This is a genomic window from Emticicia sp. CRIBPO, from assembly GCF_009905725.1.
GTDB lineage: Bacteria > Bacteroidota > Bacteroidia > Cytophagales > Spirosomataceae > Leadbetterella.
This window is the reverse complement of sequence record NZ_JAAAKV010000013.1, coordinates 1-57,671: the sequence shown is the minus strand read 5'-3', so window position 1 is coordinate 57,671 and position 57,671 is coordinate 1. Positions and strand designations below refer to the sequence as shown.

At 44.9% G+C, this 57,671-nt stretch carries 35 protein-coding genes; 9 read left to right on the top strand and 26 right to left on the bottom strand.

The genetic code is table 11. The features are described 5' to 3' along the window. Positions 1 to 18 precede the first annotated feature (18 nt). From GVN16_RS22790 to GVN16_RS22725, 14 genes are all read right to left on the bottom strand, one after another. A complete protein-coding gene (locus GVN16_RS22790; RefSeq protein ID WP_166566338.1) occupies positions 19 to 1,077 on the bottom strand; it encodes an esterase family protein in 1,059 nt (352 codons plus the stop codon). Between the two features lie 91 nt (positions 1,078 to 1,168). After that, positions 1,169 to 3,112 (bottom strand): sialate O-acetylesterase, encoded by a 1,944-nt coding sequence (locus tag GVN16_RS22785; protein WP_166566270.1) that lies wholly within the window; start codon positions 3,110 to 3,112, stop codon positions 1,169 to 1,171. A gap of 7 nt (positions 3,113 to 3,119) precedes the next feature. Continuing rightward, entirely contained in the window at positions 3,120 to 4,190 is a 1,071-nt protein-coding gene (locus GVN16_RS22780; protein ID WP_166566269.1) for an esterase, read from the bottom strand. 243 nt (positions 4,191 to 4,433) lie between these two features. Further along, complete coding sequence (locus GVN16_RS22775; protein ID WP_205748963.1) at positions 4,434 to 5,576, bottom strand: esterase; 1,143 nt, start codon at positions 5,574 to 5,576, stop codon at positions 4,434 to 4,436. A gap of 141 nt (positions 5,577 to 5,717) precedes the next feature. Continuing rightward, positions 5,718 to 7,262 (bottom strand): RagB/SusD family nutrient uptake outer membrane protein, encoded by a 1,545-nt coding sequence (locus tag GVN16_RS22770; RefSeq protein WP_166566267.1) that lies wholly within the window; start codon positions 7,260 to 7,262, stop codon positions 5,718 to 5,720. 29 nt (positions 7,263 to 7,291) lie between these two features. Further along, entirely contained in the window at positions 7,292 to 10,420 is a 3,129-nt protein-coding gene (locus tag GVN16_RS22765; protein ID WP_229244319.1) for a TonB-dependent receptor, read from the bottom strand. A gap of 236 nt (positions 10,421 to 10,656) precedes the next feature. Continuing rightward, a complete protein-coding gene (locus GVN16_RS22760) occupies positions 10,657 to 13,989 on the bottom strand; it encodes a VCBS repeat-containing protein (RefSeq protein WP_205748957.1) in 3,333 nt (1,110 codons plus the stop codon). Between the two features lie 76 nt (positions 13,990 to 14,065). After that, positions 14,066 to 15,760, bottom strand: coding sequence for a sialate O-acetylesterase (locus GVN16_RS26235; RefSeq protein ID WP_166566266.1), 1,695 nt, complete (start codon positions 15,758 to 15,760; stop codon positions 14,066 to 14,068). A 168-nt stretch (positions 15,761 to 15,928) separates the two neighbouring features. Then, the gene (locus GVN16_RS22750) at positions 15,929 to 17,884 is read right to left on the bottom strand and encodes a glycoside hydrolase family 97 protein (RefSeq protein WP_166566265.1); all 1,956 of its coding nucleotides are present in this window, start codon (positions 17,882 to 17,884) and stop codon (positions 15,929 to 15,931) included. A 31-nt stretch (positions 17,885 to 17,915) separates the two neighbouring features. Continuing rightward, positions 17,916 to 19,532 carry a glycoside hydrolase 43 family protein gene (locus GVN16_RS22745; RefSeq protein ID WP_166566264.1) on the bottom strand — a complete coding sequence of 539 codons (1,617 nt, stop codon included), beginning with the start codon at positions 19,530 to 19,532 and terminating at the stop codon, positions 17,916 to 17,918. Positions 19,533 to 19,548: 16 nt separating this feature from the next. After that, the gene (locus tag GVN16_RS22740) at positions 19,549 to 21,840 is read right to left on the bottom strand and encodes a glycoside hydrolase family 127 protein (protein ID WP_229244317.1); all 2,292 of its coding nucleotides are present in this window, start codon (positions 21,838 to 21,840) and stop codon (positions 19,549 to 19,551) included. Between the two features lie 23 nt (positions 21,841 to 21,863). Next, positions 21,864 to 23,549, bottom strand: a complete 1,686-nt coding sequence (locus tag GVN16_RS22735; RefSeq protein WP_166566263.1) for a glycoside hydrolase family 43 protein — start codon at positions 23,547 to 23,549, stop codon at positions 21,864 to 21,866. Positions 23,550 to 23,576: 27 nt separating this feature from the next. Then, positions 23,577 to 26,036 carry a glycosyl hydrolase family 95 catalytic domain-containing protein gene (locus GVN16_RS22730; protein WP_166566262.1) on the bottom strand — a complete coding sequence of 820 codons (2,460 nt, stop codon included), beginning with the start codon at positions 26,034 to 26,036 and terminating at the stop codon, positions 23,577 to 23,579. Between the two features lie 130 nt (positions 26,037 to 26,166). Further along, complete coding sequence (locus tag GVN16_RS22725; protein WP_166566261.1) at positions 26,167 to 27,195, bottom strand: zinc-binding alcohol dehydrogenase family protein; 1,029 nt, start codon at positions 27,193 to 27,195, stop codon at positions 26,167 to 26,169. 391 nt (positions 27,196 to 27,586) lie between these two features. Here GVN16_RS22725 and GVN16_RS22720 point away from each other — a divergent pair, with 391 nt between their 5' ends. Both GVN16_RS22720 and GVN16_RS22715 read left to right on the top strand, forming a co-directional pair. Continuing rightward, positions 27,587 to 28,618: a LacI family DNA-binding transcriptional regulator gene (locus GVN16_RS22720; protein ID WP_166566260.1), complete on the top strand. Its 1,032-nt coding sequence runs from the start codon at positions 27,587 to 27,589 to the stop codon at positions 28,616 to 28,618. Between the two features lie 812 nt (positions 28,619 to 29,430). Further along, on the top strand, positions 29,431 to 31,146 hold the full coding sequence (locus GVN16_RS22715) for a tetratricopeptide repeat protein (RefSeq protein ID WP_166566259.1): 1,716 nt from the start codon (positions 29,431 to 29,433) through the stop codon (positions 31,144 to 31,146). Between the two features lie 184 nt (positions 31,147 to 31,330). On the opposite strand, the gene GVN16_RS22710 is transcribed toward GVN16_RS22715, so the two are convergent. Continuing rightward, positions 31,331 to 31,906, bottom strand: coding sequence for a Crp/Fnr family transcriptional regulator (locus tag GVN16_RS22710; RefSeq protein WP_229244315.1), 576 nt, complete (start codon positions 31,904 to 31,906; stop codon positions 31,331 to 31,333). Positions 31,907 to 32,130: 224 nt separating this feature from the next. Here GVN16_RS22710 and GVN16_RS22705 point away from each other — a divergent pair, with 224 nt between their 5' ends. Together GVN16_RS22705 and GVN16_RS22700 are read left to right on the top strand one after the other, a co-directional pair. Beyond that, positions 32,131 to 32,319: a hypothetical protein gene (locus GVN16_RS22705; RefSeq protein ID WP_166566258.1), complete on the top strand. Its 189-nt coding sequence runs from the start codon at positions 32,131 to 32,133 to the stop codon at positions 32,317 to 32,319. Positions 32,320 to 32,344: 25 nt separating this feature from the next. Beyond that, positions 32,345 to 32,677 (top strand): hypothetical protein, encoded by a 333-nt coding sequence (locus GVN16_RS22700; protein WP_166566257.1) that lies wholly within the window; start codon positions 32,345 to 32,347, stop codon positions 32,675 to 32,677. An 88-nt stretch (positions 32,678 to 32,765) separates the two neighbouring features. Here the strand turns inward: GVN16_RS22700 and GVN16_RS22695 are convergent, their stop codons facing one another. The 4 genes from GVN16_RS22695 to GVN16_RS22680 all read right to left on the bottom strand — a co-directional run bounded on the left by GVN16_RS22695 (position 32,766) and on the right by GVN16_RS22680 (position 40,674). Next, a complete protein-coding gene (locus GVN16_RS22695; RefSeq protein WP_166566256.1) occupies positions 32,766 to 34,046 on the bottom strand; it encodes a histidine phosphatase family protein in 1,281 nt (426 codons plus the stop codon). A 56-nt stretch (positions 34,047 to 34,102) separates the two neighbouring features. Beyond that, entirely contained in the window at positions 34,103 to 35,782 is a 1,680-nt protein-coding gene (locus GVN16_RS22690; protein ID WP_166566255.1) for a RagB/SusD family nutrient uptake outer membrane protein, read from the bottom strand. A gap of 5 nt (positions 35,783 to 35,787) precedes the next feature. Next, positions 35,788 to 38,763, bottom strand: a complete 2,976-nt coding sequence (locus tag GVN16_RS22685; protein ID WP_166566254.1) for a TonB-dependent receptor — start codon at positions 38,761 to 38,763, stop codon at positions 35,788 to 35,790. 291 nt (positions 38,764 to 39,054) lie between these two features. Further along, positions 39,055 to 40,674 carry a DUF6377 domain-containing protein gene (locus GVN16_RS22680; RefSeq protein WP_166566253.1) on the bottom strand — a complete coding sequence of 540 codons (1,620 nt, stop codon included), beginning with the start codon at positions 40,672 to 40,674 and terminating at the stop codon, positions 39,055 to 39,057. A 303-nt stretch (positions 40,675 to 40,977) separates the two neighbouring features. Between GVN16_RS22680 and GVN16_RS22675 the strand changes: the two genes are divergently transcribed. Further along, a complete protein-coding gene (locus GVN16_RS22675) occupies positions 40,978 to 41,508 on the top strand; it encodes a DinB family protein (protein ID WP_166566252.1) in 531 nt (176 codons plus the stop codon). Positions 41,509 to 41,640: 132 nt separating this feature from the next. Here the strand turns inward: GVN16_RS22675 and GVN16_RS22670 are convergent, their stop codons facing one another. Then, complete coding sequence (locus GVN16_RS22670) at positions 41,641 to 44,466, bottom strand: response regulator (RefSeq protein ID WP_166566251.1); 2,826 nt, start codon at positions 44,464 to 44,466, stop codon at positions 41,641 to 41,643. 393 nt (positions 44,467 to 44,859) lie between these two features. Between GVN16_RS22670 and GVN16_RS22665 the strand changes: the two genes are divergently transcribed. After that, positions 44,860 to 46,692: a gliding motility-associated C-terminal domain-containing protein gene (locus GVN16_RS22665; protein WP_166566250.1), complete on the top strand. Its 1,833-nt coding sequence runs from the start codon at positions 44,860 to 44,862 to the stop codon at positions 46,690 to 46,692. 52 nt (positions 46,693 to 46,744) lie between these two features. Here the strand turns inward: GVN16_RS22665 and GVN16_RS22660 are convergent, their stop codons facing one another. Together GVN16_RS22660 and GVN16_RS22655 are read right to left on the bottom strand one after the other, a co-directional pair. Then, positions 46,745 to 47,398, bottom strand: a complete 654-nt coding sequence (locus GVN16_RS22660; protein ID WP_166566249.1) for an NAD(P)-dependent oxidoreductase — start codon at positions 47,396 to 47,398, stop codon at positions 46,745 to 46,747. An 81-nt stretch (positions 47,399 to 47,479) separates the two neighbouring features. Continuing rightward, positions 47,480 to 47,887, bottom strand: a complete 408-nt coding sequence (locus GVN16_RS22655; RefSeq protein ID WP_166566248.1) for an Rrf2 family transcriptional regulator — start codon at positions 47,885 to 47,887, stop codon at positions 47,480 to 47,482. Positions 47,888 to 48,148: 261 nt separating this feature from the next. Here GVN16_RS22655 and GVN16_RS22650 point away from each other — a divergent pair, with 261 nt between their 5' ends. Then, positions 48,149 to 49,309, top strand: a complete 1,161-nt coding sequence (locus tag GVN16_RS22650) for an MFS transporter (RefSeq protein WP_166566247.1) — start codon at positions 48,149 to 48,151, stop codon at positions 49,307 to 49,309. A gap of 517 nt (positions 49,310 to 49,826) precedes the next feature. Continuing rightward, the gene (locus GVN16_RS22645; RefSeq protein ID WP_166566246.1) at positions 49,827 to 50,636 is read left to right on the top strand and encodes a hypothetical protein; all 810 of its coding nucleotides are present in this window, start codon (positions 49,827 to 49,829) and stop codon (positions 50,634 to 50,636) included. A 174-nt stretch (positions 50,637 to 50,810) separates the two neighbouring features. Here the strand turns inward: GVN16_RS22645 and GVN16_RS22640 are convergent, their stop codons facing one another. Genes GVN16_RS22640 through GVN16_RS22625 form a run of 4 tightly spaced genes read right to left on the bottom strand, consistent with a single transcriptional unit; the run spans position 50,811 to position 53,121 of the window. Further along, entirely contained in the window at positions 50,811 to 51,173 is a 363-nt protein-coding gene (locus GVN16_RS22640; protein WP_166566245.1) for a DUF1801 domain-containing protein, read from the bottom strand. Continuing rightward, the gene (locus tag GVN16_RS22635) at positions 51,174 to 51,632 is read right to left on the bottom strand and encodes a GyrI-like domain-containing protein (RefSeq protein ID WP_166566244.1); all 459 of its coding nucleotides are present in this window, start codon (positions 51,630 to 51,632) and stop codon (positions 51,174 to 51,176) included. It abuts the gene before it with no gap. 51 nt (positions 51,633 to 51,683) lie between these two features. Further along, entirely contained in the window at positions 51,684 to 52,400 is a 717-nt protein-coding gene (locus GVN16_RS22630; RefSeq protein ID WP_166566243.1) for a YafY family protein, read from the bottom strand. Between the two features lie 13 nt (positions 52,401 to 52,413). Beyond that, on the bottom strand, positions 52,414 to 53,121 hold the full coding sequence (locus GVN16_RS22625; protein WP_166566242.1) for a 2-phosphosulfolactate phosphatase: 708 nt from the start codon (positions 53,119 to 53,121) through the stop codon (positions 52,414 to 52,416). A 491-nt stretch (positions 53,122 to 53,612) separates the two neighbouring features. Here GVN16_RS22625 and GVN16_RS22620 point away from each other — a divergent pair. Continuing rightward, the coding region (locus tag GVN16_RS22620) for a hypothetical protein (protein ID WP_166566241.1) at positions 53,613 to 57,671 on the top strand (4,059 nt) is incomplete at its 3' end.

The window sequence follows — 57,671 nt, the reverse complement described above, 5'->3', positions numbered from 1 at the left end:
CTCAGAGAGGCCCCGTTTTTATTTAAAAAGTAAGGGAGCCATTTGATACAAACTTCTTCTCCAGGTCTGAAACTCATGTGCCGTACCTTCGGAAACATAGGAAACGGCGTTAAACCCGGCCGCTTTCAATTCTTCAGCGGCTTTACGTACTCCATCAGGGCGTTCTTTACTACCACAGCTCAGAAAGATCATTTTCACTTTACTCTTGTCTGAGATGTCGGCAGGGGCATAAGTTCCCCCGCTGAGCAAACCGTAGTACGAAAACACATCGGGTTTATTGAGTGTAATGGTTTTTGTTTCAAAGCCACCCATCGAAAGCCCGGCCATAGCTCTGCCATCTTTGTTTTTGACGGTACGGAAATTATCATCCACATAAGGAATCAGCTCGTCTATCAAAACCGTCTGAAAAGGTTCAATTTTAAAATTCCGTATTCCCCCCGGCTTCACATCATTGGTCATGCCATAGGTCATCACGATAATAAAGGGCTTTATTTTACCCTCAGCGATCAGATTATCCATGATTAAATTGGCATGTCCCTGGTTGCTCCAGGCCGTTTCGTCTTCTCCCCAGCCGTGCTGAAGGTACAATACCGGGTATTTGTCTTTGCTTTTCTCATAGCCCGGCGGGGTATACACAAATGCCCTCCGTGAGGTACTGGTGCTGGGTGACGGAAACAAAACCTGGTGTACATGGCCGTGCGGAACGTTTTTAAGGGCATAAAAATCGCGGTCATGGGCAGGAATTTCTATGCCACTTTCCCAACGGGTGGAGCCGTAAAAATTGAGTGTGCCCGGATCATTGAATTTCCCGCCGTCTATCCGTACATTATAGTAATGAAACCCTTCATCCATCGGACCGTCGGTGGTAGCCATCCAGCTGCCATCTTCTGTTTTCTGAAGCTTGGTACCACCCTTGCCGCCAAGCCCAAGACTTACCCGTACGCTGTCGGCTGCAGGAGCTACAATTTTAAAACGGGCATAACCCTGCGAGTTTACCATAGGGTATTCCTGCTGTGGCTGGTTGAAAGTTGAAGGCTTAAAATCTTCAATTACAGCGGGTTGACTGGTCTGTGCCATTGCAGCAACTGATGCACAGGCAATGAGTATTGTTAAAACTTGTTTTCTCACTTTTGTTACATTTTTGAGGTTGAAGAATTAATTTAAAAAACTATTTATCCGTTCTGAAAGGAGAGGCAGGCAATCCTTCTTTGTTATAAAAATTCACATCGGGGTTATCAGCCCAGGCATAGCGTACATACACCGGCGAAGGGACCTCAGGACTTGAAACTTCTATTTTATCTCCAGCAATTCTGGCTGTTGCCCAGACAAATTTTTTATCCGCACCTGCTATGGCAAATTCCCGCAGGTCTTCCCCGTCATTGGTCACCAGCCCCCCGCCGGTCTGACTGAACGAAACCACGATCTTATTGCCCTGCACCAAAGCTGATTCAAACAGGGGGCCTGAATAAACAATGTCCTCTTTATAGGCAATTTTACTTGCCGCGATAGCCAGCCTTTCCCCGATTATTTTTTTATTGTCCGGGTGGATATCGTTCCATTCTCCGGCATCAATGCCAACAGCCATAGCAGTATTGGGTACTGACAGACTTTGCAATTGTGCTTCCCGCAGCTCTGCCCACTGGCTCTCACCGGGAAGATAGTTAGCATCCATAAAATTGGGCAATTGAACAAACAAAAACGGCAATTCGCCCAGTTGCCACTTACTCCTCCAATCTGATATTTGTGCAGGTTGAAGTCTGGCATATTCGGCCCCGCGGCTGCTGTTGCTTTCGCCCTGGTACCAAAGCCAGCCTCTAATGGCGTAGTTAAGGGCGGGGGCTACCATGGCATTGAAAAGTGATGCCGGGGAGTTCTGACCGGGAGGCGGTCCGTTACCGGCCATTCCGCTACCAAATGTCCTCGGCACAAATACTTCGCCGACTTTATATTGCCAGGTCCCTTTCAGATCCACCGTGTCTTTACCGCTGAAAATACAATATGGCTTATCCGGCACAAAGCCGCCTTTACCGTTGGTATTGGTCACTTTTACGACGAATAAATTCCTGCCTGCTTTCAACAAACCGGCAGGCACGTTGTACCTCCTTTGCGGATACTGATAGCTTGTGCTGCCAACTTTTACCCCGTTAATGTAGAGCTCATCAGCATCAATGATCCGTCCTAAAAATACCCTGGCGGCATTGGCTGTCATGCTCGCAGGCAAATCAAGTTCTTTGCGGTACCATACCGTACCATTCAGGTCTTTAATGCCCTGATCTTCCCAATAGCCCGGCACATTGATGGTCTTCCAGCCTTTGGGCACATAGCTTTTATCAAACCAGGTTACGGCACCTGTTAATCCCTTATCCTTAATTGCAGGCGGCGTAAAATTGCTTCCCACTCTGCGATTGAAGCTATTGACAAAGGCCGTGTCTTTATTTTTAGCAATGGCTTTCTGCATCGCTTCAAAATCTTTCAGGCCTGATTCACTCGTCCAGGCTTCAATAGGTGTACCTCCCACACTGGCATTGATCAGGCCGATGGCTACTTTGTTTTTTTTGTAAATCTTACTGGCAAAAAAATAGGCTACGGCCGAAAACTGCCGTACGTTTTCAGGATTACATACTTTCCAGGACGCGACTTTAAAATCGTCGGCCGGGCCATCAAACCTGGTAGCTGTCGGGATCCAGAAGTGTCTGATGTTTGTGTTGTTCGCCTCCAGAATGTCCCGGGCGTAAGTGACGCTGTGTAGTTCCATCTGGTGTACCATGTTGCTTTGCCCGCTACAAAACCAGACATCACCGATCATGATATCCCTGATGGTGATCAAATTGCTTCCGGAAATATCCATCGTGTAAGGACCTCCCGCCTTTTGGGCCGGTAAGGTGACGAGCCATTTGCCGTCAGCAGAAGCCTTGGTCTTATAGGTTTTCCCGTTAAAGTTGATGGAAATTTTTTCACCTGTGTCAGCCCAACCCCAAATTTTCAGAGGGGCATCCCGCTGCAAAACCATTCCGTCGGAAATAAGCTTAGGTAGACGTATGCTGGCATCCGCACAAATAGTCAGGAATAAAAACAGGAGCGTCAGGATTCCGTATCCGCCAAGTCTCTTCATAAAATAATCATTTAAAAATATCCTGCAGGGTAATGGCCAGGTACTGTTTGCAATTCATCCAGGTATGACCGCCCGGTCCAATATAGCTTTTTACGTTAATATTTTTCTCTTTAAACATCGCAAGGTTTTGTTTTACACTTTCAAAAAGAAAATCATCAGTTCCGACGTGAACTGCAAAGTATTTCAGTTGTTTGTTGATGGCACCTGCGTCAGGCTGCCAGTTTTCAAAATTCCTCTTGAACTCCTCGGTGGCAGTATAGGGAGCATAAGAAGAAATATAAGCAAATTTATCAGTATTCATAAGGCCGATATTAAGAGTTTGTCCACCACCCACTGAAAATCCTGCCACCGCACGGTTTCTACTGTCAGCAGACGCCGGGTAGTTGGCCTCGACAAAAGGAATGATATCATTCAGCATATCTTTTGTAAAATCAGACATTACATTCGGACGAACATTTCCGTAGGGCATAACAATAATCATGGGTTTGGCCTTACCCTGAGCTATGAGGTTGTCCGCAATCAGGTTAGCACGGCCTACCTTGGTCCATGTTTCTTCTGTGTCTGAACCTCCGTGAATAAGATAAAGAACCGGGTATTCCTTTTTGGGATCAAACCCTGGGGGAGTATAAACAAGCAGCTGACGGGTTGTGCCTAATGTTCCCGATTTATAATACCGGTAATCAATTTTTCCATGCGGAACATTTTGCAAAGCATGGATCAGAGGCTGTTCTCCGGGAATATCCACAATACTCCGCTTGAATCTTTCATTGGCAAAAATGTAAGTGTTGTTCGGATCAGCTGTTTCAACGCTGTCCACCCGGAAACTATAAGGATAAATATCAGGAACAACAGGTGGGACTGTAACGCTCCAGATGCCCGAAGTGTCTTTACTTAAAGAAACCGGACCCTTTAAGAATTCACCTGAAAGGGTTACCCTGGAAGCTTTTTTAGAAAAATACCGGAATGTAATACTCCGGTCGGAATGTACCTCAGGAGAAACAATGGCAGGTGGCCTTTGAGCCGCCACCGGCAATAAGATTGTAATCAAAATCAATAATAGGTATAATTTCTGTTTCATTTTATCTGTCTGATTAATCCGGTCATTTCATATCTGACTTTTTAGAAAATCTGTTTTACTGCTGAAACCCTGAGAAATTCCCGCAGGAAAATTATCCGGCAGAGAATACGCAGCCCCCATTCTGAGAACCATTCCACAGCGAAGACAACAGTGGCTTGATCACCTATGCAACGAAAGCGTCCGGGAATACTTCAAAAAACGAGGCTAAAGCAATGGCCGGCCCTGTTTTTCATCATCTGCACCCTACCGGAACAGCAAAGGCGTGCTCTCAGCCACATAAGCCTTAACATTCATCCAGGTATGCCCACCGGAGGAAATAAGGCTTTTATAATTTATATTTTTGGACTTCATATAATCCATAAACTCAACGGCGGGCTTATAAAGGAAATCCTCATCTCCCACTCCTATCCAAAACAGCTTCAGGTTTTTGTTCGTCACTTCAGGCTTGCTGATGATATTGTTGTAATTGCTCTCCATTTCAGCCGGAGACAAGTAAGAACTGTAGCAGTTTATCCAGGCAAATTTATCCAGGTTCCCAAATGCGGCCCTGAGGGTCTGGCCCCCGCCTCTTGAAAAACCGCCGATAGCACGACTCTCCCTGTCACTAAGGGCTCTGTAATTCTTTTCCACATGAGGAATTACCCTGGTCATCAGGTCCGTTTCAAAGACCTTTGCCCTGCTGATGGCATCTGCTCCTTCACGTGATACCAGGTCGGCAGGTTTGGGCTTCCCCTTCTGTTCAGCAATCCTGGCCAAAGGATTACCGTACGGCATCACAATAATCATTGGTTTGGCTTTCCCATCGGCTATCAGGTTATCAAGAATAAAATTGATACGCCCTACTTTAAAAAAAGTTTCTTCGGTATCGGTAGTCCCGCTGATCAGGTAAAAAACAGGGTATTTTTTTGAAGTTTCTTTTTCATAGCCGGGAGGAGTATAAACCACCAGGGAACCTGTAGATCCTTCCATAGAAGAATAATACTCATAACTGACTGTACCGTGAGGAACGTCCCTCATCGCATGCATAAGTGGCACATCACCCGGTATATCTGCAAGGCTGGCCTTGAAACGCTCATTCGGAAAAAAGCCGACATTGGCCGGATCCATGACGGTCACACCGTCTACCTGAAAACTGTAAGGGTATATATCCGGTTTTACCGGACCTAAGGTGACACTCCATATCCCCTGTGCATCTTTTGTCATCGGCACAGGTGATTTTTCAAACTGGGCACTCAGCTTCACCTCCTTAGCGGCGGGTGCCAGGTACCGGAATGTAATCGTTTTGTCGGGATTTATCTGGGGAGATACGACCAAAGGGCCTCTGGGAGGCTGACTTTTGACGAAAAATGGAAAACTGAACACTCCAAAAAAGATCAGAGACCGCATCAGGATTATAATTTTCATATCGTTACATTTAACTGTCTTCTTTTAAACTAAGGCAAAAAATACTCTTTCGTATCAGGTTTTAAGGTAAAGGAAGGCGACCGGCTAAAGCAGGTCACCTTCCTTGAAAATCAGTCCATCACATTAATATCCCGGATTCTGATCCTTATTTTCAATTTTTGGGTTATTGTCTATTTCTGTTTGCGGAATAGGCAACAATTCATGTTTTCCTTTTACAAAATACGACAAAGGTTCGGCAGTGAGCTTACCATTTTTTCTCCATCTGATAATATCAAAGTTTCTGACCTGCTCAGCCGAAAGTTCTACGAACCTCTCATGCTGAATAGCCTTAAATATTTCAGCTTTGCTGGAAACCGGATAGTTAGCCGTCGGATAGGCAGGCATAGCCACAGTAGGACGGCTTCTTACCTGGTTCAGCAACTGAATGGCTTTTGCCGCAGTCCCTACTTCGTTCTCACATTCAGCTAACATCAACAGAACATCTGCATATCTCATGACCCTCATGTTAATACCACTGGTAGCAAAACCTTCCATAGATTTGTAAAGAACTGAATATTTCCTCCAGCTTACTTTCATAGTTTTGCCATCTACTACAGAAGAGTTACCCTGAACGATGTCATCAGTCATGGTATTGGCTCCGTTGTTAAACTTATCACCGGCTTTCCAGAAAGACATATCATAACGCGGATCCAGCTTGGCATCTCCTTTACTTGGTCTTTCGTATTCATTCAGAATTTTATTGGAAGGGATAAGGTTCCTCCATCCGATGGCTGAGTATTCCTGTGTTCTTACCGTCTCTTCCTGAAGAGAGTTTCCATCACCGTCCGGCCCGCTCCAGTTAAACGATCCCCCTGAAGGCGAAAAAACAATTTCAAATATCGACTCCGAATTAAACTCACCCTCTTCGTTTGACACGTCCAGGTAATTGGCTGCGAGGCTGTAAAGCCCTGAGCTTACAACTTTCTCCAATTCCGCTTTAGCCAGCGTATAATTTCCCTGCTGAAGATAGGTTCTGGCCATTAAGGTCTGAACAGCAGCTTTGGTAGCCCTTCCCAGCTCTTTGGCGGGGTAGGTAGCCGGAAGAAGGGTCTCAGCATCTTTCAGGTCTTTAAGCACCTGGGCATATACATCCGTCTGTGAAGAGCGGGGAAGGCTGTTTTCTACAGATTTTACAAATTCGGTGTAGATTGGCACTCCACCCCACAAGGTACCCAATTCATAGTAAGCCATCGCCCGTAGAAATTTGGCTTCGCCTGTGGCTCTCTTTTTTATTTCATCTGAAAAAGCTACATTCTTAGTTGTAGACTCAAGGACTACATTGGCTCTGTGGATCACGCGAAACCAGCCTGTCCATACAGAGGACGACACGGAGTTTCCCGGATCATTTACACCTATAAGCAACTGATTACGTGGAGTTTCCAGCTGACCACCGCCTGTGGCCATTTCGTCACCTCTAAGGTCATGGGTAAAAAACCATTCTCTGGCCGCCAGACCAAGGCCTTGCGTCCCAGCATAAACCGAGTTTACACCTGCCAGCAATTCGCTGTCGTTTGTGAAATAAGTGTCAAATGTGACACCGTTCGGATTTACCTTATCAAGTATTTTATCGTCGCACGCAGAAATGGAGAACAGCGTCAACATAACTGCTAAATAAATATTTTTCTTCATCGTACAAATTCGTTTTTATAACCGATTTTTTAATTAAATCCTAAGTTTATCCCTACTGACATAGTTCTGACCTGGGGATAACTTCCGTAATCAACGCCATTCGTCAGAATATTACCGCGGTTGGCTACCTCAGGATCGTAACCTGAATACTTGGTAAGTGTCAGTAAATTCTGGCTCGAAACATAGATCCTCGCTTTAGAAAGCACATTGCCGGTAAGCGACTTGATCTTGTCGGATGGTATGGTATATCCTATACTCAGGTTCTTAAGTCTCAGGTATGAACCATCTTCAAGAAACCTGTCAGATGTCCTGGAATTCTGATTAGGATCACCACTAACAGCCCTCGGCACGTCCGTATCTGTATTGGTTGGCGTCCATGCATTTAATACATCGGTAGTTGCATTAAACAGACGAAGCATCCCTTGCCCTATGACTTTTGTACCACTATAAACCTTGTTGCCCTGCACTCCCTGGAAGAATACCGTGAAGTCAAAATTCTGATAAGTACCACTCCAGTTAAGACCGTAAGAGAATTTCGGCATAAAACTTCCAAGGTATGTCCGGTCATCAGAATCAATTTTTCCGTCATTGTTCAGGTCTCTGAATTTAATGTCGCCCGCTGCTGTTCCGGCATTCTGATAAGGCGTAGCGGCATTTCCGTCTTTTCCGTTGGCTGCTGCAACTTCACTTTCATTCTGAAAAATACCTTCTACCTGCCATCCGTAGAATGATTGTATAGGGTGTCCTACTTCAGTTCTTGTAATGTCAAAACCTCCAAAGTCAGAACTGTTACCGGCATTGATTGTAGCATTTGGAGTTGAAAGACTTAACACTTCGTTTCTAACAAGATCAAATGTACCTGTCAGCGTAGACCTCAGCTTCCTTTTACTAATATTGTAACCCAGGCTGAGTTCAAACCCTGTATTTTTCATACTTCCTACGTTAGCCAGCGGACTTTGAGAATACCCCACCGATTCAGGCAAAGGAACGCTCAGCAACAAACCGTCGGTTTTGCGGGTATAAAATTCTGTTGTCACATTGATACTGTTGTTAAACAGGGAAAGATCAATACCAATATTCTTCATGACAGTCTCTTCCCAGCTCAGTCCTGTGTTACCAAGCCTGTTGAAATAAGATCCCAGCTGTGAAGCATTGCCGAAAGGATAAATCGTGTTACTTGCCTGGATAAGCGGCTGCCAGTCATAGTCACCTATAGAGTTGTAACCGGTTACCCCGATACTCCCCCTGATTTTCAACTCAGTGATAGCAGGAATGGATTTCATAAACTCTTCCTCACTGATTCTCCATCCAGCAGACACTGACGGGAATGTCCCCCACTTGTTGCCCGGAGCAAACTTGGAAGAACCGTCCCTCCGGATGGTGGCTCCCAAGAGATATTTTCCGCTATATTCATAATTTAAACGGCCAACATAAGAAATTAAGGCACTTTCAGACAGATCAGTGGTACCGTTTACGTTTGAGGCTCCCTGTATCTGTTTGATATTATTATCCGGCCGCTGCCCGCTCAAAGCAATACCTTTATATCTCGCCTTCTGAGTTTCGGAAACAGCCGTAAGATTAATGACATGCTTGCCTATTGTCTTGTCAAAAGTCAGCTGATTGGTTATAATGGAAGAAAAGTACTGCCCTCTGTTTTCATTCAATGTAGCATTAATACTACTTCTGTTTCCATCATTATATATCGGGCTGAATCCTGTATATATTGAATTGGAATAGTCACCACCCAGGGTAAACTTATATTTCAGCCAATCCGTGATCTTAACATTGGCAAAGAATGTTCCCAGCATTTTGTACCCTCTGTCTATCTGATTACCCTGAATATGATCAGCTATACGCATTGGATTCTCAGGGTCAGTTGCGTCAAGTCCCTGTGCTGTGGTACTGTATCCACCCACCTTTGTAGGGTCAGATACCGGCCAGTAAGGTACCATTCTCATCGTGTTCATGAGTATACTCCTTCCACCGCCGTCTCTCTCTGCCCTGCGTTCGTCAGTAGACACCATCAAGGTCTGCCCTACAGACAGAAATCCTGCCAGCTTATGGTCTGAATTGATCCTGATACTCTGGCGGCTATAGTCTGTGAACGGGATGATACCTTCCTGCTTAAAATGACCTAAGGAAAAGTAAATCTTTGATTTATCTGTTCCACCGGAAATAGAGAGCTGGTTGTCATTCACCGGAGCATTCCTGAACATCACGTCCTGCCAGTCGTTGTCTGTCTGGGCAAAAGTGGTTGTAGCTCCGTCATATACAGGTGTATTCATATTACTAAATCTTCCCGGCACCGGTTGTCCTGAAGCAGTAAGAAGAGCTGTGCCGTATTTGATATATTCCTGGCTGTTTAGCAGATCCAGCTTTTTCCATGCCGACTGAACGCCATAGTAAGAATTAAAATTAATATTCATTTTTCCGGAAGCTCCGCTCTTGGTCGTGATCAGGATCACGCCATTGGCAGCACGCGAACCATATATTGCAGCAGCACTGGCATCCTTTAACACCTCAACAGACTCGATATCCGAAGGGGCAATACTATTAAGACCACCGGCAGGAACGCCGTCAATAACGTACAAAGGGTTAGGATTAAGGCTGATAGACCCTACACCTCTGACCCTTACCACAGGATCACCTCCGGGGCTACTGTTGTTTACGATCGATACACCTGCTACCCTGCCCTGTATAGCCTGGGCGGCGTTGATCACAGGGAGAGCCGTAAGGTCTTTCGACGAAACAGAAGAAACAGCACCGGTCAAAGAAGATTTCTTCTGGGTACCATATCCTACGACAACGATCTCATCTAGTATTTTCTCGTCTTCAGCAAGCGTGACGTCTATCAAGGTCCTTCCATTTATCGCTACTTCCAGAGGGGCGAAACCTATGAAGCTGAATATAAGTGTTCCGCTTCCTCCAACATTCAAACTATAACGGCCATCCTTGTCGGTCGATACTCCCTGCTGAGTTCCTTTAAGCGATACGGAAACACCAGGCAGAGGTTCGTTCTTTTCATTCAAAACCGTCCCCTTTATCTGGGAAAAAGCACTAACGCTCAAAAGCAGCAACAGCGGCATGAGCGAGAACAGTCTGATCGACTTCCGCATTTTGCTGTTGAAACTTTGCGATGTAAATTTGACTCTTAACATAAGAAAAAAATGGTTAAATGTTTAAAATTATTTTAACACGGGTCGAAAAATCAAGCCTCATTGTGTCAGTTTCACACAATTTAAGTGTCGATTCTACACAATTTGATTAATCACAAAATTACTCAAAAAAATTAAACTTCATAGAAATATTACTTTTTTTGCAAAAAATAATATTAATCTGCTTTTTTCGGAGAAAAAGTCGTCGGAATACCTAAAATTAAATGTATAATTCCCGGTTATTTCCTACCTGTAAGCGTATTGAGCTTGTGCCACAACCAGGAACTGTTGTTACGGAAAGAGATCATTAATCCCGATTTTTCCAGAAATATACTGTGCCTGACGTCTCCTGATAAGTACAGTCCTGATCTATAATTAGGGACGGACCGGAAAGTGCCGTTACCACTGCCTTTCAGGAATATACCTCTTGATGCATCCTGCCTGCCCTGGTGTGCCTCATTAGGAAAAAAACCTCCGGTCACAATCGCATCCAGCTTGCCGTCCCGGTCGAAGTCGCCGATAAGGGTGTTGTTTGCCGGAGCAAGCTGTGATTCCATCGGCAAGGGCGTAAATACCAGTGTACCGTTTTTGTTTTCAGCGTACATATGACGCAACTCCCTGGCCTGTAGATGCAAGGCATTGCCCAATTCTTCTTTTGAAAAGAGGTCGTCAAAGAGTGCTTCAGAATAATCTTTATAAGTGATGAATTTTTTCCGGAATTGCACCATCTGCTGGTTAAGGCTTTCGCGGGGTAACGCCGGCACTTTTTTATGTTGCAGATAGTGACCCATTATCGGGTCAGTTTTGCCATTTTTATCAAAATCCAGGGCATACATAAATACGGGTTCGTCTGAACTTGCCCTGTAGAATGAGTTAAGCCCTTCATTACCCAATATAAAGTCCATGTCACCATCCCTGTCAAAGTCGGCAGCAGCGATACTCTGCCACCAGCCGCTCATGTTGTCGTAACTTTTAAGCTGAAAACTTTTACCGTTGTTTATCATAACGCTGACAGGCATCCATTCACCGCCTATCAAAAGGTCCTGATCACGGTCGTTGTCTATGTCTGCCGCCACAGCAGCAGTAACCATTCCAAGGTTTTTCAGAAAGGGTGCTTTTTTTTCTGTAACATCTGCATAAATACCGTTTTTGTTTTCAAGCAAAAAACTTGCTGGCGGAAAAGGATATTGCCCGGGTAACTGCCTTCCGGCAACAAAAAGATCGGTATCGCCGTCAGCATCCATATCAAACGGGACGACCTGCCCTGCACTGACTATGAGCTCAGGGAAATTATCTGCCAGGCTAAAAACGGCTTTCCCGTTATTGAGCCATAACTGGGCCTTATAGGCTTCCTTAACAGAAAAGGGGCGTTCGCAGCTACCAGCCGCCAGAATCATGTCATTATCCCCATCGTTGTCTGCATCAAAAATGGCAATGGCACCCACTTCCATATCTTTGGATTCAGGAGCTGCTTTCTGAGTAAACCCGCCACTTAAATGCTGAATCAACAGGGTCGTTTTGCTTCCATTTAAGGCCCCTCCTACCACTATATCCTCCAATCCGTCGCCGTTAAGGTCTCCTTTTGCAACAGCGGGCCCGCCATGCGAGAGCATTTTATGTATTGCCGGGTGATCATTAAAATCTACATAACCGGATTCCTGATGTATGAAGCCGGATTTTACATCCGTGAGTCTAAAGAGGGTATTTTCAAACCGCCGGTTAAAATCAGGCATTTCTTTTGCGTCGGAATAAGAAAGAGTGAGGGTTTTTGCGGGTTCACTGTTGTAGAGTGTCTGAAAGCGGTTTCCCGGCCAGATCACAGTCATAGAGTCAATTTTTCGTCCCGCAGGTACGCCTATAAATACACCTTTTTCCATCGTAGAGAGATACGACGTAGTAGGAAAGTGTTCAAAATATTGCAGGGAATCTCCGAAAAAAGCCTTTATTTTTACACCAATACCCTGAGTGTTTCCAGCCATACCTTTGAAAAGCACTTTTGTCATTACCCGGCCGCTCTTTTCAACCGTCTGATTCCTGTAAAGTGACGCCTCCTCATCTATATTATTGATCACCAGGTCAAGATCTCCGTCATTGTCAAAATCTGCATAAGCTGCACCACTGGCATAAGAAGCCTCATCAAGACCCCAATCGGCACTAACATCTTCAAAGCTTATACCGTCCTTATTAAGATATGCGTAGTTTTTGAGTTTGATCTCAGGAACCTTTTCCAGAATTTTAAGCCGGTTTTCGGTTTTATAGGTATCAGAGCCGAACATGTTGTTATCCCGGTACGAACTGATGAAGTCAAGATCTGTTACATTTTTACGATAACCATTTGAAATGAACAGGTCCTTAAATCCGTCATTGTTCAGATCGGCAACTATCCCGCTCCAGCTCCAATCCGTTTTAGCTACTCCCGACATTAAACCGATATCTCCGAAAAATTGTATTTTCCCGTTACTGCCCTGATTGAGTTGCAGCGTATTACGCATGTACTGCATTTCGTAGGAGAACGGTTCTCTGAGGCTGGCTTCCTTTTTATCATAATCATGGCGAGTGAGCATTTGCTTCTGGCGGGCATTATCCCCCGGCAGCATGTCTAACTGGAAAATATCCGAAAGTCCGTCATTATTGATATCTGCGGCACTGACACCCATCCCATAATAGCTTGTATGAGGCAATGATTCCTTAACTGTATTTATAAAAGTGCCGTCGCCCTGGTTCATATACAGAATATCATTGCTCATGAAATCATTTGAACAGTAAATATCCGGATATCCGTCATTATTAAAGTCAGATACCGTAACACCCAGTCCGAGCCCTTCATAATTTATTCCCGCAGCAATCGACACATCCACGAAAAAAGGATGGCCGTTTTTCATTCCATCATTCCTGAAAAGCTTGCCCGAAGAAGGATGCGTTCCGTTATTTACGGGTTGCCTGTGAACGGAAGGATTGCTGAGGTCAGGACTCGTATTAAGAAGAAAAACGTCCAGGTCGCCGTCCAGATCAAAATCCAGGAAAGCGGACTGAGTAGAATATCCTTTGAAATCCAGGCCATATTCTGCTGCCCTTTCGTCAAATGAAGGAATGGCGGTTTTTTTATTTATATATAGAAGATTCGCTGTCAGGGGCATGGACGGATGGCTGGCCACACTTATGTAGATATCATCCCACCCGTCATTATTAATATCAATTATACTTACGCCATTGCACCAACGGTCTGTTTTGATACCCGACTGCACGGTGATATTTTTGAATTTAAATTCTCCTTCATTCAGGTATAACTCTGAATTTACCTGGTTTGCCGTAAAAAATACATCCGGCAGGCCATCGTTGTTAAAGTCCCCTATTCCTACTCCGCCGCCATTATAAAAATTGGTAAAATTAAACGCATTCAGATCCTGTCTGGCTTGCAGCTTATTCTGGAAATGGATTCCGGAACTTACGGAGTCAATTTTTTGAAAGAGCCTGTCATTCTTTTCACTGCAGGAAGACAGTGCTGAGAACGCCATACCCGCGAAAAATGCAAGTTTACCGGCGAATATAAAATTATTTTTGACAAGTTTCATGTGTCTGAAAATTTACAAATGTCATTAGAAATGGGTAAAAAACATCAAATAGCAGGAGAAGTACTCTACAACTCCCTTACTTTACCAGGTTGTTTCTTTTCATCCAGTCAAACAACGGCTCCATCCAGCCCTTGTGTTTGAAAATAAAACCATGATCTCCTTTAGGATAAATGTGCATTTCAACATCCACTTTCTGGCGTCTCAGTTTTTCAAAATAACTGATGCTGTTATCGACATCCACCACCTTGTCGTCTGCCGCATGCGTCAGGTAAGCAGGGGGTGAATCCGGGGTAATCTGAAGGTCATTTGAAAACAGAAGAATGTCTTCTTTTGAAGCATTTTTGCCGAGTAAATTATCCCTGGAGCCCTTGTGCATCAGGCTGTCGCCCAGGTTGATCACAGGATAAACCAGTATCTGAAAATCCGGTCTGAGACTGGTATTACTGCTATTTTCGATATAAGATTTTTTAAAATGAGTGGCTGCAGAGGAGGCCAGGTGTCCCCCGGCCGAAAAGCCCATAATCCCTATTTTATGCACATCAATCCCCCACTTATCCGCATTGTCACGGACATATTTTATGGCTTGCTGAGCATCCTGAAGCGGGCCAATCTTTTTGTCAGTCATTATCTGATCATCCGGCAGACGGTATTTCAGAACAAAGGCCGAAATGCCTTTTTGGTTTAATTCTCTGGCTATGTTTATACCTTCTCCCTGGTAAACGATGACCCCATAGCCTCCCCCGGGAACGATGATTACAGCAGTACCATTCGGATTTTCAGCTTTGAAAAACTCAAGCGTCGGCGTGGTAACTCCTCTGAAAACGCCGTTAACGGAGGTCTCTTTCACCCCGGATGATCTGGCTCCTGGAACACCGCCGGGAAACAGGTTGATGATATCTCCTGATTTTGAATTTTCCCCCATTTTTACATTTATACCACTCAATTGCAGCATTTTACCGGCGTACCTTTTGCCAAATTCACGGATGGCTTCAGAAGTAAAATGCAGTTTGTCAGGCGTACCGGTGAGGCCTCGCGAAGGGATTACAAAGGCATTTGGAATGGACTGGGGCAAAGTAGCAATGATGCTGTTCATGCTGGCACATTTCCCGCCCTGGTCGGCGTTCAGTAACTCTCCGGCCAGCAAGGGAATCGAATTGGGGGCCAGATGTAAGTCTGCCAGCAGATCGTTATATATTTTTTTAACCTTGGCAGGCCATAATACGTCTCCCGTGTTGGATTCTCCCTGATGCAGTAAAATGCCTTTTATCACTCCTTTTTTCTGAGCCAAAAGAGCCATTTCAACCAACCTCGCATAAGGATTTCCTCCATATTGGTCTGACATGCTGATCATCCATGGTCTTTCAGCTGCCGACGAATCGAGGTAGGCCTTGTAACCGACTTTATCAAAAATCTCAATTTTACTTCCGGCCACCGCCACATGAACGAGGCCTATTTTGATGTTCGCCGGCAGGTTTTCGAGCATGGTCCTTCCAAAATAATCTGCCGGGGAAAGGCGGGTGTTGCAACGGCAAAGCGGGGGTTTGGCAGGATACCACTCCCCTTTCTTTCGTCCCAGTTCGGGACAATCCACCGCAGAAAGCAATCGAAACCTGGGGTCAATTGAGGTTGTATCGCGGGCCTCAACCGGTGCCGGCCCTTCCATATTGGACTGCCCGATACACAGGTAAATATGAAAATTGGGATCCTGGGCAAAAACATGCTGCCCAAGAAGAACCAGTGAGAGGATGATTAACTTAAAGGTGTTTTTCATAAAAAGTTTTAAAACAGGTTGATTATTCTTCAATTTACACAAACAGATGTATCAATAATTGCGAAACCCTCACAAAAAACTAAAACAGGCCCTGAGAACCTCTTCTGCCTGGATTAAATAAAAGCCTTATCTGCCCTTGCCAGGGGTCGCCAGTTCATGCATTTTCCGTCAATTCACCAAAAGGGCACCTCCGTGGCAAGGAATCGATAATTCAATCTCCTGGTTCTTTCTGAGTTTTATTGTACCGGTTTTCCCGTTCAATTGTTCATCGTCACTGTATTGTCTGAACTCCGTGTCCGAGGTGAACATCGGAAGCTTTAACCTGATTTTAAGTGTTTCCTTTTGGGCATTTATACCGGCAATGTACCATTTGATACCTTTACGACGGGCCAAAATCACATATTTTCCCGGATAACCATCCAGAAACTTTACCTCATCCCATGTTGTGGGCACTTCTTTCATAAAGTTTATGGCCCATTCAGGGGCATCTGTCAGGTTATTCGGAGCCAGGGCAAAATGCTGAACACCGCTTTGGAACAATACTGCTGTAGCCAAAGCAAATACATCTGAGGTAATGCGTTTTGTGCCTCTGCCTGCTGAATTCTTGCTGTTGTAAAACTTATTTAAAGTACTGCCTCCGAAGTCCATACTTCCCACCGTATTCCGGATAAAAGGATGTATGGTGGCATTAAAAGCTTCATAATCGCAGTTTCTCTGCGAAAAAGCCATGTTTTCGCTGGCCAGTACGGCCTCGCTTGAAACATAATTCGGATACATTCTTTCCCATCCCCTGGGCAATGTACAACCGTGAAAAATACACATGATACCGAAATCATTGGCGTCATATAATATGTCTTCATACACCTTCATGGTTTCCTGCTTATCTCCTCCGAAGAAGTCAACCTTGATCCCTTTGACTCCTATGCTTTTCATCCATGCCATCTCTTTGCGACGGGCGATCGTATTGTCCATAATGCCTCTCGGGCTTTGAGGGGCATCATTCCAATAACCGTTGGAATTATACCATAAATATAAACTCACGCCTTTTGATGCCCCGTATCTGGCTAACTCTGCTATTTTCTCCCGGCCTATCTGAGTATCCCAAAGGGCATCAATCAGAACTGTCTGGTAACCCATAGCCGCACTGAAATCAATGTACCTGATCTGCTCGTCATAAACTGTACTTCTGTCCATTCCGATAATCCAGCTCCATGACCCTTTGGTATATTCGTACTTCTGAGACGCCTCATACCTGGGCTCCACCAGGTCAAAAGGGACGGTAGTCTCTATGATTGGGGCAAGTGTCTTGCCAACGGTAATCGTACGCCAGGGAGTGCCCCCCGGTAAAGAGATACCGGGAGAAGAAGTCCCGTTACCATTGTTCTCGTCCGGCATCGGGAAACCTATGGAATACAATCCTTCAGAATGACCAATTAACCTGGAGGCACAATAGCGGCTGTCTACACCGGTTTCAGAAATCAGCACCCATCCATTATTGTTTACTTTAAATAAGCAAGGGAATGTGTACCCGTTATTTCTGCCGTTTTCTCCAAGCGTGTCGTTAAGGGTATAGGGAACTTCATAACTCGGCATAGTTCTGGCAAAACCGACCATCGCCTTGCTTTGTGCAGAAAGAAAAGTAGTGGTTCCGGCGGGAAACAAAAACCCGGAAACCTCTTCATTTACCACACAGGAGAACGTACTCTTTTGCGGGTAAACTTTGTACCGGAATGCCACATCCCTGTTGCTTACCCTGAAAATGATGTCTATGGCAGCTCTTCCGTCTTTGGTGAAAGAAAACACCCCTTCATTGGCCTCATAACGGACTTTGCTTTGCTTGATATGGGGTAATTCATACGCATTATCAATTTTATTACGGACAATATCCTCTCTGACCGTCAAGCCTTCCGTAAAATCTCCTGCGTTGGTTCTGAGGCCAAGCGGTGATTTGTCCAGGAAAAGTTCATCGTTTAAAAATACCTGATACGAAGGCCTGCCGTTTTCAAGGCTTACTGATACCTTTAGTTGACTGTCGGGACTGCTGAGTGTCCACGTGTTGTTTTGTGCATTGGCAAGTAAGATACCTGCCATCATTATCAAAAGAGTAAGTTTTAATACTTTCATTTTTCAGGGCTGTTAAACGTATCAAGGTTGGTTAATTTTCAGAAATTCTGTCTTCTATCCGGAAATAATCAAAGTCGGCATGTCCGCCTGTATTTTGGGTGGCGTAGTTGAATAATCCAAAACGATACCCCATAAAATGAGGAATGGTGTAAGGCATTTTAAGCGGTTCACCGATGAACACCCAGGTTTTGCCGTCCAGGCTGTAAAAGAAACGGCCAGTGTCTTTTCGATCCTTAAAGTTACACTCTGCCTTAAAATACACTGTGTTCTGATTCAGTGGTATCGTAGAAATCTCTACAGGTTTTCCGGTGTTTGCACTGACCATAACAATAGATTTAGTGCCGTTACCTACCTTCACTCCTACCTGTCCGAAGTTTTTCTGCAGCAGGCACAAACCTGCAAAATCGCCTGCTTTCATTTTAGTAACATCAACAAGAGTGCTGGCCGAACTTTCGGGCCCGATGGTCCGCTGTGTCAGTGTATTCCTGGCCATCACAAAAGAGGTATCAGTTCTGCCTGTTTTGAGACGCATAAAACCCGGCCTTTCCCTGACTGACCACAGGCTGTTATCCGGATTGTGATTCCATTGCCAGACTAGCGGCAGTTCCTTTTCCTTCTTCTTCCTGTTAAATTCGTCAGAGGCTACAATACCGGGAATCAATCCTTTCCCGACAGGCAGATCAAGCGATTCAGGCACCTTACCGTTTTCTCCCAACACCGGCCAGCCGTCTTTCCAGACCACGGGTACGAGGTAAGGGATACGACCCACACCACCGTAATCTCTGAAAAGATAGGCAAACCATTTGCCATCCGGCGTGTCGATCAACCCTCCCTGGGCTACTCCCAGGTCCTGAAGAGCCACCCTGCCTTCCCAGGGGCCTGTGATTTTGTCGGCCCGGTGGATCAACACGGTACGCATTCCCCCCCGCGGCCAAGAAATATTAAACAGATAGTATTTCCCATTCACTTTAAACAATTGTGAACCTTCAGCAGGCAGCCCGCCCTGTGTTCCTGATGGCGTACTGGCGTTTTCGATAAGTACAGTTTCACTTGTTCCGGGCTTTATCCCCGAAAGATCTTCATTGAGTTCTATCATTTTAAGTTTCCCCGCACCATAAATCATGTACACGCGGCCATCATCGTCAAAAAACAGGGTATGATCATGATAGGACGGCTTAAATGAGACTTCTTTCCATGGCCCTTTTTCTACGTTATCAGTAGTAAAAACATAGGTTTTGCCCGTAGTCTGAGCAAAAGTCGTCAAATAAAACTTCCCTTTATGATAACGAAAACTGCTGGCCCATGACCCTCGTCCATAGGTGCTTTTACCATTGCTCAGGTTCAGAGCGTCTACATCAGCCAGGGTGTCGTAAGCATAGCTCACCATTTGCCAGTTAACCAGGTCCTGAGATTTCATGACCGGCAGCCCAGGACTCATGTGCATGGTGGTGCTGCTCATATAATAGGTTTTGCCCACACGGATAATAGCGATATCAGGCACATCAGCGAATATGACTGGATTACGGGCTTGCTTTTGCTGCGGAGACACACCATCATTTTTTTGAGCCTTTACACTTGTGGCCGCTAAAAAAATGAAGACCAGGGACCGGAAGAACCCGGAAGTAATGATTAAGATTTTATTTTTCATTTAGCTTTGGAAAAGATTAATTCTTTAAGATTCTGATCTGGTGAAAACGCGGCGAAACAGATCCGTTAAGAGCTGTAATTTTCAGGTCAATTACTTCCATACCTTCAATTTTTATCCTGATCATTTTATCTGCTGATAAAATAATGTCTGCCGGACCGCCATTGATTTCCACCTTAATGGCATCAGGCTTCAGATTGTCCAAGACACTTATTTCCATCCATTTACCTTCCTGATTTTTGTTCCGGAACTGATAGGCTATATAAGAGCGGGTCATCCTCCAGAAAAGGCCTTCGTCACTACCGCTTACACTTTTTTCACCCCTGTAAAGGTGATCCACTTCAGGTTGCTGTTCACCGCAATTCACTTTATCCAGGGTACGGGATTCCAGTGCCAGTGCCGCTGCCTCTTCTTGTTTAAGAGCGGCTTTCCGGGCCTGATATTCCTCCGGGCTGTAGGTCTGGAAATACATCTGGTACCTGGCCTCATGAATCTCAAAAAACGGCTGCAGTGTCAGCGAATCTAACCTGAACTGAAGCGGACCAGACGGATCAAGTCGTGAAACATAGGAAGAAGGTTTCCCTACTAAAGCGTGGGCTTCATTCAGAGGGTACAACCTGCCGCCCGCTTCATGCCCCATCCGGCTGTCGTCTGCAAAAAGCCCGTCCAGGTTTTTAACAGAGGTTTTGGCTGCCAGTACAATCGGACCATGCACAAAAGCCGCCCAGTTTGACTTGTCGGGAAGATATTCCAGGCGGGTGGTGGTCTTAAACCTGATCGATATGGTGTCACCGGTTTTCCATTTTCTATGCAGGGGAATATAGGACGAAGGTTTACTTTCAATGGCCTGAATTTTCCCGTTCACGAAGATTTCAAAGCTTTCTGCCCACTCCGGACGACGGATATTAAATGTAAATGTTTTTGCCTTTTTCAGGCTCAGGACTATTTCTGTCTCATTTTTATAGGGAAAATCCGTCTTCTGGGTCAGCTGAACTCCCTTGTCTTTCCAGTTAAGCACTGAAGGAATGAAAAGATTGACAAAAATATCCTCTGACGAATGGCTGTAGATCAGTTCACCATATTTGGCATGATTCTCAATTCCTGAACCGACACAGCACCACATGCTGGTTTCCGGCTGCGAATAAACCCTGTAATGATTAGGGCGGATAGGCGTGAAATAAACAAAGCCCCCCTTTTCAGGATGCTGACTCGAAAGAATGTGATTGTAAAGCGTGCGTTCATAATAATCGAGATAGCTCACATCATTATTATCAAGAAACAAAGCCCTGGTCAACCGCAGCATGTTGTACGAATTGCAGGTTTCAGGCCCCTGATTCGACTTTATCATCTGTCCGAAATCATTAACCGGGTTAAAGTGCTCACGCACACTATTACCTCCGAAAGCCACACTGCGGGTATGGGAAACATTATACCAGAAGTATCTTGCCGCCTCAGACCAGGCTTTATTCCCGGTTAACAGGGCAGTTTTTTCAAATCCGATTACCTTAGGGATCTGCGTATTGGCATGAAGGCCGGTAAGGCGGTCCTGTTTCAGAAGCAATGGCTCGAGAATGGCTTTGTGACTCAATTTCTGAGCGGCATCAAGAAACTTTTTGTCCCTGGTAAGTACATACAAGTCAGCGAACACTTCGTTCATACCTCCATGCTCAGTACGTAGAACCTGCTGGATCTGGTCTTGCGAAAGCGGTTCAATCAGGTCATTAAACCAGTTGCCGAGTCCGATCAGCACTGTCCTGGCCTGCTGATTCCCTGTGTATTGCCAGGCATCATGTAAACCCGCAAAAAGCTTATGAATATTATACAAAGGCACCCAGGTATTATTGAGCCCGAAACTGCTTCCGTCAATGTCTCCTTTACGGATGCGTTCCCAGAATACTTTTCCCTGCGGGATACCGCCTACGTAACCATTCCCGTTCTTTTCCTGGCAACGGGCCAGTTCACCAACCATATAATCCAGGCGTCTTTTTAACTCCGCATCTCCGGTAGAAGCATACATCATGGACAACGCGGACAAATAATGTCCGCCGATATGCCCGTCAAGACCGATACTTTCCCAGTTGCCGTAGCGGTTGCTTCTTACAGGCAAGCCCGCATCAATGAGATAGGGAGCCAGCAACCGGTCAGGGTTTAGTGCCAGGATATATTTCCTGTCAACCTCACCGGCATTTTTAAAATTTCCTGCTGTAAGCCGTACCTCCTGCAGTCCAAACGTCTGCATCTGTGCTGAGGCCCGTACACCCAGGACAATAAACAATATTATAGGTAACAGTTTCGCTTTCAATGATTTCATATGCTGTAAAAATATCCGGGTAGTTACTTATACATAGGATCATTCCCGCTGTATTTCAAATACCTGAACGAAGCTTCTCCGCCGGCCTTTTCGCCCGAAGAAGTAGCATACATCCCATACAGTGAGCCTGTAAATCCTCCCGCTACTTTTGTACTCAGAAATTTACCATCCTCTTTTTCTTTCAGCACAATCCATTTTTTGGAATCTGTGGTATAATAAAAGCTGTACGCATCTCCTTCTGATTTGATCCGCAGGCCTACCTTGCCTGTTTTCGGGCCTAGTGGAAACTCCGCAAGTACCTCCATTGACTTTTCCTTTGGCTTACTTTTCAGCAGCTGGATTACATCCTTGCCCTCATTATTCTTTGTTCTGGCAATAAAATAGAAATGACGCTCATCCTGGAAAGCTACCAGACCCGCCTTTTCGGCAGGGGAATTGGCGGTGAAATCAAGCTCCGTTTCAGCTACGCTGTACAGATGTTGCTGACGTTTCCCGATGAAGGAAGGATTCCCGAGTTCAGAAATGGTTTCAGGCTTCAGTTTCAAAGTAAGTCCTTTTTTCTTGGAAACCGAGAAAGAACTGCTGTCGACGGTCCTCATAAACAGCATTGAGAGATCGAGGCCTTTATCAAATAACATGGTATATTGAAAATTACCTGAATGAGGCAAAGCTCCCTTTTGTTTGACCTCTTTAATCTGGGTATTATAGGTATACGGAAGTGCTTTCTCGCCGTGTTCTATCATAGGCCAATCGCCTATCCATTCCACAGGAGCAATAAATGTTTCACGGCCTGTGTTGTAAAAATCGCCTTCGTAAGGCCTTACCGCCAGGAAAATAGAATACATTTTACCGTCAGGACCTTCCACAAACTGGGCATGACCGGCTGACGTTATGGGATGTTTTCTGTCGGCAGGCAAATCTCTCTGTGTCAGAATCGGGTTGCCTTCATAAGGCACATAGGGTCCCCAAATTGATTTGCTCCTGAGTATTACCTCTGAGTGGTTTACTGAAGTTCCACCCTCTGCAGCATACAGATAATACCAGTTGTTTCTTTTGAAAATATGCGGTCCTTCAATCCACACCGGCTTTTTGGAAAGATCTACTCCCCCGTTCACCAGTTGTTTTTCTTCACCTTTGACCTTGAGTGTCTTGTAATCAAACTCATACATCCTGATCGTCCTGTGCCCGGAATAGAGGGGCTTATAATCAGGTGCATCACTGTTATAAATGATATACGCTTTGTCTTCTTCCTCGTCAAAATAAATGGATGGGTCAATGCCTCTCACCTGTGGTATTTTAACAGGGTTGCTCCACGGCCCGGCCGGATTGGTGGCCGTTACGACAAAATTCCCGTCGTGGTCTATATCCGTACAGGTCACATAAAAAACACCTTTGTAATAGCTGATAGCCGGAGCAAATAAACCCCTCGTTATCCTTTCACCCATAAAATCCATCTGGGAAGGGCGGTCTATCACGTTTCCAATCTGCTTCCAGTTTTTCAGGTCTTTGCTGTGCATAACAGGCAGCCCGGGAAAATAAGAGAACGTTGAATTAACGAGATAATAATCAGGCCCCACCTTGACTATGCTCGGGTCAGGGTAAAAACCTGTCAGTATGGGATTGGTAATGGTTGTCTGGGAGTAAGCTGCCTGTACTGCGATCATGGTGACCAGACATACCAGCCATGTTTTAACTTTAGAATTTCTCATTTCTGAAATCATTAGGTGTTAAAAAAATCATTTTGAAATAAATGTGTATAATTTCCCTTTAGCAGTTTCCACGTCCACCAGCACTGTTTCTTTTAACTGCAGCGGCTTGATGGTTGATTTGTCTGATATGACCGGGGCGGATGTTTTTTCGGTATAATAAAAAGGGTTGGTGTTAGTTCCTTTGGCCATTTTAATACCCGAACCGTTTGTTTGTTTCAATGCATTCGGCAGGCGTAACCTCAGATTTCCTCCCAGATTGGATTTTACCACGAGTTTTACCAGTTTGGATTGCTTCCACTGCATCTCGACGATCTCAAAACCGCCAATGGCCCGCAGCCCTGTGATACTACCGGAAGGCCAGGCGTCAGGAAGGGCGGGAAGCAGGTGAATCGCTCCGTCAGAACTCTGCATGAGCATTTCAGTGATCCCGGAAGTACAACCAAAATTGCCGTCTATCTGAAAAGGCGGATGGGCATCAAACAGGTTATTGTAAGTACCTCCGCCACCAGGATTCACCCCAAGAGGTGTAAGCTGGTTCTGGATCAGCCGATAGGCGTGGTTTCCGTCCTGCATTTTTGCCCACCAGTTTACTTTCCACCCCATGCTCCAGCCGGTAGACACATCCCCACGCTGAATCAGGGTGTTGCGACTGGCGGCAAATAATTCCGGGGTATTGTATGCCGAAATCTGATTGGATGGATACAAGCCGTAAAGGTGGGATACGTGTCGGTGATGATCCTCGGGGTCATCCACATCATCGAGCCATTCCTGTAGCTGATTATGCTGCCCGATGTGCATTGGAGGCAGACGGCTTCTCCATTGTTTCAATGTATCTGCAAAACCCGCATCTTTCCCGAGTATTCCTGCAGCCCGGATGGCTGTGCTGAAGGCGTCGTATACAATCTGGTTGTCCATGGTAGTTCCGGCATCAAGCGAAGAGCCGCCATGGATTTTCGGGGCGTTTTCAGGTGAACTGCCCGGATTCACTACGAGCCATTTGTATTGCGGATGTTCAACCAGGAAATCCACATAAAAGAGAGCCGCCCCTTTAATGGCGGGATAAACAGACGTTAAATAATTTTTATCCCCGTTATAAAGGTAATGTTCCCATAAATGCTGGCTTAACCAGCCTCCGCCACCTGTCCACATTCCCCAGAAAGCCCCGTCGATTGCTCCGGTGGCACGCCAGATGTCTGTATTATGATGGGCCATCCAGCCTCTTGCTCCGTACATTTCCCTGGCTGTTTCCCGGCCTGTTTCTGACAGTTCCTTGATCAATTGAAGGAAAGGCTCGTGTAGTTCCGGGAGATTGGTTTTCTCGGCCGGCCAGTAATTCATCTGGGCATTGATATTAATGGTGTACTTACTGTCCCACGGAGGATTGATCCGGCTGTTCCAGATTCCCTGCAGGTTGGCAGCCTGTCCGCCGGGCTGCGAAGAGGAAATCAGCAGGTATCTGCCATACTGATAGTAAAGTGAAACCAGTGCCGGGTCATCAGCAGTTCTGAAGTTTTTCAGACGCTGGTCCGTAGGCAAATCAGCGGCCGTCGTATTCCCCAGGTCGATTTTCACCCTGTTAAAGTATTTTTGGTACCCGGCAATATGAGCACTGAGAATAGCAGCATATTTCTTTCCGGAAGATTTATCAAGAAAGTCATTTGCCCTCTTTTTTTCATCCCCGCTGACATCGTGGTAATTATTGAAGTTCGTAGCGATAGAGATAAACAAAAAAGCAGCATCGGCTCCCGAAACATTCAATGAGGTATCTGTAGTACTTACTTTCCCCCCTTCCGTTTTAATCCGTGTCATTCCCTTAAACCTGATCTGGCTTTTTACGCCTTCGTGGTCACTGGTCGTCCCTGAGATGGTAAGGTCTCCGGACGGGCTTACGGCATAAGCTTTGTTTCGCTGAGCGGAGCTATAGTGAGCAGAGAAAGAGACACTCCCGGGTTTACTTGAGGAAATTTTCACGACAATTACCCTGTCGCCAAAAGAAGCAATGGCTTCACGGGTATAAGTGACCCCGTTGACCTTATAAGTTGTTTTACTGATCGCTTTCTCTATGTCCAGTTCACGGTAATAATCAGTAAAATTTTCATGCCCTGTAAAAGTCAGGTTAAGATGGCCTACCGGCTGAAACATTTGTCCATGGGATTTTTTGGTGATGATGGTCTTATTGGCCAGCGTTTCCGCCTCTTTGTGTTTCCCATCAAAAATCAGTTTCCGGATTTCAGGCAAAGAAGCCAATGCAGCAGGGTTATCATTCCGGTTAGGCCCACCACTCCACACAGTATGCTCATTCAGCTGGATCACCTCTTTTTCGACATTACCATAAATCATGGCCCCTTGCCGGCCGTTGCCTATCGGAAGTGCATTTTCCCAGGTCTGACCTGCAGGCTGTGTGTACCAAAGCTTCAGTCTTTTGCTCTCTTGACCAAAACAAGCTGCAGAAGTCAGAAGAAGACAAAAAAAGATAGTTTTTCTCATACAATTAATTTTAAGGTCGGGTTGTTTTTTAATTTTTATTGCAGTCCTGTAGCCCCGGTTAGTTTGGCTAAATCTAAATGCAAGCCTTCGTATCGTTATTTACAATCGATTGAATAATTGAATACAAAAATTATATAGGCGAATTCGGCATCTCAATCATGGCCTTGATCACACCATTTTCAGGGTTAAGCCAGTTTTCAAATTCGTGCTTGACTTCATCAAACTTCACCCTGTGGGTAATGTATTTTGTCGGGTCTATTTTTTTCTTCTTCAGGCAGCTTATGACATGTTCAAAGTCCTGTCGCGTAGCATTCCGGCTACTCATTAAGGTGCCTTCCCTCTTATGAAATTCAGGATGTGCAAATGAGATATCTCCTTTCTGAAGTCCGACCAGAACATACCTTGCCCCATGGGCCATGTATTGAAAAGCATTGTTTATGGCATTGAGGTTGCCCGTTGCATCAATGATAACTGTAGGCATATCACCATTGGTTATTTGCATCAGTTGCTCCGTTACATTTTCGGACCCGGCATTTACGGTATGACGCACATCCAGGTTTTCCCGGCAAAACTGCAGACGATGTTCGTTCACATCCATCGCAATGGTTTTTCCTCCGGCAATCCTCACAAATTCCATGGTGCCCAGGCCTATGGGACCTGCACCTATCACAAGTACAAATTCCCCGTTTTTTATATCTGCCCTTTTCACGCCATGAGCTCCGATAGCCAGAGGCTCCACAAGTGCCAGTTCGTCATAACTCAGCCCTTCACCATGTACTAAAGAAGAAGATGGCACAGCAATATACTCCGTCATCCCACCGTCCACATGCACACCACATACCTGAATCTGAGTACAGCAATTAGGCTTTCCTGCCCTGCAGGCTACACATTCACCACAATTGAAATACGGCAAAAAAGTAACAGCCTCGCCGCCGTTAAACCCCTGAACCCCGTCAAAGTCTACCAGTAAGCCCGAAAGCTCATGACCCAATATCCTGGGATAAGTAAAAAAAGGCTGGGTCCCCTCGTAGGCATGCAAATCTGTTCCGCAGATTCCGATACGCTTTATTTTAATAATAGCTTTTCCCTTATCAAGCTCAGGCCTGGCTTTAATACTATATTCGAACTCACCAGGTTGATTACAAACCAATGCTTTCATCTTTATTTTCTATAAATAGTGAAAGAAACCTCCTCCGTTTCCGGCCAATATTGATGATGATCCGGACGTTTAAGTAACAAATTAATATGTGTCAATTAAACACAAATATAAATACAATAATTAATATATAATACATAAATAATTACAAATTTGAAGGCCTTGTAATTTCTCACCCGGTGCTGAGGCCGCTTTTACTCAAATCAGATTCAAACTGACCGGAAAACAGCTAATTCAGTTACGCTTTAAATACCTTTATGCGGGTATTTATATTAAATATATCGGGTAAATATTCTCAAAACATCTTATATTTGGTGTATTATTCAACAGATAGCATCAGGTCGTTTCCAAAGATAGCCACTTTAGGAATTCCGTTCCAGGACAAACCGCTTACATGAGCCGAAAGAGAATCACCATTTATGATCTGGCCAGGGAGCTGGACATTTCACCCTCATACATTTCAAGGGCTTTGAATGATCACCCTTCTATTAATAAAAAAGTCATAGACAGGGTAAAGAAAAAAGCACAGGAGCTGAATTACAAACACAATTCGCAGGCCGCTAACCTGCGTCAGGGCTCTTCCAATACTATCGGGGTTATTGTCCCGCATATCAACCGGTATTTTTTCTCAGAAGCCATCGCCGGCATTGAAGAAGTGTGCTTTAAAAACAATTACAGCCTGATCATCTGCCAGTCGCATGAGTCTTTCTCCCAGGAGTGTAAAGCCATAGATACCCTTATCCACCAGGGAGTGAATTGCATCATGATCTCCGTATCCGCTGAAACACAGTCCGTATCACATCTGGAAAACATCAGAAAACACAATATTGATCTGATCCAGTTTGACAGGTGCATGGATGAGGTAAACAGCTACAAGGTTCTTAATGACAACAAGGAAGTTTCCTACAGCATTGCCAGGCTCCTGATTGAACAAGGTTACCGCAGAATCGCCTTTCTGGGAGGCCCCAGCCATCTTACCACTTTCAGGAGACGGAAGGAAGGCTATATCCAGGCTATAGAGGAATATGATTTACAGATACCTGAAAATTTTATTATTGACGATGTCCTCTCACAGGAAAAAGCTACGGAAGCTGCCCGGGAATTAATGTCGGTAAGCCACCCGCCGGATGCTTTCTTCACCACCTCAGACCACCAGTCGCTGGGTGTCTGGCATGTTGCGAGAGATTTAGGCATAAAGGTACCTGAAAACCTCGGGATCTTTGGTTTTGCCAACGAAGAATTCACCCCGATCATCGAACCTTCTCTTTCATCCGTGGATCAGAGAAGTAAAGCTCTCGGCAAACAAGCCGCACAGATTTACTTTGACTTTCTTCTGCACAAGGGAAGTAGTGCGACAGACTTAAAAGAAGAGATTATACAAAGTGAAATATTGATCAGGGAAAGCTCTATGAAGCTTATACTCTGAAGTATACTGTCACAAACCTCTCCGCTCCGGAGTTCAATTGTACTTTTCTGTGAAACTCCTCCGTAATATCCCCCTCAGACTTCTTTTATGACTGCTTAACTGAAACGCTGTCATTGACACGCCGGCATTAAAAAAATTCTTAAAATTACCGATATAAAAACTACCGGAAAGGTATCCGGTAGTTTTCATGCTTTAAATTGTGTAAAATTGACACTTTGTTATTTGGGCAATACACGAATAGATAATAGATTCACTTCAGGTCAAATACAGGTATAAGTATTAAGAACCCTTGTTTCATGTTAAAAGGATGAAAAATTGCATTATTTAAATGTGCAATCGATTGTACAATGAAAAAATAAGTGAAAACATCAACAGGGGTATTCACTTTTGTTGCAGAATCATATAAAAAAAGAACCCTTGGACGCGGGTTAGAAAATACTGGATTATCACATTTTGAGAGTCGCTTCTCAATCTGAAATTAATCAGGTGGTTAGATGCCCTGAATTCCGAAAGGGACGGGGTAATAGATTGAATAATGAGAAAATTGCAAAATTGCTCCACTGGTTTGGGGCAATTTTTGTTTAAGACCTCATCATCAGGCAACATCTGCTTAAAGAAAATCGCCTTCAGCCTCTTGTTTTTTTGTGCTTTTACCATCAAAACACTTGATTTTTGCTTTTATTTCCCTAATTTAGTGAGAGTTAAGCCGTTTTGCCAGCCTGATCAAAGTTCTCATTCCTGTTCCCTTGTTTCACCGGGCCGCCGAAACGCCGTGCGAGTTTTTAGTAACATGAATAAACCGGATTATTGCCATGGCCAGGATTTTTACCTCACTTTCCATTTTATTACTCTTTGCCTGTACCCCGAAAAAAGAAGCCAAAGAAAAAGAATCCCAGATTACCGGATGCTATAACACCGTCACTACCGATCAGGACTGGTACACCTCCGGCAAAAAAGCCCCGAAATTCAAAGGTCTGGAAGGCCTTGACTTCAAAATCTCAACAGGTAATGAAGAAGTGCAATACTATTTTAACCAGGGATTAATGCTGGCTTACGGCTTCAACCATGCAGAAGCAGCAAGGTCGTTTTTTGAAGCTACCCGGCTGGATTCCTCCTGTGCCATGGCCTACTGGGGCTATGCTTATGTGCTGGGACCCAACTATAACGGCGGCATGGAAAAAGACAACTTTCAACGGGCCTACGATGCCGTTGTCAAAGCAAAATCCCTTTCAAAGAACTGTACACCAAAAGAAAAGGCACTGATCAATGCGTTGACAGTCCGCTATGCTGCCAACCCACCCGAAGACCGCAGTGCACTGGACGTAGCCTATTCTGAGGCGATGAAAAAAGTGTATGCTCAGTTTCCTTCCGACCCGGATATCGGTGCACTTTATGCTGAAGCCATGATGGACCTCCACCCCTGGGATTTATATGATAAGGAAACAAAAAAGCCCAGGCCCTGGACCCCGGATCTGACGTCGGTATTGGAACACCTGATGAAGACCAATCCCAGACATCCCGGTTCCCACCATTTTTATATACACGCTCTCGAAGCCTCCGCGACTCCTGAAAGAGCCCTGGCGAGTGCAAAATTACTGGACACCCTGGTACCGGGATCAGGACACCTGCTACACATGCCCTCACATATTTATATTAACACGGGTGACTATCACCTTGGCACGCTTTCCAATATCAGGGCTGTAGAAGCAGACAGCCTGTATACCACAGCCTGTCACGCTCAGGGCATTTATCCTTTGAGTTATTATCCTCATAATTATCATTTTTTAACTGCCACGGCTACCCTGGAAGGTAATTCGGCATTGGCGTGGAAAGCGGCCATCGAATTACAAAAACATACGGCAAAAGACATTATGCACCTGCCCGAATGGGGCACGTTGCAGCACTATTATACTATCCCGTATTATGTAGGGGCAAAATTATCGATGTGGGATGCATTGTTTTCGCTGCCACCTCCACCGAAGGACCTCGTGTATCCGCAGGCGGTATGGCACTACGCCAGAGGGATGGCTTACCTGGGCAAAGATGATCTGCCGAATGCCAAACTGGAACTGAACACCCTCAACAGATTAGCGACAGATACCACGCTGCAGCAGCTGACCATCTGGGGCATCAACACCACGGCCGACCTTGTGCAGATTGCCTCGAAAGTACTGGCAGCAGGTGTAGCGGCAAGACAAAACAACCTTGAACAATCTATCACCTTGCTTAAACAGGCGGTTGCGATTGAAGACCTTCTCAATTACAATGAACCGCCGGACTGGTTTTTCTCCGTCAGGCATCATCTGGGAGCAGTATATCTTAAAGCCGGGAAATACAGTGAAGCAGAAAAAGTATACCAGGAAGATCTGCGAACATGGAGGAAAAACGGCTGGGCACTGATCGGGTTATACAATTCGCTGGCTCTTCAGAAAAATGACAAAGGAGCACAATCGGCCAGATCCGATTTTGACAAAGCGTGGAAATACGCCGACATGAAAATCGCCTCATCATCCAGTATTATCAGATGATGATGATAAAAAAGTAACCCGGAAGCAAATGAATCAATTGGAGCTCCGAAGCCCGGATTTGGAGGGTCAGGGCTCCAATTTAGAGCTCGTGAGGTGAGATATTGCTATTCAGGATACCAAAACAGCCATAGGTCAGAGACCTCATTACGCCTTCCGGTGCATCTGAAGACGCTGGAAAACTGCTTCAGCGTATCCTTCTTCTTATCCGGCTCAATGATTCGGGTTTAACACCTATGTAACTGGCTATCTGATACTGCGGTATCCTCTGGAACAGGTCCGGTCTGGTGTTCATCAGTCTCAGGTACCGTTCTTCGGGAGTAGCGGTAAAATAGGAAACGTTTAGCTTCTGCTGCTCACCGAATACCTTTTCCATCACCTTCCGTGAGATCGTCTCAAATCTCGGAAAACGGCAGTACAGGTCGTTTTCTTTCTGTTCATTGCCTATCACCACAGTAGTATCTTCACTGCATACCCAGTAATGATCTGCCGGAACCTTCTGAGATAAGCTGTTGATGGATATCACCCACTGCTCTTCCGTAAAAAAACCATTGGTAACCTCCTCTCCTTCTTTCAGATAATATTGTCTCACGCATCCTTCCAGCACAAAATAAACTTCCGTGGAAACCTGTCCTTCCCTGAGCAGAATATCGCCCTTTTTAAATGTCTTGGTCACGATGCTTTCCAGGATTGCCCCGGCTTCTTCGTCAGTAAGCGGTATAATTTTAGAAAAATAATCGACCAGTTTTTGTTTCATCATCATTACTCCCGGAAAAGGCTTTTCTACAGCATTACATAAATCATCTCAACCGGAGACATTCAAAGATAAAACAAATCATCTGAAAATACTCAGGGCCGGCCGCTGTGTTGCAAGGAAATCGTTATAAGCGAGGCTTTTTCATTTCTTAACTTAAGTCAACGCGGGACAAAAACCGAAGGGGTACCTTTGCGTTTCTTTCAGACTGATTTATCCTAAAACACTTATTTATGAAAAAGCTTTTAAAAAAACTCATATTTCTGATTACCGTCAGCCACATCGGGCTGGCCATCAGGGGCACGGTACCGGACAATGACAGCAGGTTAACAGAGTATTATGACAAAACCAAACCCGGCTCCACGGGCTACGTCAAACAGCTCGGTACCTTCCCGAATTTACTCTACAGGATTTATTTATAATCTGATAATCAAACCAATGCTCAAAATGAAAAAAGCAGTAAAATTTTTAACCGCCCTTTCCGGTGTTGCCCTCCTGAGTTCGTGTTCCGTTCAGCAATTCGCGGTCAACACCCAGGTCAGTCCTTTTCAGAACGGAGGTAAAGTCTGGGGTGAAAAAACAAAAGGCGTTGAATTCAAAAAAGACTGGGACCTCCATCTGCTCGGTATCAATATCCGGAACAGCGATGCCAAAAAGATGGCGGAAGAACTCGGGACAAAGTCTTACACCATTGAATCCAAATCAAACATCCTGGTCAATATCATTACCGGGGGAATCGCCGATTACAAAGTGGTGAAAGTGATCAAAAGAGAAATGTAAGTGGACATTACTATCAACAAGAGGCCGCAAACCTCTGCTAGGCAACCAGCAAGAGGCCGCTCAGTTGAGCGGCCTCTTCTTTTGGCTACTACTTCTTTTCGTTCAAAAGTCCGTTATAATACGCCTCCACATCTTTCCAATGATAATAGGGCAGAACATTACTTTTAATGGTGGGCACTTTGACTTCTTTTTCATGAAGTAAAAATTTAACAAGGATGTCATCAGAACCCGGCTTCCTGAAAAATACCATCTGGATGTTTCCGGCCATAGGAGCCACTTTGAAATCACTCCAGGCTTTATAAAAATCAACGGGTTCGGACACACTGTTATAGGTATTTTCCAGGTGCAGCAGCAATGCCAGCGGAATGATGTTACCGTCATGGGCAAACCTCAGTGTAGCCCCTTTAGCCCCGGCTTGTATCACCTTACCGGCGTTTTCAAGGATGTTTCGCAATACGGGCTTGGAGTTTTCAAACATCAAGCCGCCATTTAAAGCATAATTGGCGTCATTGACATACAATCGATAGTTTTTAAGCTGCCACAAATCAAAAAGCTCTTCTTTTTGGAAAATATCGTAGAATGTCTGCTTCGTGTCTATGTTCTGCATTCCTCCGGCTACGGTAAACAAACCCAGCATCAGGGCATTGGGATTTACTTTTTTCAGCACGTAGGTCTGGTCTGAGAACAAACCCGCCATAAGCCTTCCGGGCTTTATGTGTTTTTCTTCAAATTTCCGGTATTCTTCCCGCCAGGTGTCGGGTGCAGACCGGAAAGCCACCGCTTCTTCTGTGTGATGGTTGAGATACCTCTGGTATTTTAAACTTGATTCACGGGTAATTTTCAGTTCGGGGTTCAGCTCCTTAAGCCGCTCACAAAATGCGTCCATACTCAGAACGCATCGAACGACAGTCGTAGACCTCGCTTCGATCTCCACATTATTCGTAAAAACCTGCGGGTATGATTTATACATCCGCTCTGCGATATCCCGGTGCTGACGGACACCAAAGGGCGACAGATCGCCACCATGCCACTCCACTTCCTTCCATACTTCCCTCAACCTCCCCAGTACATCAGTACCCAAAGGTGTGAGAGCACAATTTTTCCCGGCATCCTCCAACAGATCAAGGATCCATTTATATTCCGAATCATTGATCAGGTATCTTGAGCCATGACGACCGAAGTGAGAGATATAAAAAGGCTCATAACCCTTCGGTGCAGGGGTTTGAGCTACAATATCCCCTTCAGGATAAGCATAATAAACCCCGGCCGATTTTTCAGGGTTATCCCATATTTCCTGTCGGGTGGTTTGTGCAAACAGTGAAGTCATGCTGAATAACAAACCGATAAACACCCAATTGTTTTTATACATATTTAAGTGATTAAATGAATGTGGGTGAGACAGGATCCCACCCACAAAGCTTTACATTATTTAAAATCAGGGTTTTGTTTCAGATAAGGGTTTACCGTAAACTCATCCTGCGGAATCGGGAAAAGCTTGTATTTATCATTGACATCCCTACCCACATAATTGCCGGCATTTCCGTCACTGCCTTTCCAGTCCCAGTTGTAGTTTTTGGTAAATTTATTAAAACGGATCAGGTCGGTGCGGCGAACCGATTCGGTATGCAATTCCCTCGCTCTTTCATCCAGGATAAAATCAAGGGTCAGCTGGGCTTCCGTTATCCTGCCCGATACGCCCGGACCATAAGCTCCTGACAGATAAGCTCGGTCCCTGATTTCATTGACATATTCCAGTGCCGCTGATTTCGGACCGCTGGCTCCCCTGAGTATGGCTTCGGCGGCCATCAGATAAGCGTCTGCCGTTCTGAACATCGGATAGTTGATAGAGGTATAAGTCGTTCCTCCCGGCGTCAGCTCAGTCCTGTTTTTATTCACGTTACGCCACTTCATGGTCGCATACCCATTGTTAAAGTCTCTCTGAAACGCCTTTCCTGCCACCCAGGTTTCTTTGGTGTGGCCAATGCTGAAAAACTGGGCTCTTTTATCCTTTTTGTTGTCACCCCATGTATCTTTCGGATCAAATGCCTGGTCTGTCAGCTCAAATTTATCCACGAGCTGGGTTTTTACCCTGGCATTACCCCAGCTGTTGTTTACTCCTAAAGGATAGTAATTGTTCATTACCCCGTTGACAAGGGCTTTTACGAGGAAGTTGGTGCCGGCATGGCTCGGCGATTTATCAAAATTCTGAACAAGCGGCCAGACAATTTCCCTGCAGGTGTTGTTATCCGCTAAAAATATATGACGGTAATCCGAAGCCAAAGGATAGGCCCTGCTGTCAATCAGCTTTTTGGCATACTGATATGCTTTTTCATATTGATTGCTGTTGGCCCAGGTCTGGGCATTGAGGTAAACCCTCGACAATAAAAACCAGGCCGCGGCCTGATCGACCCTGCCATAAACATTGGAACCTGGAACTTTAAGAGCGGAAGCCACTGCTTCGCCTTCCGACACGACATAATTGTATATTTCTTCCCGTGTTTTCTGCTGAGGTATTGTTCCCACATCCATGGCTTCGTCCACAAACGGCCCGGAACCATACAAATCGCAGATCATGGAATAGCAATAGGCCCTGATGAACCTCGCTTCCGCCCTGTAATAGGCCAGTTCTCCTTTCATTTCTTCGTAAACACCTCTGGCTTTCAGTTTCTCATCTGTCGACTCCCTCAGAAACTCATTGCAATAGTTAATGGACATATACAACCTGTAATAAGGATAGCTCACCACCATGGTAGACGGGTCCCAGCCCATCAGCAAAAGTGAGGTGGTTCCGTGAGAACTCCCGGCGTGCAGCACGATTTCATCCGTGGTAGCTTCCTGGAGATAAAAAAGAGCCCTGGTAAAACCACTGTAACCTTCATCAATGTTGGGTACATCTCCATTGCCCGATGGTCCCTCCTGCCCGGTCAGAATCAGGGATGAATAACATTTTGCCAATACTCCCTTATAACCCTGGGCCGTTTTATAGACATTTTCACCGGTGAGCTGGTTATCACTCAGCGGAACCGTGTCAAGGTCATCAAAACAGGAAGTAAGCAGCGACATGGAGGCAAAAAATGCCAGTATATAAAGAGATTTGAATTTCATGATGCTTAAAAATTAAGATTTAAGGATAAGGTGTAAATTCTCGGACGCTGGTAAACATTTCTGTCGATCCCGCTGTAAACTTCCGGTTCCACCCCTGAATATTTGGTAAGGGTTACAATGTTCTGGGCACTCAGAGCCAGCCTCAGTGAACTCGAAGAATTCCACAGATGGCTGAAAGAATGACCCAGGGTAATGTTGTCCACCTTAAAGAAAGCCCCGTTTTCAAGGAAATAATCGGAATAAATCCGCTGCAGTACAAAAGCGTTGTCAAGCGTAGCCCTGGCGATATTGCTGGATACTTTGTTGGCACTGAACAAGTCGTCCAGCGACTCAGAAGCTTTCTGATAGTTGTACACATAGTTTCCGAAACTTCCGTGTCCGTTGAGACCCAGATCCCAGTTTTTATGTGTAACCCGCGTCGACAAACCATAGTAATAAGGAATCTGGGAGCTTTTTCCTGTTACATATTTGTTGGCATCGGCCTCACTTGAAGTTATACCGCCGTCTTTGGCAATGTACTTTCCGTCCAATGGTTTTCCCTTCTCATCGTAAGCCTGCTGCAGCAGGAAGAAAGTGTAAGGGGTTTCTCCGATCTTATGCACCTGCAGATACCTGCCTGTTCCTCCGGCGTTACCGGTTTTCACAAAGTTATTGTCGGTGTCAATCGTGTTCAGTTTTGTTATCCTGGAAGTTCCGTAAGTGAAATTGCCGCTCAGCGTCCATTCCCATCCCTTGGTTTTTACAGGCACCCCGCTCACCGCCAGTTCTATCCCTTTACTTTCCATGTCACCGATGTTGGTATTTAACACGTTGGTAAAGTTGCTTCCGGCAGGCACGAAGATTTTGTTGAGCAAATCTTTCGTTTTCCGGGTATACAGATCTACGCTACCGTAAATCCGGTTGTTAAGAAAACCATAATCAAGTCCGAAGTTATAAGTACTCGTGGTTTCCCATTTGATATTCGGATCATAGCCGTTCGGACGATAAACCGTCAGCCACTCATCTCCGAAAGCATACATAGCATTGTTGTAAGAAGCAGTATAGGTAGCCATATGTTCATAATAGCTCCCGATATCCTGCTGCCCGGTTTGTCCGTAACTTACACGGAGTTTTAAGTCAGAAAGTGATCTTACGTCCTTCAGAAAACTCTCCTCGCTCAGACGGTATCCGACTGCCACAGAAGGAAAATAGCCCCAGCGGTTTTCAGCCGCAAATCTTGAAGAAGCATCCGACCTCAAAGTGGCTGTCACCAGCAATTTATCGGCATAAGCATAATTTAAGCGGCCGAAGAACGACAGGAGGTACAATTCACCCTCGCCTTGTGTGGGTTGTACGCCCGCCAGTTCTTTGCCCAGGTGATCTGTGGCCTTATCATTGGTGCTGTACCAGAATCGCTGCCATCCGTATCCGGCCATGGCATTGATACTCTGTTTCTTGCCCAGCTCTTTATTATAGGTAGCGTAAAGGTCCATCAGGTAGTTCCTGTTTTTGCTCTCCCTGTTATACAGCCTTCCGGTCCCGTTATTCTGATTTGAAGTATACATGGAAGGGGCAAACTGCGGTATAGATTCGCTGTAACTGTTGTTTCTGACATCATACCCGAAATTGGCGTTCAGATGCAAATCTTCAAACCCGTGGATTTTGTAATCCAATGCCACGTTTCCTATGGATCTGTTGACCTTGTCCAGCATGTTGTTCAACTGCAGGTCAGCTACCGGATTGCTCGGGGCCAGTACGATCGGCTTGCCGGTGTCCATCCAGGTATAATAGCCCAGTCCAACGTTATTGGGATAAGTTTCATGCACAGGCCTTGTCGGATCAAAAGAAATCGCACTGCCGATCACTCCGGTAGACACAGGCCTGTTTCTTTCAATACTCCCTTTCAGGTTAATGTCTACGGTCAGGTGTTTGTCAAAAAATTTAGGAGATAAACCGATACTTCCGTTGGCCCTCTGATAATTGTTTTCCTTGATGATCCCGTCCTGGCTGGTATATCCTGCAGAAACCCTGTAGGGCGTACTTTTCGAAGAACCTGTCAATGAAAGGTTATGGTCATGTCCTACGGCCGTTCTGTAGATTTGCCTTTGCCAGTCGGTAGAAGCATTTCCCAGCTGGAAACTCGCAGGGGCAGAAGTCGCATATTTTTTAAAAGCATCGCGGTATTCGTCAGCGGACAACAACTCATAGTAATTCTGCACATGGCTCAGAGAAAGATTGGTGTTGTAACTGATCCTGGGCTTGCCCCCTCCGGCAAGGTTCCCTTTTTTGGTGGTGATGATCAACACACCATTTGACGCTCTCGAACCATAAATAGCCGTGGCAGATGCATCTTTCAGAACGGTGTAGGTTTCAATGTCATTGGGATTGATGGAATTAAGAGAACTGTTGTCCGCAGGTACGCCGTCAATTACAATCAGCGGGTCATTACTGGCCGATAAGGAGGCTCCCATCCTGATTCTGATGGTGGCTCCGCTGCCGGGAGCTCCGCTGGCCGGAACGATGTTAACACCGGCCATTTTCCCCATCAGGGCTTCCTGGGCGTTTACCTGGAGTCCTCTGTTGAGCTGATCAGGTTTGATGGCCAGCACAGAGCCTGTCGCATCACTTTTTTTGACCTGTCCGTAGCCGATCACCACCACTTCACTCAGCAAACTGGCATTTTTGACCAATTCAACATTAACAACAGAAGCTCCGTTGAGCGGTACTTCCTTAAGGTCAAACCCGATAAATGAGATAACCAGGGTCGCATTGGACGGAACCTCTATTTCGAAGTTACCGTCAACATCCGTCATCGTTCCTTTCAAACCTTCTTTTAGTCTGACGGTGGCACCGATGACCGCCTCTTTTGTATCGCTCTCTATTACCTTGCCTTTTACTTTGACGGGGGTTTGAGCAGACAAGCCTGAAAACAAAAACATTCCAAACACAAACAGCAGGAGTGTCTTGTAATTCCTCTTTTGAATAAGAGATTTTAATTTCATAAAAGAATTGATTTTAAATAAAGGTTAAAGTATAAAGCAGGAATCACCAAAACCGGCTGAAAGCAGTTTTCAGGATGCATTTAAATCTGAGTCAGGGCCGCATGTCGGTGAGGGAATTCCACTGCAAAGCTATTTCAGATAAACGGCTTTTGTATGCCGGGGAGAAGCAGATAGTAGATTTGAAAATCAAAATTAAGAATATAAAGCACTCATAATAAGCACCATACACAAACACCCTTTCAGCGAAATAAGTAGATTTTCAAAGCCCGGAAAGTAGGACAATATCTACAATTATTTGCCAATTTGCTGGATGGCTTCAGAGAATTCTTCCTTAGAAATGGCCAGTTTACTCTTTACTTTAAGGTTGTAATTGTAAACCGTCTGGGGTGAATAATGTAAGAAATTGGCGATCTTACTGCTCTCTGTAATGCCCAGTCTTACGAGGGCAAATACCCTGAGTTCGGGCGAAAGCAGGTCTCCGGCCTTAGGTGTTATTTTTTCTCCTTCCTGCAGAAGCTCGTTGAACTCTTCCACAAAATTGGGATAGATATTTAAAAAAATCGCGTCAAAATTCCGGAAGAACTCCTTCAGCTCATCGAAGACAAGGGAGGTTGAATTAGTTATTTTTGAAGCTTCTTCGATTTGCCCCGACTTCAGCTTTCTGTTGATATTTTTCCGGTAAGCTTCCATTTTGTCGATATAGCTCGAGCAGAGATTGAATATAAATCCGATGTATTCTTCTTTGATGTGATTGGATTCGGATAGTTTTTTATTCAGATCATTGAGATTGGAATTCATCCCTTTCACGTCCTCATACATCTTGTTGAGAGCCTGCCTGGCCGCAGAGAGTTTATTCATCTGGCGGTAAATGAACAGAATACTGACAATCAACACCACAGAAAGCAGGGAAATCAGGATGAGGTATTTAAACAGATTTTCCTTTTCCTGGTTCATTTTTTTGTCATAGGCAGCCACAATGATGGGCAAAGTCTCGGATATCTGAAGTGTCCGGAATCTCGCTTTGCAAAAGGTGGCATCTTCCATCGCACATTTGATGTACTGGTATGCCCGGTCCACATCACCGTCCTGATACAATAAAATGGCCAGTTTTCGCAGGGCCACATAGGTTTTCGCGGCTCTTTTAATGTCTGATATAGATGATATGATCAGGTATTTCTTCTCATTCTCTTCGTCCCCCTTTTTTCTGTACACTTCCGACAGTTCATAGGCAAACATGCCGACCAAAGAGGGGCTGTCTCCGAATTTCACCAGGGATTCGTGGAGAATTTTTAAAGCCTCATCATATCTTTCCTGTTCCGCTAATTTGCCCGCTTCGGCAAAATAAGCTCCCGAAGTACCCGGTTCGTTAAACAGCAGCAATGAATCTTTGTAATGGCTTAAAAGTGTTGCATAATATTCTTTTTCATTCGCAGAAACGGCAATTTCAGAAAGCCGGATATACAAGGAATGATGCAGGTGGAAATAAAAAGTCTTCTGTGCCTTGTCCAGCTTTTGTTTGTCTATTTTGTCCAGGATGTCAATCGACTCCTTGTACATGCCCATGATTCCGAGTATCTCCGAAATGTTCATTTCGGATTCATAGATATTTTGCTGATTGCCGGACTGGCCGGCAATGATCTTCTTCTCTCTCGCCACTTTCATGGCAGAGTCCATATTATAGCTTCTGTATTCTCTGAATATCTGGAAATACAGGCGATATTTCTCAGCACCATCTGTGCTGGAGGCTGATAACCGCTTTAGGCTGTCAATTTTTGTTTCCCTGATCTTATTGTACTGAGGGCGGGCGGCGATGGCCTTATCCAGGATATGGAGTAAAGAATCCGTTTTACCAGCCAAAACAGTGGAGGAAAGCATCAGACAAACTAAAAATGAAGCGATTGTTTTTTTCATAAAATACTTTCTGAGACAGGTTATTGCGAGACGAATTCCTGATTTTAAAACAGTGGATAAAGTTAGCCCATTTTTTAAGCTTAATCCAAAACTTGCGTCAAATACTTAAAGAGGACAGCTAAAACAATCCGCCCTTTAAAAAGAAAACCTGCCCTTTACTGATCTGATTTTGCTACACCATTTAGCCTTAGGGCCGGTCTCTTGTTTTCCATATTTTTTAGATTTACTTTTACCCCATACAGGAGTCGTCGGTTCATCACTGATGCAATAACAAAATTTAACAAAACAAATCAATTACCTTTTATGAAAACACTTAAACGTTTACCCCTGGTATTCATGCTGATGGGCATGATGAACTTTGCCTTTGCACAGGCCGGCACAGATCAGATGATTAAAGACTGGGAAAGGGCCAAAGCCTACACAAAGGAATACCTCGACGCCATGCCGGAATCAGGTTATGCTCTCAAGCCAACACCCGAAATGAGATCGTTTGCCGATCAGATGCTTCACTTTACAGATGCCAGCTACGCATTCGGTTCGGCGGCTTTCGGAGTAGAAAACCCCAACGGGATGAATTCTCTTGAAAAATCGACGGATAAATCTAAAGCTACTGTTACAAAACTGGTATTGGACGGCTACGATTTTGTTATTAACGGAATCAAAAAAATGACCCCGGCCCAATTGGCTGAAACAACAAAACTGTTCGGAAGATTTGAAATGACAAAGCTGCAGGCCATAGACAAATGCTTTGAACACCAGACTCATCACAGAGGGCAGTCTACCGTTTACATCCGTCTGGCAGGAGCAAAACCACCACAGGAGAAATTGTTCTGATCAGTATCATAAATAAAAGCCGGGGTTGTGACGGCACAGCCCCGGCTTTTTTATGTTAATTTGAATATTCTTTTCAACCCTGTTGGCCGAAGCCTGGCTCCGTCAGGTATTCGACCATCTAAAATTATTCAATCACACCAGGTGCTGCTGCACGACTTTCACGATGTTATCCTTCACAAAAGGCTTGGTAATATAATCGTCCATCCCTGCTTCCAGGCATTTTTCTTTTTCTCCTTTGACCGTCCCCGCCGTAAGGGCAATGATCGGCACCCTTGATTTGTTGTTTTCTATGCTCCGGATTTCGAGCGTGGCTTCATAACCATTCATTTCCGGCATCTGCATATCCATAAAAATGATATCAGGAGGGTCTTTTCTGAACATATCCACGGCTATTCTGCCGTTTTCAGCCGAAAGTATCCTTGATTTGGGGAAGATCGACTTCAGGATTGTTTTGGCAAACAGCATGTTGACCTGGTTGTCTTCCACAATCAGCAGGGTATGTTCCCTCGTATCGACATAGTTTTCGGGTTTCGGTGCTTCCACTACCTGTTCATCATCGGCACCCTGGCCCGAAATTTTAAACAAGGCGTGGTAAAGTTGTTGTATTTTGATCGGCTTCACGATGGTCTGCCCGATCTGAAGTTTCTGACTCTCCTGGCTGATATAATCATCCGAAGCCGAACTGTAGAGCATCAGCACAGGCAGTTTTTCCACACTGAACTCCGGATTTTTCCGGATTTCCCTCACGGTTTCCAGACCATCGATATAAGGCATATGATAATCGACGATCATAAGGTCAAACTTCTGTCCGCTCTGCAGAATTTCTATGGCTACCTTGCCGTTTTCAGCTTCCACAGAGTTGATTTCCTGGATCTCCAGCATATTTTTAACCAGTGTCCTGTTGTTCTGGTTGTCATCTACCACCAGCACATTTTTGAAAGTCCCCTGGTTTTCCCATTCGGCCACCTCTCCCTGCTGCGATCTCAGACTCAGGTCAAAGTAAAACTTCGTGCCTTTACCAAGTTCACTCTCCACATGCAACTCACTTTTCATGAGTCCCAGCAGCTTATTGGAAATGGTCAGACCAAGGCCGGTGCCTCCGAATTTTCTTGTAGTGGAGGTGTCTTCCTGCGAGAAAGCGTTAAAAATCCTTTCCTGGTTTTTGGGGTCAATACCAATACCGGTATCTGTCACTGAAAATCTGAATATCCTGTGGTGTGTCTTGGAACCCTCGAGCAACTCTACTTTAAGTTCAATCTCACCTGTTTCTGTAAATTTAACGGCGTTGCTGAGCAGGTTGACCAGGATCTGCCTGAGCCTGACGATATCCACCCAGATAAACCTCGGAATATCAGCAGGGATATTGAGCAACATCTCCAGGTTTTTCTGACTGGCCTGGAAAGCCACCATGTCAGCCACCTGGCTTACCAGTTCAAGTATATCAGACTTCTCCACCGAAAGCTCCAGTTTACCTGCTTCTATTTTTGAAAAATCGAGAATGTCATTAATAATGTCGAGAAGAGAATTGGCCGACTGAAAAACAGTGGACATGTACTGCTTCTGGGTGTTGTCCAGCTTGGTTTTCATCAGCAGGTCCGTGAATCCGATCACGCCATTCAGCGGGGTTCTGATTTCATGACTCATATTGGCCAGGAACTCCGACTTAGCTCGCCCCCCCTGCTCCGCTTCCTGGCGGGCTTTCCGGAACGAGAATACAAACCTGTGAGACAAAATGAGCGTCTGAAAGAGTATGAATCCGAAATATCCGAAGAACAGGTAAAGCGGGGTCGGTTCCAGGAACCCAAAATAACTCAGGATATTCAGCGTCACCGACGTGCCGATAGAAAGCATGCTCAATAAAGAGAAGAGAGACCCTCTGCGTTTTCTGTACACTGCAATAGCAGACCTGTAAATATTATACACCACAAAAAACAGGATCACAAAAAAGAAGAACTGGGACAAATAAGAGATCAGGTATACCGGGCACAAAATAAGAAGACCGATATAAAACAAGCTGATGTATCCGATATATTTCAGGACAAGGTTTTTACCCGAATAGAATGCCCTGAGGAATCTTGTGAAAAGGTAGATACAAAAGAAAATGGTAAAATATTCAAGGAAGAAGGTAATCCTGAAGTCAATATTGGGAAACAACTGATGCACATAATAGATCTTATCGACCCCGATAAGCCGGTAAATGTAAAAGAAGCAGTACATCGCAAAAAACACCACCACCTCATCTCTTTGTCCCAGAAAATACAGACCAAAGAAAATAAGTGTGACCATCGTCAGGATACCTGTCAATATGAGGGTTATGGCCAGCTCAGTTGCCCACATCCGCTCTATATAGTCGGCATTCCCCATGATAATTGCCTGGGAAATCCCCCCGCGGTAATGATCGTAATTGGCAATTTGGAGAACAAGGTGAAGAGTATCAGAAGAAGGTATGTATAACTTTTTGATGGGTAACCAGTGTGCTTTATAGTCCTTTTTGTTATCAGCTACAATCCCGTTTTTAGCAAATTCCTTTCCGTTGATCCAGAGTTTATAACTTGAGTAAGTAGCAGGAAGAAAAAAAGCGAGTTGAGGATTTTTTTTATGGTCAACATAAACATCGAGCGAGTAAGTAGCATAACCGAATGCCTTGAAAGGAAGATTCAGCTGCTCGTGCTTGTCCCAGGTTTTGGTCAGTTTCGAGTAATAATCCGGTTTTACTCCTTCAGAAATCTGATGCGGGTTTAATAATTTCTTCCAGTAAAACGCCCACTCCCCGGTCAGTTCAACAGAAGTATTGATATCTTCAAAATTTGTTTTCCGGAAATCCGCTTCCCCGTTTTTAAAATCGGCCGCATAGACAATCGTCGTTCCCAGAAAAAGGAAAGTTATTAAAGTTAAATACAGGAAAGCTTTTTTTCTTGTTATTATAACATGTTTGTGCAAAGTATTCTTACTATACATTGTTCACCATGAAGGTTTTTATTGAATAAATTGTAAAAAATGTTACTTTTTGGTATTAACGTACTTCCCAAATAACAATCAATAATTGTGCTATTTTTGAAAGGCCTTCCGAATAATTTCCAAATTACGGGATTTTAGGGATTTTAGCAGGTGTCAGAAGGTAAAATGTTTTTTGCAGATAACGCTTCAAACAGCAGCAGACTGTCCGAAACAGTCATTAAACAATTTTTAAATTCTCTGTCAACATCTTCTGAGGCATAGTAATTGCAGATGAAAGCCTAACTGGTTTTTAGCTTTGAAATGAAGACAAATAATCGACTCCTTATCTGGTTTTGTTTTTTATTACTGCTTTCCTCACCGAAGGCATACGCTGACCATGTAATAGGAGAAGATATGGCGATCATACCGATCAACAAGTCCTTTGCCAATTTCCTGATCGTGCTGAATTCGTATATCGACCATCAAACCAGGCACAGCAATTCCAGAGAATCCCACCAGATCGTCCAGATTTACAGGATCAGCGACGGAAAACTGATGACCCAGACGGATCTTGTTGACGGTACACCAAGTGTGTTTCTCTCTTTTAAAAACCAAGCATGTGCCGATTTGTTCGGACTCAAGCATTATGCCGTCCGCTATGAAAGAGAGGTCCTTCTGGATCCAAATATATACGATGATCCCCAGGGCTACCGGCTTGTGCACGATAAATGCTGCAGAGCTAAAGATATTTCAAGCATTGTCAATTCAAAAGATGCGGCAGTTGCGACCGTTCTTGAATTCCCTTCCCTCAAACAAAACCCCGGCTACGCCTCCACAGAATTCCAGTTTCCCAATGGAGAATACCTGTGTGTTAACAAACCGTTCCAGGTCAGTTATATGGTCAGGAATCCGGAAAAGAAAGACCTTGTATTTTCTTTGACAACTCCTTTGGGAGGTTATACTGTAGATGGAAACGCCAATCTCACAAACCCGCCTCTTACTTTCGCGGGCCAGCCACCGGTTAACTGGAACACGGGATTCAGCTCCGCCAACCCGATCCCGGCCAGCAAACCGCTGGCCATTGACCCGAAAACCGGGGTGGTGTCGGTGACACCCACCAAGGAAGGCATTTATGTCTTTGCCGTCAGGGTTGAAGAATTTGAAAACGGCATAAAAACCGGTTCCAACAGCCGGGATTATACACTCATCGTCAAAAACTGCCCCGGAAATCCACCCGCAGCCCCTGTCATTACCTACCGGGGAAGCACTGTAAAAGAACTCGATGTCTGTGCAGGAGCGATTACCGAGCTCGAAGCAGCCGCTAATCCGGCCTGGAATTTCCAGTGGCAAAACAACGGCGTCAATATTCCCGGAGCCACCATGAACCGGGTAAGCGTGAGCGATACCGGGACTTTTGTGGTGGTGGCCAGCTTAAAAAACACCTGCTCAGCAGAAAGCAATTCCGAAAAATTCAAAGTCAGGCTGGTCTCAGGCAGTACACCCATCAGAATTATGACCAATTCCAAGGTGGCTTGTGAAGGACAAACCATCAGATTACATACCGATGATCCTTCCGTTATACCCGACTGGTACCAGGGCACACAGTTCCTGTCTTTCAGTAAAGAAATAGTAGCCGCTCAGAGCGGTGAATATATCGTCAGAAAAGGTGGCGGCCAAACCAATTGCCCTGTGGTAGAAGATAAAGTAACCCTTACATTCTATCCCCCGCCTGTCCTCTCTGCTCCGGATCCTGTATACCCGTTTTGTCCGGATGGTTCTGTTTTTCTTGAAACTGTCAACGACAATGACTACAGATACCAGTGGTTTAAAGACGGTAATGCCCTCACCGGCACCGACGCCAAAAGATTCAGATATGAGGCCAAAGAAAAAGGAAATTACACAGTGAGGGTTGACCGGGCGGGGATTCTTTGTAATGTTTTGTCTGCAGTTTTCAGCGTTAAATATGACCCTCCATGCGACCCAATGAACCCGCAGAATATGCTTCATTTTCCCAACAGCTTCACGCCGAATAACGATGGTGAAAACGATGTGTGGGAAATCATCAATTACCATAAATGCCCGGACTGTGTAATGATTATCTTTGACGGATGGGGCAATAAGATCTTCGAAAGCAAAACCTTCTGGGACGGCCGGTTTAATGGAAAAATGGTCCCCGTCGGCCGTTATAATTTCATTCTCAGATCGGCGAAATTCGGCAGGAAAGGGAGTGTGATGGTGCTTTACTGACAAAAAAAGACCCGGAATACCCCAGGCCTCTTTCATCTTATCTATGAAAAGCTTAGTACGCTACTGTAAATCTTTGCTTGATAAACTGAGGTTTTTCCAGTTCATCCACAATCGCAATCGCCATGTCTTCGGCTGAAATGACGCTCCTGTTGTTTTCATCAAATACTGGATTTTCCAGACCGGTTCTGTAATGTCCTTTTCTCACGCCTGAAGTACCCTGGTGCATCTCGATCGCCGGGCTCAGGAAAGTCCAGTCCAGTTCGGCTTCTTCTCTCAGGATATTCAGATAGTCACGTGCCGCTCCGGCACCCGCTTTGTAATCTGCCGGGAATTCCGGGGTATCGATCAACTGCAAACCGGGAGCAATAAACAAACTGCCGGCCCCGCCAATGGTAAAGAAACGCTTCACTCCTGCTGCTTTCACAGCTGCCTGAATGGCTTTTGAGCCTGCCAGGAAATCATCATACAAATTCGGATTGGTCCATCCCGCATTAAATGAATTCACTACGGCATCATGACCTTTAAGGATTTCTGTTAAGCCTTCTGAATCAGTGACATCGCCGGCTTTGAGCTCCAGATTTTCGTTTTTAACCGAAATTTTTGACAAATCACGGGCAATACCCGTCACCTGGTGTCCTCTGCTTAATAATTCATTCAGTACGGTCGTGCCTACAAATCCCGATGCTCCTATCAATGCTACTTTCATTTTATGATATATTTAATTGTTAAAAATTTGATTCTCAATAATAACTGTCATTTATTTTATTACAGTTTTGTGCAAAAAAAATCATTTGAAATCTTTTGCAAAATCCTCCAGGGTGATCTTGTCAAGGCTGGTGATCATGGCTTTTTCTGCTTCAGTATACAACTTCTCTATCACACCGTTGATCTGACGCCCCACCGGACACTTAGGATTCGGGGTATTCGACCTGCCCAGTAAAGGCGACTGGATCACCGCCTCATAAACCTGCGAAAGCCTGATTTCTCCGGCAGCTTTGTTCAGATATGTGCCCCCACCCTTGCCTTCTCTTGTCCCTACCAGGTTATGCTCTCTGAGGCTGCTGATTTCCTTCCTGATAATGGCCGGGTTGATATTGACACTTCCGGCGATATGGTCAGACGACAACAACTCTTCCCCGCTCAGATGCAGCAGAGTTAGAATATGCAGCGATGTCGCAAACCTTACATTGTTCATTCTGTAATTATTTTTATTACAGTACAAAAGTAGAGGGTTTGTAGCAATAAAAAAAATAGGTTTGAAACTTTTTATCATTTTTCCGTGAAAATCTCAAAATAATCCAACAAAATTCAAAAAAACATAACAAAACCGATACGCATGTCTTGGAAATGAAATAATTTTGCAATGAAAACTAAATACAATTTATCAGGCGTAACGCCTTTATAGTCAGGGGTTCGGCTCGTCCGGAATTCATTTCTTCACTAAACAGGACATCACATGGTTTTTTCCATATCACTCAGGGCACCGAAAGCCTACAGAATCGGCCTCTCGGTATTTTACTTTATTCAGGGTCTTACTTTTGCCAGCTGGGCCAGCCGTATTCCGGACATTAAGAACAGTTTGCAGCTAAGTGAAGCAGCTTTGGGAGGCGTTTTACTGGCCTTGCCCATAGGACAAATCATCGGTATTTTCTTATCCGGATTCCTGGTTAACCGCTTTGGCAGCAAAAATGTACTGACTGTTTCTTCTGTTCTTTACCCGGCTTCTCTTATACTCCTGGGCCTGGCTGAAACCCCTCTTCACCTTGTCGGGGTGCTGGCACTTTTCGGTTTGTTCAGTAATCTTTACAATATTGCCATCAACACACAGGCAGTGGCCGTTGAAGGGCTTTACGGCCGCAGCATCATGGCTGGTTTTCATGGTTTATGGAGCCTTGCCGGGTTTGCCGGAGGTATCATCGGAGCTTTGATGATTGCCAGGGGATTTTCTCCGCTTATTCATTTCTGTATTATCTTCTTTATCAATATGCTCCTGTTGTCCCTGGCTCAACGCTCGCTTTTGCCGAGAGATACCCGTTCAAAAGAGACGACAAAGACTTCCATCTTCAGCAAACCGGACAAATCAATCCTCATCCTGGGCAGCATTGCTTTCGCCTGTATGATCTGTGAAGGTACGATGTTCGACTGGAGCGGGGTTTATTTTGAGAAAGTCATCGCAGCTCCCGGTTCTCTGAGCCGTCTGGGTTTTGTTGCTTTTATGTGTGCGATGGCCATGGGCAGATTTGCCGCCGATTATCTGATCACCAGATTCGGAGTCGAAATCATGCTGAAAGGCAGTGGCATAGCCATTCTTTCAGGCATATTGTTTGCCGTTGCTTTGCCTCAGGTATTCCCGGCCACTATCGGGCTGCTGATTGCCGGATTAGGCGTTTCATCAGTAGTACCTCTGACTTACAGCCTGGCGGGGAAATCAAAAAACATCAGTCCAAGTGTGGCCCTGGCTACGGTTTCCTCTGTCGGATTCCTCGGATTCCTGATCGGACCACCGGTAATCGGTTTTCTGGCTGAAATATATGGTCTGAGAATCGCTTTTGCAGTTGTAGCTATTCTTGGATTGGGCACAACACTACTGGCCAGTAATATCAGGAAGGAAATCTAATTTTATTGGAGAAAGGAGGATGGAAAATGGACAAAGGGGGTGTTTCCTATTCTTCAGCCATTCATTTTCGACGTCAGCTGACCCCGGCGGAGTCGAATATATCTGCGAAAAAAGTACGTGTTCCTACTTCTGACTGTCTATTTTATAGTCGCATTTTATCATACTGATAAGATATTTCTGCAGATAGTGGCATTTTCTGATTTCCCCCAAGCATATCATATTGTTTCAACCGTCCGTCAAGCCTTGAGTTCTCTTTACACTTTATAATCATCTTTCTTTGAGCTAAGAAATAGTACATTTTTACTTTTTTTTATCAAGCGAGTTAAAAACTCCGGCATAAACAAAAGATATAAGTATAGTGTAAGGCTAAACACCCCGCTCTCTAAATTTAACAAAATAGTCCTATTTTGTTTTCGTATATTTCGAAATTTACCTTAACTTTCGTCCTTCTGTTGCACTCTGATAGGTCAAGATATAGCTGCGGCAAAGAAATGAAAACAATTTATACAGAACATTTATGGCGGTAGATTACCTTATTTTAAAAGATTGTAAAGTCAAAGATCAATTACCTCCTGAGCGACTTATTGAAACAATTAAAGATAGGAACCGAGCCTACTCAGTTCGAAACATGTTGATGGATGGTGGGAAAAGCGAAGAAGAAATTGACAACTTTGAATTTACACTCCAAAAAATGACGCCCGACGGAATTCAGAATTCAACACACAAGATCAGCGACCTCATAACCAAAACTTCCATTCTTGATACTTTATCCCCCACATGTACGGACTGCCCGGTTGCAAATTCACAGCCTTTTGGGTGTTTGGGAGTCGTTCATTATCCCATTTCAGCCAAATGCGAAAACTGGCTTGCTCAAGTTGCGTTTGACAGCTACAAAAAAGGAGAAATTTATTCGATGATGATCAAGTTTATTCTTGATAAGAAAATTTCAGGAGAAGAAATTAACATTGACCGTCAACAAAACGGTTTACTTTTTGAACTTAAAAAGCCTGTAGAGATTGTATTAAGTAGAAGCTTTTTTTCAAAAAAAACAATAAATACAAGCCAACTAATTCAAATGATCCTTGGTGTTGGGGTAATGCAATTTACTCACATGAATCACCTTCTGATGCTTTTTGGTGGTTGTTTGGTTAGCGATGAAAAACCAATTGACAGACCAAGTAAATATCATACTGAACAAAACAGATATATGTACTTAGGTTTAGAGTTGCCGCAAAATGCCGATAAATCTATAAATGATTTTTACAACCTCTTTCAGCAAATCTTTCTGACGATGGTAAATAATGAAGAAATAGCGTTTGACAGATAAACATAACAAAAACAAGTATTGCAAAAGACGTTATAAGATACGGTTAGCTATTTTTGCAACATGTTTGACCACAATTAAGTTATGCGGTCTGCTTCTCAATAAATAATTTTTCGAACTAGGAAGAATTCAGCTATCTGGCCTTATTTCAAAAGTTTAGAATCTCAGAAAAACCTTCTATTTTTCCACTTTTCGATGAATTAAACTTATTGACTCTATCAACAGTGTTTTTAATACCTCAACATCCACATCTTCATTCAAATCAACCAGCCATATTTTCATCCGCGACCTTTTTTCTGTCAGAAGCCCAGAATGATCCATTTTATTGCCGTCAACGAAACCGACATAAGGCAATTCATACTTTTTATGCACCCACAAGTAACAGAATCTTTTGGTCTTCCAGGTATAAAAGGGCATGCTATACCGCCACTCCTCACGGATATCAGGACTGTAGTTCAATATAAAGCCTCTCAAAAACTGAAGACAACTTTTGAGAGGCTCATTTTTTTCAGAAAAATACTGATCAATGGGGCTAAGCATTTATTTCAGACCGATATGAATATCCACTTCTGCCTGCTCCGCATTCCTGGCCTTTTCGCCATATATCTCAAAATCAGCGACATAAGCACGATCAAGTCCTGAATTCCAGATTTTGACCCATTCATGGACCACAATACCGGCTTCCAGTCTGCCCCTGGCCGTGAAAACCTGATAATTGGCCTGCGGAATTTCAATCGCTTTCATTCCTTCAGGAATTTCTCCCACATGGTCCACTTTGCACCCGAGAACAGTAGTGTAGGGCTGCGTAAAATCTCCCTCATACTCGGTGTAAACACAATAGATGTTCCGGTCCGATCTGTTAGGAATCTGAGAGGCCATATTTTCTGACATAAATTTTTCCCACAAACCGGGGATGTCTCTGGTCGCCTGTCCTTTTTCGTTGCTTGTTCTGATGGCTATCCCCACCACGTTGAATGATCCCAGTGTAATGTTCTCCATACTTTTTGTTATTTTTCAACAAAACTAAAGCGGTCTTTTGACACCAGTATGTCAGGGGTTGTCAAAATATTTTTTACGATAATAAGCATAATATTCTTCAAAATCGAAATTATGCGACTTAAAAGTTTCCGGCAACACCTCTGATTTTGAAATTCTGTCCAGCCTGAATGACCGTATTTCGTCTCGAAGTCTGCAAAAAGCAATCAGTATCCAGTTTTCATTGGTACTGTACATGGCCAGGGGCTCGATAACCCTGCTTATCGTCTCCGTCTGGTTTTCTGACCGGTATTCAATTTTCACCGGGTTAAAATTAGTGATAGCCAGCTGTATTTCGGAGAGATAGTGGCTGGTAATGTCCTGATTGAGGTTCTGACGGAAAGAAATCAGGCCTGAAAGTTTTTCTATTTTGTCCTTAGTCGCAGGATTTAGCTGTGCCTTGATTTTCGTGATGGCTGACGCATAATTATTGACAAAGGAAATATCCTTGTTTTTGATCACCATGCTTTCAGCCGTGATGAGGGCATTGCACTCGGCTTCAGTCAGCATCACAGGGGCCATACGGTAATCTTCCATAAGCGAATACCCCTTGCCATCTTCAGTAAAAACAGGAACGCCGGAAGATTCCAACGCCCGGATATCACGATAAACTGTCCGGATACTTATCCCAAATCTGTCTGCTATATACCCCGCGGTAATCAGCCTTTTCGACTGCAGCATGGTGAGTATGGCCGTGAGCCTCGCAAGTCTTGGAATTTCCTGGTCAGCCATAATCCGGATGCATTTATAATATCACTAACTCGTTTCCTCTTAAAATAGGCACCACATCATACAGGTCTTTCTGAAGACAATAGTTGATGTCTTTGTGAATTCCCAAACCCTGCAAACGCCTGATATGAGAAGAATTCATCAGGTATCCCAAAAGATTGGCCTGGGCTTGCTGGTAAGCCCTCATCGCCAGGATAGCACTGTCTTCAGAAACAAAAAAATCATCTTTCAACGCCTCGGTAACCGCCCCGGCAAAAAGCGTATCTTCAAGATTCGGCTTGCCTTTCCAGCCTGCACACAAAATGAGCACATCATAAGGCTGGCTCTTCAGGTAATTGACAATCGCCCCGATGTTCAGAAAAGCCCCTACCAATACTTTGATAGCTGTTGGTTTGGCTTTGGTAATCGACAAAGTACCGTTGGTGGTCGTCATCGCGATCTTATTACCCGCCAAACGCTCATCCATAAAACTAAAAGGTGAATTATCCAGGTCAAAGCCTTCTACTTTGCTGGCGTTTCTTTCAGCAGCAGCAATAAAACCACTCTCCTGCAATTTCTTGCATTCTTCCACTGTAGCTACCGGAATAATGCTTTTTACACCATGAGCAAAACCGGTGACCATACATGAAGTGGCCCGGAAAATATCTGTTACTACGACGATGGTATTGTTGAGGTTGTGAAGATGGATCAGTTCGGGAGAAAGACAAACGTCTATATTTTTCATTCCTTTGGTTTCTTAAAAAAATACTATTTTAATTTCATGCAAATATGCAAAAAGTATTTTAAGAACAGCATTGGGTTTTCAGGTTTTTTAGCACGTATAAACCATGTTTCTGCGATTATCCGTTCTGGAAACATTCAGTCCCTTCCTACTTTTCTATCAGTTTATGATGGTCTGAAAGCCCTCTGGCCAGGCCCCGAAAAGCAATTTCCATAACACAACAACACCCCGCTGATTATTCTGTTTGCCGTCATTCCGCGAAATCCTGATGATTTTGAAAATTTTATTATTTTTTTATTATTGATTACCAGTCAGTTGCAAGCGATTGTAGTTGAGATAGTTAGACCAGGCATGTCTTTGAACTGATGACATATATGTTGGAGGCGTGAAGAGGCGACCGGCTTGAGTAACTGTGACCTTGATGTTTTTATTCCGTCTCAATAACAAATTGATACAGATCAATTTTTAACATTTCGTAATCCAAAAAGCAAAGAATGAACCAAGCACATCTACTTTTCTTTGGAAAATCATCCAAAGGGCCTAGCCCTTGTAACGATTCACCGCCCTTCGCTCTACCAGCCGGGAGAAAATCATTCTCCTTTATCAATTTTACTTTAAGCTTTTTATTATTATTTGTGATCGGGGCCAATGCCCAGCAAATACAGTCCGGTACCGGAGCTCCTACGGCTTCATTTGAAGTAGCCAATGGCACACGGCAGTTTACCGTCACCGTCCTTGGAGGCACCACCTCTTCAGGCTCACTGGTCGTTACGCTTCCTTCAGGGTATGTCTATGAATCAGGCTCGGCCACCGGATCAGGAGGTCTTACCGTTTCACAAACAAGTGTATCTGGCAATACAGCCACCTTGAATCTCAGCGGTATTCCGGCCACAGGTACCAATGCTACCTTTACCTATAAGGCCCGTGCAAGTTGCGGGGCCATAGGCGAAGCCGGAAACCAGGCTTCTTATGTGCTGACCCCTTCAGGCGGGTCTGCCCAGCCAGAAAAACTCAGTGATGCCTTTAACCTCGTCAATGCAAAACTGAACATCACGAACCTGGCCAATGCTCCGGCTACAGCGGGTGTGGTTGGCGACAATTACACCCGTAGTTTCAGGATCAGTAATGACGGTTTCGGAAATATTGATACCCTTTATGTGACAGATATAAGCGGCAATGGGGTCACTCACCTGAGCCACTCTGTTTCAGCGACCAACAACGGGGCTACTGTCACCGTTGACCTCATTTCAAGCACGCCTTCGGGCAGCAACACCACCTATTTGTATCGCTTTATTGTCAGCAGCACCGCCCAGGATAACCACCTGGGGCAAAATGAATACTTCACTTTCACTCAAAACCTGCAAATTTCCAATTGTACAGACGTTAACACCAGCTTCAACGCCTGGTTTGGCACAGGGCCTAACCCACAGGCTTGTGCAGGACAGAATGATACCCAGACTACGGCTCTGGCGATTGATAACTCCAAGCAGCCGAACCTGGTTATCAGTAGTGTGACAGCCAATAATTTGACCTGCAAAGGAGAGAATTTTATACAGGAGTTTAAAATAACCAACACGGGCACAGCTACGGCAAAGGATGTATTAGTAAGATTGATACACCTGTGGGGTACTAGTAATGCTCTTTCAGGCCATGAGTTGGGTAAGGCGATACAAGACCAGACCGGATATCTTCAGGGTACATTCAAATACAAAATCGGGGCTTCCGGCACCTATGTAACTGTGCCTGTCAATGCGGGATCGGGAATTACTCTCAACAACCAGAAAAATTATACCCCTGCAAGCTGCCTGCCTGCATTAAGTGCCCCTGCCGAACTTGACCTGGTTATCCCCGATCTGGCAGCGGGAGAAGTTATCTATTTTCAATATGAAGAAACCACCTGCTGTACTACTACTTGTTTTGCAGGTATTGATATTAATCCTTCTCTTGGCTCCCTGGCTCGTTTGCGTTATTTCAATGCCTGTGGTATTCAGATCTTCAATAATCTCAATTCAGGAGAGGGTACTGTTTTAAGAAGCTACACAACAGTATCTTATGACATTCAAGAAGATTTTCCTGCTGATATGATAGCAGGTACCGCCTATACTTTTAAGTGGGAAGGTACCCGTGCCACCTGGACTCCGGGATCTTACCTTGCCGGGAGCACCATCCGGTATCAGATCACTTTGCCTGCCGGTCTTGTTTATTCTGCTCCTAATGCGGTTAATCTGCTACTTCGTGACGGAACCAACATGGCACCAACAAGTGTAGTTCAGACAGGGCAAGTGTTGGATATTACCTTTACTGTGCCGTCAATCGGCTTTTCACCTAACAAATCATTGCTGACTGTTAACAGCATCATGCTAGATTGTGCTGCTGCCGCCGGCGGTGCAAATGTTATTAATACCCGGATTTTCTTGACTTCCGCAGGATGTGCCTGCACCCAGGAGATGTATTGTGCAGATAAATCTGTTCAGCTTCATTGCCCGGTCCCTTGTCCGGATCCTGCCATGGTAAATGAAGGTTTTACCGTAAAACGAATTAATTATGGTCAACCGGATAATAACAATGACGGACAGCCGGATGGAACCACACTAAGCAGCAATGCCCGTACCAACTGGGCTTTGCGTGGAGATACCCTTTCTTTTGAGTTTAAAGGGCATGTGTTTGACAATGCGGCTGCCTCACCGGTTAATTTCCAGTATGGTTATGCAAGATTCTCCTTCCCCACTACCTCAGGGGCACACCTTTCAGCTTTATATGCTGATGTGTTAATCACGGATGCCACAGGAACTGTTACAAAGGTTAACAAAACCGGGCTGCCGGTAGCATACACCAGCTCGGGAGGCACCTCAACCGCAGAAGTCGACTATAGCATTTCAGCACTTGCAACAGCTGGTTACACTACCTTCAGCAATGATGACAAAGTAACTGTGAAAGCTTACCTGAAAGTAACAGATGATCTTGGAGGACGCCTGGTCGTAACACCGGTAGCTACCAAGTTCTATCTCAGTAATGCCGCTAACCCTACAGCGGCAGGTACAGACGTGTGGTACTGTGATAACTACGTGGGAGAATTTACCCTGGTCGGGATTATGTCGTATCGCAGCAATGGTCAGACTTTTTCATTTAACGAATGTAATACAGTTACTTCAGGCCAAACCTTAGGATTTATTGTTGGGGAGCATATCAACAATGGAGGAGCTGGTGTCAATTTCTTTAAAGATGAGTACAGACAGATCGCCGTAGCTGATAAATTAGAATATACAGTACCTGCAGGCTATATACTTGAGGAATTCCGAGTAAACTATCGCAGAGGAGGGGCCGGATACGGTCAGGTAACTTCCCCTGTGATGATACTAACGCCTGACGCCGTCAGCGGAAATGTCAACACCTATAACCTAAGAAATAAATTTGCCGATCAGGGAGGTCCATGGCTTTTGCCCGATGAAGGTTATTTTATAGATGCAAGATCTGTTTTACGTCCTACCTGTGAATCAGCCACCAGTTCTCAGGATCATTTCAGCTTATTCACTGTCCCTGGTACAGATTTCAAAGAGACTTTGCCTCCGGGTTCAGATATCCAAAAACAATTTACGCCTGAAGTAAGCAACACACTTGCTTTAATCAAATCCAACATAGTCGTCAACGCTGCCACCCCTGTCAAAACCGTGACGGGCAATACAGTGACCTGGGAAGTTCAGGTAGCCAACACCCAGCCGGGAACTTCTCCGAAGGTCTGGATGGGTGAAAACTCCTCTCCGGCCAACGGTATCACCATCACTTCTGTGGAACCCATCACAGGATTCGGAGGAACTACTTCTGGTGCCGCTCTGTCAGCCACAGGGGGGATCTATGAACTGGGCGTTTACGGACAGGAAAGCCGCTATTACAAGATCACAGCCAGCTTTACCAACTGTGGTCAGGATGTGCTTCCGCTGGCTGTCGGTTATGTCTGCGGGAATTACCCTGCCTCTATCGATGCCGCTGCCTGTAAGAAAACAGTCGACCTGACGGTCATCCCGACTCCTGCGAACCTGCAGGTGAGTCTGCTCAGCCAGCCTGTCCCCACTTATCCCGACGGGACTGTGGACCTGTGCCAGGAACTCGAATACATCGCCGAAGTCAAAAACCCTGCCCAGGGTACAGCCTTCGACCTTAAGTTTACTGTCCAGAAACCTGCAGGGGTAGCCTACATCGCTAACAGCTATCAGCTTTCGCCAACCATATTGCCTGCCGCCGCCTCACTGGCCAATGTGAACAACGATGCCCTGGTCACTGAAACAGCCACCAGCATCACCTTCACCATCCCGGCCTCTGTGGCTGCCAACCTGCCTTATAACCAGGGATACACTATCCGTTATAAAGTCAGGACCGTAGCCTGTGACTTCGTCAGCGGTACCAAAATGAATCTGCAGGCCCTGGGTAACAATGGCTGCGGGTCGGCCATCAACGGTACCCGCCAGCAAACCCAGACCATCCGCATCAAAGGGGAGAATGCCAACCCGAACGGGTACACCATCAGCTCAGCAGTCCCTGCTGTCGATGCCTGTAAC

Excerpts from the sequence above, each read along its gene's own strand:
- GVN16_RS22790 (WP_166566338.1), bottom strand. The coding sequence starts at position 1,077 with ATGGCACAGACCAGTCAACCCGCTGTAATTGAAGATTTTAAGCCTTCA.
- GVN16_RS22785 (WP_166566270.1), bottom strand. The coding sequence starts at position 3,112 with ATGAAGAGACTTGGCGGATACGGAATCCTGACGCTCCTGTTTTTATTC.
- GVN16_RS22780 (WP_166566269.1), bottom strand. The coding sequence starts at position 4,190 with ATGAAACAGAAATTATACCTATTATTGATTTTGATTACAATCTTATTG.
- GVN16_RS22775 (WP_205748963.1), bottom strand. The coding sequence starts at position 5,576 with ATGCGGTCTCTGATCTTTTTTGGAGTGTTCAGTTTTCCATTTTTCGTC.
- GVN16_RS22770 (WP_166566267.1), bottom strand. The coding sequence starts at position 7,262 with ATGAAGAAAAATATTTATTTAGCAGTTATGTTGACGCTGTTCTCCATT.
- GVN16_RS22765 (WP_229244319.1), bottom strand. The coding sequence starts at position 10,420 with ATGTTAAGAGTCAAATTTACATCGCAAAGTTTCAACAGCAAAATGCGG.
- GVN16_RS22760 (WP_205748957.1), bottom strand. The coding sequence starts at position 13,989 with ATGAAACTTGTCAAAAATAATTTTATATTCGCCGGTAAACTTGCATTT.
- GVN16_RS26235 (WP_166566266.1), bottom strand. The coding sequence starts at position 15,760 with ATGAAAAACACCTTTAAGTTAATCATCCTCTCACTGGTTCTTCTTGGG.
- GVN16_RS22750 (WP_166566265.1), bottom strand. The coding sequence starts at position 17,884 with ATGAAAGTATTAAAACTTACTCTTTTGATAATGATGGCAGGTATCTTA.
- GVN16_RS22745 (WP_166566264.1), bottom strand. The coding sequence starts at position 19,532 with ATGAAAAATAAAATCTTAATCATTACTTCCGGGTTCTTCCGGTCCCTG.
- GVN16_RS22740 (WP_229244317.1), bottom strand. The coding sequence starts at position 21,840 with ATGAAATCATTGAAAGCGAAACTGTTACCTATAATATTGTTTATTGTC.
- GVN16_RS22735 (WP_166566263.1), bottom strand. The coding sequence starts at position 23,549 with ATGAGAAATTCTAAAGTTAAAACATGGCTGGTATGTCTGGTCACCATG.
- GVN16_RS22730 (WP_166566262.1), bottom strand. The coding sequence starts at position 26,036 with ATGAGAAAAACTATCTTTTTTTGTCTTCTTCTGACTTCTGCAGCTTGT.
- GVN16_RS22725 (WP_166566261.1), bottom strand. The coding sequence starts at position 27,195 with ATGAAAGCATTGGTTTGTAATCAACCTGGTGAGTTCGAATATAGTATT.
- GVN16_RS22720 (WP_166566260.1), top strand. The coding sequence starts at position 27,587 with ATGAGCCGAAAGAGAATCACCATTTATGATCTGGCCAGGGAGCTGGAC.
- GVN16_RS22715 (WP_166566259.1), top strand. The coding sequence starts at position 29,431 with ATGGCCAGGATTTTTACCTCACTTTCCATTTTATTACTCTTTGCCTGT.
- GVN16_RS22710 (WP_229244315.1), bottom strand. The coding sequence starts at position 31,906 with ATGATGATGAAACAAAAACTGGTCGATTATTTTTCTAAAATTATACCG.
- GVN16_RS22705 (WP_166566258.1), top strand. The coding sequence starts at position 32,131 with ATGAAAAAGCTTTTAAAAAAACTCATATTTCTGATTACCGTCAGCCAC.
- GVN16_RS22700 (WP_166566257.1), top strand. The coding sequence starts at position 32,345 with ATGAAAAAAGCAGTAAAATTTTTAACCGCCCTTTCCGGTGTTGCCCTC.
- GVN16_RS22695 (WP_166566256.1), bottom strand. The coding sequence starts at position 34,046 with ATGTATAAAAACAATTGGGTGTTTATCGGTTTGTTATTCAGCATGACT.
- GVN16_RS22690 (WP_166566255.1), bottom strand. The coding sequence starts at position 35,782 with ATGAAATTCAAATCTCTTTATATACTGGCATTTTTTGCCTCCATGTCG.
- GVN16_RS22685 (WP_166566254.1), bottom strand. The coding sequence starts at position 38,763 with ATGAAATTAAAATCTCTTATTCAAAAGAGGAATTACAAGACACTCCTG.
- GVN16_RS22680 (WP_166566253.1), bottom strand. The coding sequence starts at position 40,674 with ATGAAAAAAACAATCGCTTCATTTTTAGTTTGTCTGATGCTTTCCTCC.
- GVN16_RS22675 (WP_166566252.1), top strand. The coding sequence starts at position 40,978 with ATGAAAACACTTAAACGTTTACCCCTGGTATTCATGCTGATGGGCATG.
- GVN16_RS22670 (WP_166566251.1), bottom strand. The coding sequence starts at position 44,466 with ATGTATAGTAAGAATACTTTGCACAAACATGTTATAATAACAAGAAAA.
- GVN16_RS22665 (WP_166566250.1), top strand. The coding sequence starts at position 44,860 with ATGGCGATCATACCGATCAACAAGTCCTTTGCCAATTTCCTGATCGTG.
- GVN16_RS22660 (WP_166566249.1), bottom strand. The coding sequence starts at position 47,398 with ATGAAAGTAGCATTGATAGGAGCATCGGGATTTGTAGGCACGACCGTA.
- GVN16_RS22655 (WP_166566248.1), bottom strand. The coding sequence starts at position 47,887 with ATGAACAATGTAAGGTTTGCGACATCGCTGCATATTCTAACTCTGCTG.
- GVN16_RS22650 (WP_166566247.1), top strand. The coding sequence starts at position 48,149 with ATGGTTTTTTCCATATCACTCAGGGCACCGAAAGCCTACAGAATCGGC.
- GVN16_RS22645 (WP_166566246.1), top strand. The coding sequence starts at position 49,827 with ATGGCGGTAGATTACCTTATTTTAAAAGATTGTAAAGTCAAAGATCAA.
- GVN16_RS22640 (WP_166566245.1), bottom strand. The coding sequence starts at position 51,173 with ATGCTTAGCCCCATTGATCAGTATTTTTCTGAAAAAAATGAGCCTCTC.
- GVN16_RS22635 (WP_166566244.1), bottom strand. The coding sequence starts at position 51,632 with ATGGAGAACATTACACTGGGATCATTCAACGTGGTGGGGATAGCCATC.
- GVN16_RS22630 (WP_166566243.1), bottom strand. The coding sequence starts at position 52,400 with ATGGCTGACCAGGAAATTCCAAGACTTGCGAGGCTCACGGCCATACTC.
- GVN16_RS22625 (WP_166566242.1), bottom strand. The coding sequence starts at position 53,121 with ATGAAAAATATAGACGTTTGTCTTTCTCCCGAACTGATCCATCTTCAC.